At 42.8% G+C, this 44,008-nt stretch carries 38 protein-coding genes (1 of these 38 running past the window's edge); 18 read left to right on the top strand and 20 right to left on the bottom strand.

The window, feature by feature from the left end:
• Positions 1-374: 374 nt before the first annotated feature.
• Complete coding sequence (gene rlmF, locus NH462_RS17735; RefSeq protein WP_253106945.1) at positions 375-1,232, bottom strand: 23S rRNA (adenine(1618)-N(6))-methyltransferase RlmF; 858 nt, start codon at positions 1,230-1,232, stop codon at positions 375-377.
• Positions 1,233-1,408: 176 nt separating this feature from the next.
• On the opposite strand from rlmF, the gene NH462_RS17730 reads away from it, so the two are divergent.
• On the top strand, positions 1,409-2,329 hold the full coding sequence (locus tag NH462_RS17730; RefSeq protein WP_253106943.1) for an alpha/beta fold hydrolase: 921 nt from the start codon (positions 1,409-1,411) through the stop codon (positions 2,327-2,329).
• Here NH462_RS17730 and NH462_RS17725 read toward each other — a convergent pair.
• Together NH462_RS17725 and NH462_RS17720 are read right to left on the bottom strand one after the other, a co-directional pair.
• The gene (locus NH462_RS17725) at positions 2,271-3,737 is read right to left on the bottom strand and encodes a tetratricopeptide repeat-containing sulfotransferase family protein (protein ID WP_253106941.1); all 1,467 of its coding nucleotides are present in this window, start codon (positions 3,735-3,737) and stop codon (positions 2,271-2,273) included. The two genes, NH462_RS17730 and NH462_RS17725, sit on opposite strands and share 59 nt — an antisense overlap.
• Before the next feature lie 98 nt (positions 3,738-3,835).
• On the bottom strand, positions 3,836-6,433 hold the full coding sequence (locus tag NH462_RS17720; protein ID WP_017216591.1) for a TonB-dependent receptor: 2,598 nt from the start codon (positions 6,431-6,433) through the stop codon (positions 3,836-3,838).
• A gap of 532 nt (positions 6,434-6,965) precedes the next feature.
• Between NH462_RS17720 and NH462_RS17715 the strand changes: the two genes are divergently transcribed.
• Both NH462_RS17715 and NH462_RS17710 read left to right on the top strand, forming a co-directional pair.
• Positions 6,966-7,340, top strand: coding sequence for a hypothetical protein (locus NH462_RS17715; protein WP_010379229.1), 375 nt, complete (start codon positions 6,966-6,968; stop codon positions 7,338-7,340).
• A gap of 55 nt (positions 7,341-7,395) precedes the next feature.
• Positions 7,396-8,757, top strand: coding sequence for a leucyl aminopeptidase family protein (locus tag NH462_RS17710; RefSeq protein WP_253106939.1), 1,362 nt, complete (start codon positions 7,396-7,398; stop codon positions 8,755-8,757).
• A gap of 260 nt (positions 8,758-9,017) precedes the next feature.
• Here the strand turns inward: NH462_RS17710 and NH462_RS17705 are convergent, their stop codons facing one another.
• Positions 9,018-10,490, bottom strand: coding sequence for an aminoacyl-histidine dipeptidase (locus NH462_RS17705; RefSeq protein WP_010379233.1), 1,473 nt, complete (start codon positions 10,488-10,490; stop codon positions 9,018-9,020).
• A 107-nt stretch (positions 10,491-10,597) separates the two neighbouring features.
• Positions 10,598-11,668, bottom strand: a complete 1,071-nt coding sequence (locus NH462_RS17700; protein ID WP_017216594.1) for a ketoacyl-ACP synthase III — start codon at positions 11,666-11,668, stop codon at positions 10,598-10,600.
• A 237-nt stretch (positions 11,669-11,905) separates the two neighbouring features.
• On the opposite strand from NH462_RS17700, the gene NH462_RS17695 reads away from it, so the two are divergent.
• From NH462_RS17695 to NH462_RS17670, 6 genes are all read left to right on the top strand, one after another.
• On the top strand, positions 11,906-13,090 hold the full coding sequence (locus tag NH462_RS17695; RefSeq protein ID WP_253106937.1) for an ATP-binding protein: 1,185 nt from the start codon (positions 11,906-11,908) through the stop codon (positions 13,088-13,090).
• The gene (locus tag NH462_RS17690) at positions 13,071-13,586 is read left to right on the top strand and encodes a response regulator (protein ID WP_010379240.1); all 516 of its coding nucleotides are present in this window, start codon (positions 13,071-13,073) and stop codon (positions 13,584-13,586) included. Before NH462_RS17695 ends, NH462_RS17690 begins: the two co-directional genes overlap by 20 nt.
• A gap of 51 nt (positions 13,587-13,637) precedes the next feature.
• Positions 13,638-14,048, top strand: coding sequence for a DUF1761 domain-containing protein (locus NH462_RS17685; RefSeq protein WP_253106935.1), 411 nt, complete (start codon positions 13,638-13,640; stop codon positions 14,046-14,048).
• 6 nt (positions 14,049-14,054) lie between these two features.
• On the top strand, positions 14,055-14,306 hold the full coding sequence (locus tag NH462_RS17680) for a hypothetical protein (RefSeq protein WP_010379245.1): 252 nt from the start codon (positions 14,055-14,057) through the stop codon (positions 14,304-14,306).
• A gap of 171 nt (positions 14,307-14,477) precedes the next feature.
• A complete protein-coding gene (locus tag NH462_RS17675) occupies positions 14,478-14,738 on the top strand; it encodes a hypothetical protein (protein ID WP_010379248.1) in 261 nt (86 codons plus the stop codon).
• 136 nt (positions 14,739-14,874) lie between these two features.
• Positions 14,875-16,884 (top strand): TonB-dependent receptor, encoded by a 2,010-nt coding sequence (locus NH462_RS17670; RefSeq protein ID WP_253106933.1) that lies wholly within the window; start codon positions 14,875-14,877, stop codon positions 16,882-16,884.
• Positions 16,885-16,946: 62 nt separating this feature from the next.
• Here NH462_RS17670 and NH462_RS17665 read toward each other — a convergent pair whose 3' ends face one another.
• Positions 16,947-19,328, bottom strand: coding sequence for a TonB-dependent receptor (locus NH462_RS17665; RefSeq protein ID WP_010379253.1), 2,382 nt, complete (start codon positions 19,326-19,328; stop codon positions 16,947-16,949).
• A gap of 205 nt (positions 19,329-19,533) precedes the next feature.
• Here NH462_RS17665 and NH462_RS17660 point away from each other — a divergent pair, with 205 nt between their 5' ends.
• On the top strand, positions 19,534-20,328 hold the full coding sequence (locus NH462_RS17660) for a kinase (RefSeq protein WP_253106932.1): 795 nt from the start codon (positions 19,534-19,536) through the stop codon (positions 20,326-20,328).
• A gap of 34 nt (positions 20,329-20,362) precedes the next feature.
• Here NH462_RS17660 and NH462_RS17655 read toward each other — a convergent pair whose 3' ends face one another.
• The 9 genes from NH462_RS17655 to NH462_RS17615 all read right to left on the bottom strand — a co-directional run bounded on the left by NH462_RS17655 (position 20,363) and on the right by NH462_RS17615 (position 29,639).
• Positions 20,363-21,211 carry a Tim44-like domain-containing protein gene (locus NH462_RS17655; protein ID WP_253106930.1) on the bottom strand — a complete coding sequence of 283 codons (849 nt, stop codon included), beginning with the start codon at positions 21,209-21,211 and terminating at the stop codon, positions 20,363-20,365.
• A gap of 144 nt (positions 21,212-21,355) precedes the next feature.
• The gene (locus tag NH462_RS17650) at positions 21,356-22,075 is read right to left on the bottom strand and encodes a DUF3379 family protein (protein ID WP_253106927.1); all 720 of its coding nucleotides are present in this window, start codon (positions 22,073-22,075) and stop codon (positions 21,356-21,358) included.
• Positions 22,075-22,590 (bottom strand): sigma-70 family RNA polymerase sigma factor, encoded by a 516-nt coding sequence (locus NH462_RS17645; protein WP_010605216.1) that lies wholly within the window; start codon positions 22,588-22,590, stop codon positions 22,075-22,077. The genes NH462_RS17650 and NH462_RS17645 overlap by 1 nt, the downstream gene beginning before the upstream one ends.
• Positions 22,591-22,746: 156 nt before the next feature.
• Positions 22,747-24,378: a BatD family protein gene (locus NH462_RS17640; protein WP_253106925.1), complete on the bottom strand. Its 1,632-nt coding sequence runs from the start codon at positions 24,376-24,378 to the stop codon at positions 22,747-22,749.
• A complete protein-coding gene (locus NH462_RS17635) occupies positions 24,372-26,309 on the bottom strand; it encodes a VWA domain-containing protein (protein ID WP_253106949.1) in 1,938 nt (645 codons plus the stop codon). Before NH462_RS17635 ends, NH462_RS17640 begins: the two co-directional genes overlap by 7 nt.
• Before the next feature lie 7 nt (positions 26,310-26,316).
• Positions 26,317-27,300 carry a VWA domain-containing protein gene (locus tag NH462_RS17630; RefSeq protein WP_253106923.1) on the bottom strand — a complete coding sequence of 328 codons (984 nt, stop codon included), beginning with the start codon at positions 27,298-27,300 and terminating at the stop codon, positions 26,317-26,319.
• Positions 27,293-27,724, bottom strand: a complete 432-nt coding sequence (locus NH462_RS17625) for a DUF4381 domain-containing protein (RefSeq protein ID WP_253106922.1) — start codon at positions 27,722-27,724, stop codon at positions 27,293-27,295. The genes NH462_RS17630 and NH462_RS17625 overlap by 8 nt, the downstream gene beginning before the upstream one ends.
• Positions 27,725-28,678, bottom strand: coding sequence for a DUF58 domain-containing protein (locus NH462_RS17620; protein ID WP_253106921.1), 954 nt, complete (start codon positions 28,676-28,678; stop codon positions 27,725-27,727). It lies immediately after the preceding gene.
• Between the two features lie 4 nt (positions 28,679-28,682).
• Complete coding sequence (locus NH462_RS17615) at positions 28,683-29,639, bottom strand: MoxR family ATPase (RefSeq protein ID WP_010377722.1); 957 nt, start codon at positions 29,637-29,639, stop codon at positions 28,683-28,685.
• Between the two features lie 268 nt (positions 29,640-29,907).
• Here NH462_RS17615 and fadI point away from each other — a divergent pair, with 268 nt between their 5' ends.
• From fadI to NH462_RS17585, 6 genes are all read left to right on the top strand, one after another.
• Positions 29,908-31,218, top strand: coding sequence for an acetyl-CoA C-acyltransferase FadI (gene fadI / locus NH462_RS17610; protein ID WP_010377724.1), 1,311 nt, complete (start codon positions 29,908-29,910; stop codon positions 31,216-31,218).
• Positions 31,218-33,320, top strand: coding sequence for a fatty acid oxidation complex subunit alpha FadJ (fadJ, locus tag NH462_RS17605; RefSeq protein ID WP_253106920.1), 2,103 nt, complete (start codon positions 31,218-31,220; stop codon positions 33,318-33,320). Before fadI ends, fadJ begins: the two co-directional genes overlap by 1 nt.
• A gap of 201 nt (positions 33,321-33,521) precedes the next feature.
• Positions 33,522-35,054 (top strand): sensor domain-containing diguanylate cyclase, encoded by a 1,533-nt coding sequence (locus tag NH462_RS17600; RefSeq protein ID WP_010377729.1) that lies wholly within the window; start codon positions 33,522-33,524, stop codon positions 35,052-35,054.
• 76 nt (positions 35,055-35,130) lie between these two features.
• Positions 35,131-35,697: an elongation factor P hydroxylase gene (locus NH462_RS17595; protein WP_253106919.1), complete on the top strand. Its 567-nt coding sequence runs from the start codon at positions 35,131-35,133 to the stop codon at positions 35,695-35,697.
• Positions 35,687-36,808, top strand: coding sequence for an ATP-NAD kinase family protein (locus tag NH462_RS17590; RefSeq protein WP_253106918.1), 1,122 nt, complete (start codon positions 35,687-35,689; stop codon positions 36,806-36,808). The genes NH462_RS17595 and NH462_RS17590 overlap by 11 nt, the downstream gene beginning before the upstream one ends.
• Before the next feature lie 13 nt (positions 36,809-36,821).
• Complete coding sequence (locus tag NH462_RS17585; protein ID WP_010377735.1) at positions 36,822-37,097, top strand: YfcL family protein; 276 nt, start codon at positions 36,822-36,824, stop codon at positions 37,095-37,097.
• Here the strand turns inward: NH462_RS17585 and NH462_RS23060 are convergent.
• From NH462_RS23060 to NH462_RS17575, 3 genes are all read right to left on the bottom strand, one after another.
• Positions 37,066-37,278 carry a hypothetical protein gene (locus NH462_RS23060; protein WP_366034027.1) on the bottom strand — a complete coding sequence of 71 codons (213 nt, stop codon included), beginning with the start codon at positions 37,276-37,278 and terminating at the stop codon, positions 37,066-37,068. The two genes, NH462_RS17585 and NH462_RS23060, sit on opposite strands and share 32 nt — an antisense overlap.
• A gap of 153 nt (positions 37,279-37,431) precedes the next feature.
• Positions 37,432-38,664: a divalent metal cation transporter gene (locus tag NH462_RS17580; RefSeq protein WP_253106917.1), complete on the bottom strand. Its 1,233-nt coding sequence runs from the start codon at positions 38,662-38,664 to the stop codon at positions 37,432-37,434.
• A gap of 116 nt (positions 38,665-38,780) precedes the next feature.
• Complete coding sequence (locus tag NH462_RS17575; protein WP_253106916.1) at positions 38,781-39,644, bottom strand: HDOD domain-containing protein; 864 nt, start codon at positions 39,642-39,644, stop codon at positions 38,781-38,783.
• 186 nt (positions 39,645-39,830) lie between these two features.
• On the opposite strand from NH462_RS17575, the gene NH462_RS17570 reads away from it, so the two are divergent.
• The gene (locus tag NH462_RS17570) at positions 39,831-41,387 is read left to right on the top strand and encodes an AbgT family transporter (RefSeq protein ID WP_253106914.1); all 1,557 of its coding nucleotides are present in this window, start codon (positions 39,831-39,833) and stop codon (positions 41,385-41,387) included.
• A gap of 73 nt (positions 41,388-41,460) precedes the next feature.
• Here the strand turns inward: NH462_RS17570 and NH462_RS17565 are convergent, their stop codons facing one another.
• Both NH462_RS17565 and NH462_RS17560 read right to left on the bottom strand, forming a co-directional pair.
• Positions 41,461-42,171, bottom strand: a complete 711-nt coding sequence (locus NH462_RS17565; protein WP_253106913.1) for a DUF4336 domain-containing protein — start codon at positions 42,169-42,171, stop codon at positions 41,461-41,463.
• A gap of 120 nt (positions 42,172-42,291) precedes the next feature.
• Positions 42,292-42,903, bottom strand: coding sequence for a TetR/AcrR family transcriptional regulator (locus NH462_RS17560; RefSeq protein ID WP_253106910.1), 612 nt, complete (start codon positions 42,901-42,903; stop codon positions 42,292-42,294).
• Positions 42,904-43,112: 209 nt separating this feature from the next.
• Here NH462_RS17560 and NH462_RS17555 point away from each other — a divergent pair, with 209 nt between their 5' ends.
• Positions 43,113-44,008: the 5' portion of an MBL fold metallo-hydrolase gene (locus NH462_RS17555; RefSeq protein ID WP_253106908.1), read on the top strand. Its footprint extends 139 nt past the window's final position; the window shows 896 of its 1,035 coding nt (coding positions 1-896); the start codon lies at positions 43,113-43,115; the stop codon falls past the right edge of the window.

Here is a 44,008-nt window from a genome sequence, read left to right as displayed (position 1 = left end):
CTGACCCCATGCCGAACTCAGAAGTGAAACAAAACAGCGTCGATGATAGTGTGGATTACCCATGTGAAAGTAGAACATCGCCAGGGCCAAATAAGAGAAACCCGTTGCAGCAATGCGACGGGTTTTTGCTATGTGTGATTTAAAAACCTCGTAAGCCAATCAACACATCGCGAGGTAAACTCGCTCCTACTACCATATACACTGCATCGTAGGAGGTGGTTCACCCGCCGATGGTTTGCAATGAAGTTTCAGTAAAAAACATGTATTCCAAAACCCGTTTCAACAATACAACGGTTTTTTCTGTTTGGGATTTAAAACCTTGCAAGCCAATTAACACATCGCGAGGTGAACTCGCGTCCACCATATACACATCGCTAAGGTTTGAAAAAACTCCAGGCGATAAAACGGCTTGTCTTATTACCTTGTTCCATCTCGATCACTTTCACTTGCTCGGCAGCGACCTGTTTAAGTTGTTGTTTAAGTGGTTTTACGTTGTCTTTATTCGAGATAAGGGAAGTAAACCAATAAACTTGCTCTTTGAAAGTGACGCTCTCAGAGATCATATCCAATATAAAGCGCTTTTCTCCACCTTCACACCATAACTCTTGAGCTTGGCCGCCAAAGTTTAGCGAGGCTTGTGGTGCTCGGTTAAGATTTTTCCACTTTCTTTGCGTGCCCTTGTTTGCATCTGCTTCACTGGCATGGAAGGGTGGGTTACACATTGAAAAATGATAAAACTGGTTTGCTTTTATTATCGTTTTAAAAAAGTGATTAGGCTGCTTTTGTTGCATCACTTTTACCGGCAACCTATTTAGTTCTGCGATGGTTTTGGCACACTTCACAGCAAGAGGATTGATATCAGAGGCAACAAAGCGCCAGTTATACTCTCTTGATCCTAAGATGGGATAGATCAAATTGGCACCAGTGCCAATATCTACGCCTTGCACCTTATCGGGCAAGTTACTTTCATCTAAGAGATCTTTCAGCGCATGGATATAGTCTGCTCTGCCCGGAACCGGAGGGCATAAAAACTGTGCGGGGATATCCCAAACTTGTATATCGTAGTCTGACTTAAGCAGTGCTTTATTCAACAGTTTTACGGCATCTGGATTAGTGAAGTCGATACTTTTTATGCCATCAGCTCGGTTGTAAGTAAAATTCTTTAAAGCGGGTTCAATCGCCATGAGCTTGTCTAGATCATAGCCTGAATTATGCTTGTTTCTTGGGTGCACAGGATTCTTCGAATAAATAAAAAGGATTATAACACTTTTAATCGAACGCTTAAGTCTTGAATACAGGCTTTATATTAAAGGCATATCAACCTCTTTATTTGCTTCGTTTAAGAGTTTACTTATCAATCAGTCAACTGGTACGATGAGGCTAGTGTTCAAAGAATAAAAACAAAGAAATGATAGAGCAAAAATCACTATTAGTAGATATAGCAGATGGACATAAACTCCACCTCAGATATATAGCGAAACCGGGTAGTAGCGGCCCTGTTGTGTTTTTCATGCATGGTGCGGTTGAAAATGGCAAAATTTTTTATACTGAAAGCAATAAAGGGCTAGCGCCTTTTTTAGCTGAACACGGCTATCGCTGTTTTGTTGGTGATCTTCGTGGGCGAGGAGAGAGCATACCTAAAATCGACGCTGAAGCGGATTATGGTCAAACTGAATCAATCTTGCACGAAATCCCTGAAATGCTGAATTTTATCGAACGATATACCGGATCTAGAGCACAATATTGGATTGCGCATTCTTGGGGAGGTGTATTGATGAATTGTGTTTTTGCACGCTTTCCTGAAGAAATCCAACATGTTAATGCATGTGTTTATTTTGGTTCTAAGCGTAGTTTACATAACAATCACCCGAGCAAATTACTGAAAGCAAATCTAATATGGTTTAACGTTGCGCATTATTATTCGAAAAAGCATGGATACTTACCTGCGAAAAGACTTGGTTGGGGAAGTGATGATGAGTCTTTAAAATCACATGCTCAAAGCGCTGATTGGGCACGGAAGCACCCATGGGTGGACTCCGATGACGGTTTTAATTATGCCGTAGTATTACAAGACATGACGTTACCTCCAATCTTGCATATTGCGGGCGTTAAAGATAAAGCACTGGCACAACCTGTCGATATTCAAGCATTTATTCGTGAATCGGGAAAGGGGATGCAAGAACTCAGAATTTATGGGAAAAAGCACGGCCATCGGCACAATTATGGGCACATAGACATGTTAACCCATAAACATGCACGTGATGATCAGTTTAAAGATTTGCTGGCGTGGTTTGGTCGCTTTGCGGTTGAGCAATCATCTTCTCGATAAACGCTTCATAGCGCTGCCACTTTTCTAGTGGCTGCGTGCTGATTGGCTTTCTGACCTGCGCCTTACTTAAGGTATGGACCGGCTTTTTAGATTTGTGAAACTCCAAGCATTCTGGCTCGTATTTTTGATATAAAAAGCTTAAGCATTGTTTAATAGTCTTTTCAGGCTCTGCAATAAGTTGTTCGTAACTGAGCGTAAAAATATCTCTTTTCATAAATTGGTTAAAATGTGACATCAAGTCGCTTTGCGCTTGCGCATACAAGGCAAATTCGCTTAAGGAGCAAAAGTAGGGCTCGCTTTCGGCGAAATGATTACTATAGACAGACCAGGCTGTAGCATTGAGGTTACGAGTTAAATGAATAATTCGTGCCTCAGGGAAAAGTTTGTGGATTAACCCAAGATTTTGAAAGTTAGCTGGAAGTTTATTGATCACCACTTCTTCCGGCACTCGATGCCGCTTTATCTCGTCGACATAGAGTATACGGCAATGGTCTAACATAGAGTTACTTAGTTGGTCTAAACAAGCTGGGAACTCTGCATTATTGCGTTTACTGAGGTAAGGGACAATTTTATCGCTGATCACGGTATTCTCGCCTAGTGTACCAACATGTGAATGTTGCACTAGCATTTGTTCTAGGAGAGTCGAACCAGTTCTTGGCAAACCAACAATAAAAACAGGCGTAAATGTTGTCTTAACCCTATCACTAGGTTTATCAAAAAACGCTTTGCCACAATGCAGCTTGATTGATTCAAAAAATGGCAGCATGTCTACAGTACGAAACTCGCTCATCAGCAGCTGTGTATCATTCGCTAAAGCATAGTTATCTTGAGCTGCATTAAAGTTACCTAATTGTTCATGACACTTAGCAAGCGCATAGTGAACCACAGTTTTTAGTCTCGGTGCTTCAAACTCATTTTCCAATTTTTCTAGAATTGCTAAGTATGCAGGTAATTCTTTGGCTGAGGACATCTGTACCAGTTCGTATAGCATAAAGGCAGTCACTGTACTATGAGGGCAATCTAACCCCGCTTTAAAGACATTTTTAGCTTGTTCAATAAAGCCGTAGTCCAGATAAAATTGACCGAGCTGGTAATGGGCTTGGGCATTATGTTTTGCCACGCTTAAGGTGTATTCAAGTACGGTTTTTGCGTCAACCGGTGAACCTACGGCTAAAAACGCATCGGCCAATGCGAAGAGTGGCTCAAGCATTTTTGGTAAATGTTCGCATGCTCTTTTTAAATAGTAGATTGCGTTATCGTACTGCTCTAAACGCATGCAAATGCGGCCTAAACCAAATAGAGCAGGACCGTTGTTAGGTGACTGTTTAAGTACCGACTTGTACATAAACTCTGCTTCTCTAAGCTTGTTTTCGGCTAATAATTCGTTGGCTCGCTTTAATAACAACATGTTTGTATTCAAAATTAACTGCTTTGCTATATAGGATAAAAATAAAAAGGCGAAATAGCTAATGCTAGTTCGCCTTTGTTTCTGGGTTACAGTAAAAGTTAGAACGTATAGGTTGCTTTCACATAGTAGAAACCACCATTAATACCATATGGTGAAGTTTCATAGTATTTGCCACCCCAGTTGTTATTTGGGATACCTGTAGCGTCAAAGAAGTCTAGTTCTTCTGCATCTTGGTCAAAGATATTATTTGCACCAACAGACAGACTGATTGAATCTGTTGCAAAGTAGGTAAGCTCTGCATCAAATGTGATTGTCGCATCCGCTGTTTTTGCTGTTGCATCATAATCGACGTGAACGCCTTGGTATTCGCCAAAGTAGTTCATACGAACAAAGCCTGAGAAGTTATCCCATTGCTGAGCCCAAGTTAATGTGCCTCTGTGCTTCGGTAAGTCGTTTTCTAAACGAGATACCTTGAAGTCACCTGTGATAGCAGAGAAGCGGTCTACTTCAGTTTCATTCCAGTTGTATGCTGCACTGAATGTGGCATAGCCACCCAGCATATCCATAGAATAGTTACCAACTAAGTCGATACCTTGAGTCGTGGTATCGAAGTCGTTAGTGAAGAAGCTCACCTGCGCCAAGTTATCAACGTTAGGAACACCCGCCGCTTTAAGGGCTGCTTTGTCAGCATCACTTAAAACGATTTTTTCAGACTGGCTTAGACGGTCAGTTACTTCAATGTTGTAGTAATCTAGCGTAATAAATAAGTCGCCAGAGCGATATACCGCACCTAGTGTATAACTTTCTGACTCTTCAGGAGTCAATTCAGTACCACCAAGCTGCTCTGAAACAGGGTTTGTTGGTGGTAATAGTGCTGAATCTACCAATACACCACTGCTTAAGTTTGTCTGTACGTTAGACACGTTAGCTTGACCTACCGTTGGTGCGCGGAAACCGGTACTGATTGAACCACGAACCGAGAAGTCTTCGGTAACATGATATTGACCTGTGATCTTAAAGTTTGTAGTCGAACCAAATGAATCGTAATCTTCGTAACGAAGTGCCCACCCCATCATAAAGTCTTCAGTAAATGGTGTTTCAATATCTACATAAGCGGCATAGTTACGACGAGTGTATTCTCCTGCTGCAGAAGGTTTAAATCCAGGGAAACCATTTGAACCTATCCCAAAGCCTTGCTCAGTCAGCGGTCCTGCAATAAATGATGCTTCGTCACCTGAAAGTACTTCGAATGTTTCTTCATGCCACTCAAGACCTGCTGCAACGTTTACATCGTAAGCTAGGTCAAAATCATAGCCTTTCGACACATCGAAATTAAAATTCTTTTCCAGTTGGATGTATTTACCAGGGCTGAAGTCCATTGGTGTATCAGCGCCAAGAGAGGCATTCACAGTATTAGTGATGAAATAACGTGATTCGTTACGGCCCACCGAGCCACTCAAATCCCAAAAACCGCCTTCAAGGAAACCATCTTTAAATTCCCCTTCAACACCAATAGTTAGAGAGGTATCAGTGATGTTACCACCAAAGTTTGGAGTAAAGCCGCCTGGTAAAATTTCATTAAAGGCAAAACAGTTTCTACCTAACTCTGTATCAGCCGCAATTAATTGATATGCCGGGATATTCGCTACATTTTTATCCGTTAGATTAACGACTGGACACTCAATGCCAACACCTACGCCATCTAGATCGCCTACGAGTAAGGTTTCGCCACCATCGTTAGAATAAACACCTGGACGGGTTTGAGGGTTTCGATAATAGAATCCGCCTTTAACGTCTCGCTCAGAGTAGTTACCAAACATATAGAATCGAGCATTGTCAGTGACGTCTACACCAATGTTACCAAAGATACTGATATCGTCTTTGATTTCTGGTGCACCCCAAATTTGTGCTGGGTCACCAACGCCTTCAACTCCGGCGCCAATGTATGCTGCTGCATCAGGACGTTGAACACTGCGGCTAGTCGCGTCCGCTTCTTTGTACTGAAAGCTTAAGTTAGCAAATCCATCATCCGTAAATGGCAGACCTACGTTACCTTCAATCACCGTCGTATCGCCGTCACCTTCGTAGTATTCGCCTTGACGAATAGAGAAAGAACCCCCTTCGCTCGCGTCTTTAAGTACAAAGTTCATTACACCTGCGATTGCATCTGAACCGTACTGTGCTGCTGCACCATCACGAAGTACTTCAACTTGTTTTAGTGCAATACTCGGGATCACTGAAATATCAGGGCCCTGTGCACCGTCGTTAATACCACCACCTAAAAAGGCAATCACCGATGAACGGTGGCGACGCTTACCGTTTAACAAAATCAGCGTACTATCTGCAGGCAATCCGCGTAAGTTAGCTGGCCTTACTAACGTTGCTGCATCACTGATTGGATTCGCGTGTACGTTCAAAGACGGTACCGATCCTTTCAGTAACTCGAGCATGTCAGAACCTGCCGCCTTTGACATATCTTCTGCACCGATGATGTCGATAGGTACCGGTGACTCGCCCACAGAGCGAGGCGCCGCTCGAGAACCTACAACGGCGATTTTTTCGACTTTTTCATCTGCTTTAGCTTTTGTTTGATTGGCTTCTTCAGCCATTACGGTAGTGGTAAGAAGTGAAGTAGTTGCTGCTGAAGCTAGCGCGAAGCGAATTGCACGGCGCAGCGTGTTACTTTTTAGTTTCATCCTGTTTCCCCAGTTGATTGTTGTTGTCATACCAATAAAAAAGGTCATTTATAATATTTTTACCTTTAATACACATATAATTTAATTTGCTATGTGTTGGCAAGCGCTTTTTTAAAATTAGCAGTGATTTCTGAAACTGCAACTTTCTTAATAACTTTTTGTTTAGGCTAAGAAGAATTACAAAATTTGCATGATAAGTTATTGTTGAAAATGAAATTTTGAGCACTTTAACTGCTTTTCTAGATAAACACCCAGCAGCTTAAAATTTGTTGTTACAAAATTTGGCTAGTTTACTGAAATTTCATTATTCAGTTTTTGTAGATTAATTAAACAGTGTTGGATGCTAGTCTTTGTGTGGGTGATTATTGTACAGTTTTGTGTGGTAATTGGGGTTGATTTTGTACTAGTCCATTGTTTTGCACACTTTACGTATAACTTTGCTCGCTAGAATAGGTAATTTGTACCAATGGCTAATAGCTAAAGTGCTAAAAATTTTGATAGACTCTGGACAACACTATCTTTGAGTTTATTAATGAAACTGATCAAAGTTGTCCATAAAGCACCGATGCGCGTTGCTCGGATCAGTAAACGCAGACAGCAAATAAGATTGCGCAGAGCAATGATTGCGCTCAAATGCGCACTAGAACAAGAGAAACAAGAAACTAAAGAAATGCTTGAGATATACAAGCGATATACTTTGGGGCGAGCGCATAAGGCTGAGCTAAAAACAGCAAACGCTCAACTAGTGGATATTCTCAAAGGGTTAGGACTGGGTGTGTTTGCAGTTTTACCTTTTGCCCCCATTACCATTCCGATAATCGTAAAGGTTGGTCAATTAGTGGGCGTGGATGTTTTGCCTAGCTCATTCAATTTGAAAAAAAAGCCAACAAAAACCAAGGAACAGTGAATTTTCTTTTTAGCCTTGGTAATCTAAGTACGAATATAATAAATTTGAGGCCTACATGAACAACCTACTCGCTCACTCTGCTATGGGTACACCCATTTCTATCTTCTCCGCTGCAGAATTAGCGTCATGGCAAGCGCAGCAGTCAAGTACGACGCAGCTTTTCGTAAAAACCGCACAACTTCAATCGCAAAAAAATATTCTTATTCCGAATGCTGATTCTGGAGAAGTTGAGCGAGTTATTGTTATTGCTGAAGACGATGATTTTTGGCTATTGGGCGATCTTGCAAAGCAATTACCAAAAGGCACTTATTTTATTGATATCGCTTCAGAGCAAGTTGAAAGCCACGCTATTGCGTTTTTACTGGGGGCGTATCAATTTTCTGCTTATAAAGAATTGCCAGCGATTGTCGCAAAGCTTGCTATCGAAGATGCGAAGGTATATGCCAAAGTAAAAGCGGCTGTCGAGTCTATTAATCTTGCAAGAGATCTGGTAAACACACCGGCTGCCGATATGATGCCTCAGCACATGGCTGAAGTAATGGAAGAGCTTGCCGAGCAATACGGAGCATCATTTGAACAAATCATAGGTGATGAGTTGTTAGAGCAAAACTACCCAACGATTCACATGGTGGGCCGTGCGAGTGATAATGCTCCGCGTTTGCTTGATTTACGTTGGGGTGACGAAAACCACGCAAAACTTACTTTAGTTGGTAAAGGCGTATGTTTTGACTCTGGTGGTCTGGACTTAAAGCCAGCGTCTGGAATGCGTAATATGAAAAAAGACATGGGCGGAGCGGCTCATGTTATCGCGTTGGCTAATATGATTATGGCGGCTAAGCTGCCTGTTAGATTACGCGTACTTATCCCTGCGGTAGAAAATGCGGTGTCTCGCAATGCCTTTAGGCCAGGTGATGTGATCAAAACACGTAAAGGTATTACGGTTGAAATTGATAATACCGATGCCGAAGGACGCTTGGTTTTATGTGACGCATTGGCTGAAGCGCAAACAGAAGCGCCAGAGCTATTGATCGATTTTGCAACCTTGACAGGTGCGTGTCGCATCGCCCTTGGCACTGAACTGCCTGGTTTTTATTCTACAGATCAAGCGATTGCTTCTGAGCTAATGGAAATTGGTCTGGGTAATGCGGATCCTATTTGGCAACTGCCTTTGTTTGATCAGTATAAGGCGCTATTCAAGAGCGATATCGCAGACATTGCTAACTGTGGTTCGACGCCGTTTGGTGGCTCAATAACAGCAGCATTGTATCTAAAAGAATTTGTTGAGCCAGCCACGACACCTTGGCTACATTTTGACGTGATGGCATGGAACGTAAGAGCATTACCGGGTAGACCTGTTGGTGGTGAAGCATTGGGTCTTAGAACTATGTTTAGTTATCTTGAGAAAAAGTTTAGCTAATCGCAGAGTCTTAACTCTATTAAAAGCCCAAGCTATGTTAGCTGGGCTTTTTGTTTATCTAACAACATGATTTCATGGTAATTATACCAATTTACTTAGTTAAGTGGTCTATTTTTAGGCAAGAAAACTTGTCGATAGCCCGGCAAAAATTTTGCTATTTAGTTGTTCTAAATGATAAATTTTTAACACAGCTAGCGTCAGATATAATCCCTCAAATTGAGCAAGTATTAAGTCAAATTGGTATTAGTTTTGGATTAATTTTACTGCTTTTCAGGAATGTTTTCTAAGATCCCTTTCATTTGCTGCCAATATAGACCAACGCTTGAAATTTCTACCTTTTCCTCGGGAGAGTGTGGAAATTTGATGGTTGGACCGAAAGAAATCATATCCATGTTCGGGTAAGGTTCTTTGAACAAACCACATTCAAGGCCAGCATGAATAACCATTATATGCGGTTTTTCACCGTAGATTGATTCATACATATCACGGAAAATAGCTAATACTTCTGAGCTTGGATCAGGCTTCCAGCCTGGGTAAGCACCACTAAATTCAATATCAGCTTGCGTCAGCTCAGCCAGTGAACGCAACATACCCTCGACATCACTGCGACCAGAATCAATTAATGAACGGATCAAACATAGGACTTCTAGACTGTTATCTGTAGTAGAAATTACGCCCATATTAAGTGAGGTTTCAACAACACCAGGTATATCGTCGCTCATGCGTACAACACCATTAGGGCAAGCATTGAGAAGCGCTAATACTTTACTTTTAGAAGCTTGGCTCATTGGCAATGTGGTGCTTGTTGAAGTGCTGAGTGCAAATGTGATCCCGGTTTCTATGGCACATAACTCTTGCTTAATGATGGTTTCATAAGTTTCAATCAGCGTTTGGAACTCGCTTATTTTCGCTTCATTAAAACTAATGACTGCGTATGCTTCGCGCGGAATTGCATTACGCAGGGAGCCGCCTCTGATCTCGATAAGTCTTAGGTCAAAGTCTGCGATATGATGCTTTAAGAATCTTGCGAGCAATTTATTGGCGTTGGCGCGACCTGTGTGAATGTCGACACCAGAATGTCCGCCGCGTAAGCCTTTTAGAGACAGCTCAAAGATTTTATGGTGTTTAGGTAACGCTTCTCGCGAGAGTTGTAGAGTTAAGGATGCATCTACACCACCTGCGCAACCCATGTAGATCTCGCCTTCTTGCTCTGAATCGGTGTTAAGTAGGATTTCACCGTCTAACCAGCCAGATTGCAAACCAAACGCGCCGCTCATACCTGCTTCTTCATCAACGGTTAGTAATACTTCAAGTGGACCGTGCTTGATATCGTCAGCGTCTAAAACGGCTAAACATGAGGCCATGCCGATACCATTGTCTGCACCTAGCGTCGTGCCAGTTGCAGTTACCCAGCCATTATCAACATATGGCTTGATTGGATCAGTAACGAAGTCGTGTGCTGTATCATCATTTTTTTGTGGCACCATATCAATGTGCGCTTGCAATACAACGGGCTTACGATTTTCCATGCCACTTGTCGCAGGTTTTTTGATGAACACATTACCAGTTTCATCACGACGTACGTCTAAATTTTTGCTTTTAGCCCAGTCAACAATAAAGCTTGCTAGTGCTTCTTCGTGTTTTGAAGGATGGGGAATGGCACAAATTTGGTCAAAAAACTTCCAAATTGCTTGTGGTTCTAATTGACTGATCTCGGTATGCGCTTTGAGCACAGTAAACTCCTTGGATGAGCGATAATAATATTGCAATATTACCACCCACCCAAGGGCAAAATCGAGCAATTAACCCTAAGTTTCAGTAACTAGAGAGAATAGGTTACTTATTGAGCTTGACTTGCGGCCACTGCTGGTGCAATCAATTCAAGGCCTGTTTTATCGCAATCAGGTAAACGTGCATCCGACACTGCAATTGGGGTCGTTCTTTCTCCCCATTTCAAATAGCTGGCAGCCCAGGTTAATCCTGCGCCAAATGCCGCCGACATAATATTAGCGTGTGGCTTAATAAGACCATTTTCGACAGCTTCACACAGTGCAATTGCAATTGTTGCAGCTGAGGTATTACCATACTTGTCGATATTAACCATGACTTTATCATCTGCAATTTCCAAGCGATTTTGGATAGCTTGAATGATACGAAGATTAGCTTGATGCGGGATAAGTACATCGATGTCTTCTAGTGATAGCTGTGCTTGGTTGAGTACATCATCACATGCTTCACTCATACCTTTTACAGCACGCTTAAAGATTTCACGTCCCTCAAAAGAGAGGTCAGAAGGTCCGGTGCTTGCACAGCGGTCCATATCAGTACCATAGTTTGGAATGTGTAATATACTTCTATCTGTGCTATCACAGCCAGTTTTGGTGCCTAATAACCCGGTTGGTTCGTCACTTGCTTCAAGCACGACAGCACCAGCACCGTCGCCAAATAATACTGCGCTGTCACGCTTTGCCCAGTTTACATACCAAGTCATACGCTCAGCTGCAACAACTACGGCTCTTTTAATCATACCGGCTTGGATCTGTGCGGTAGCATTTTGTAATGCATACAAAAAGCCTGAACAGGCTGCATTGGTATCACATGCTGCAGCACCAACAGCGCCAATATTTTTTTGTACTAAAGAAGCTGTATTTGCCACCATAGTTGACGGTGTACAGGTGGCAAGTAGCACAAGATCGATATCTTTACCTTCAAGCCCTGCACATGCCAAAGCGTGTTGACTGGCCACTGTTGCAAGCTCTGCAGTGCTAACATGGCTAACGCGTCTGGATTTGATACCTGTTCTCGTACTTATCCATTCATCATTTGTGTCAACGATAGTACTAATTTCATCATTACTGATGCTAGCTGGTGGAATACACTTTCCCCAGCCCGTAATTTTTGCATAAACCATAGTGTCTCTTAATCTAATCCGACCAGTTGGCCAATTTTTTATTTATACCAAATCCTTCACAGTATTGCCATAAAAGCGAAGCAGAGGTTCGTATTAACGCGATATAACTGACCTCGATCACACCTATTTTTGTTAGATTAGGTATAATTCTTTTATCTTAGCTTAGCTTCTTACATTTTCATGAAAATTGCGTTTTCTCCGAACTCTGCATTGGGCCAACTTTTGCTGTTGCGGTCAGTGGCAATCGCTATCCAAATTGTGATGCTAGCGATAGCGGCTGTCGTTTTTGGTAAACAATTTGATTTTGTTTCGGTAGTTGCAGTGGTAGCTGCGGAGTCGGTATTTCAGCTGTTAAGTATATACGCCTACCGTAACACAAAAGAAGCAGCGCCTATTGGTATGACAATGCAATTGTTGGCGGATATTTTGTTTCTTACTATTTTGTTGGACCTGACCGGCGGAGCAACCAATGCTTTCGTGTCCTTGTTGGTACTGCCAACGGTTATTGCAGCAGTAACGATTCCAACTATCAATATGTTGATGGTGTCGGCTGGGGCGATTGGCGCTTATCTTTATCTTTATATAAAAATGTCTCATGAACATGTCCACCACATGGACATGAGCACTCACTTGCTCGGGATGTTAGTAAACTTTACTTTCACTATCATAGTCGTTGTTACCGTCGTAAGCATATTGGTAAAGCAAAATCGAAAAAAAGAAAGGGCAATTGCAATGTTACGAGAGCAGCAACTTCAGCAAGAGCAATTAATCGCACTAGGTAGTGCAGCGGCACAAGCGACCCATCAACTCGCCACGCCAATCGCACATCTGGCGCTATTACACGAAGAGCTAGAGGAGTCGTATCCAAAAGAGGCATGTGTTCAAGAAATGTCAGAACCTCTTGGAAAATGTAAGGAGCAGCTTAATGTCTTTAGAGAATTTACTGAGTATTTAAAGTCAGCGTCAAAACAGATGATAACCGCAGTGCATCTTGCTGAGCAGTTAAAAGAATTAACGAATTTACAATATCCACAGCAGCATTTTCGGTTCGATATCACTAATGTTCAGGGGGCACTGTGCGATGATCCTATGTTGATCCCTTCGATTCTAAATCTTATTAGCAACGGTGTGCGAGCAAATGAGCAAGCAAAACAGACTGACATCGACGTGGTATTTATCTCCGCGCCGACTGAACATGTGATCACCATACTCGATAGAGGTGAGGGAATTGCAGAAGAAAGGCTAGCGCAGTTAGGGCACAATGTAGTGAATAGTGAATCAGGGCTTGGCATGGCGGTACTGCTGAGTCATGCGACAATTGAACGGCTTGGTGGACATCTGCTGATTGAAAGCGACCTTACTTATGGCACTAAATGTACAGTTAAACTACCAAAGGTGAGTGATGAAGTTACTGCTTGTTGAAGATGATCTGCCTTATGCGCAGACATTAATAAGGCGCTTGGAAAAACAAGGTTTTAGTGTTGAACATGTTACTTCCATTGAAGATATGCAGGTGGCGTGTAAACAAGAGATTTTCGGCTACATATTATTGGATATGAAACTTGGCGAGGCCAACTCAATAAACTTCATAACACAAATCAAGCAGCTCAATGCAAATGCTCGCATTGTATTATTAACGGGTTATGCCAGCATTGCGACTGCGGTTGAGGCGATAAAATTGGGCGCTGACGACTACTTAACTAAACCTGCAAGTACCAGCTTGATAGTACAAACGCTATTGGGAGAGAAAGGCCAAGAAATTGTGGAAGAAGTCATGTCTCCAGAACGACTAGAGTGGGAACATATTCAGCAAGTTTTAAAGGCAAATGAAGGTAATATCTCTGAAACCGCGCGGCAACTTAACATGCACAGAAGAACGCTGCAGAGGAAATTACAAAAGAAACCTGTTTATAAGTAGGTTTTCACTTATACTCATTATTAAATAAAATGAAATATGCTGAGTTAGTCGATGATAATCTCATTTGAAGCATTAAACCTTTGGGCAATTATTCTCGCCGCTTTGTCTTCCTTTATGTTAGGTGGTATTTGGTATTCGCCTATGCTGTTTCAAAAAGCCTGGATGGAGGGATGTGGACTGACAGAGCTTGACCTACAAACGAGCGATCCCAAGATGACTTTTGGCGTCGCATTTTTGTTGTCTTTGTTATCCGCTGTGTTTATGGCGGTGATGCTTGATCTATCGCTCTCTTTGCTAGCGGCTACCGGAGTTGGGTTTGGTGTGGGGATCTTTTTCGTCGCCTGTTCATTAGGAATAAGCTATATATTTGAGCAGCGCCCGATGAAACTGTTTTTAGTCAACGGTGGCTATCATGTGTTACAGTTTACGCTCATTGCATTTGTACTCAGGATTATGAGTTAATTCGGTATGGCAAAACCCAATAAAAAAGGCCCTGTTAGAACTGTCGATATTTATTGTGCAGGATGCCGCCAGCAGCTATTTAAGTATCGTAAGGGAGGCAAGGGCAGCCTAGTTAAATGTTTTAAAGAACGGATCACCCAAGATTTTACCACCAACCAAATAAACTGCCCTCATTGTGAGCAAGAGTTTGCCCGCGATACATTAGTGAGAGGTGCGCCAGCACTGAAAATAATTGGTGGCAAGGTCACCTTCAAGTAGTAATTACTTCAATTTTCATTGCTCACTTTTTGTTGTTATCAGACAAATGTCCTGTCTTGAACTTTCCAATTTGTTACTATCTCGCCGTTTGGCTTTGCTGTTTCAACGAATGAAAATGACCCTTCCCATGGAACTGGGCCAGCCTATTGGGTCTTGCTAAATGGAAAAAACATGATCGATTTAATGTTCGATATCATCGGTATGACAGGCACTTTCTTGGTTGTTGGTGCATTCTTTATGCTACAGCTGGAAAAGGCATCTCCCGATAGTTTAACGTATAACTTAATGAATTTAAGTGGTGCGATCCTACTACTGATTAGTCTTTGTTATAACTTTAACCTTGCAAGCTTTGTGATTGAGCTATTTTGGATCGCAGCGTCTTTAATTGGTTTATTTAAATATTTCAAAGCGAGAAAGTTGGCATCGGCTTAGAGTCTAAAAGAAAAGGCTAATCAAAAACTTGCGTAGTGGCTAGGAGCAAGTATTATTAAGTTAATCATATGCTGCTACGTAGGTTAGAGTAATCTAACACTACGAGTGAAGTGTGGGAACATAGAGCTCGTATAATATGAAAAACTTAAGCGCTTTAATTAAAGTCACGCCATTATTAATTCCTTTTGCGGTAGTCGCTGAACCAGAAGCTACGGACTCCGACCTTTATCAGCTTTCATTTGAAGAGCTGTTGAATGTAAATGTCTCTATCGCAACCAAAACCGACGAAACGAGAGCATCGGTTCCCTCTAGTATTACTGTTTTTAATTCAGAGCAAATAAATAGCCTAGGTGTCGACAATGTTTATGATTTAATGAACTTCGTACCTGGCTTTCAATCTACTCGAGGCGATTGGGTAGGAGCTGTGCCAAAAGAGCATACTCGCGGTGTGTACTTGGATACTGGACATGTGTTAGTGATGATTGACGGCCAAAGGCTCAATGAGTCCTCATTTGGTAAAGCATCAGTCTACACACCTTACATTCCGATTGAGATTATCAATAAAGTTGAATTTATCCGGGGTCCTGGTTCTGCCCTCTATGGGAGTAACGCCTTTCTTGGTGTGATGAATATTATTACCAAAAAACGTAATAATCAGCTTTCTGTTGGCTATGGTGAGCATGGTAGTGCGCAAGCAGCAATTAATCTTTCAAGGCAAGTGTCGGATAAAACGCGGCTCTATGCCAATGTAGCATTTAATAAACGCTCAGGGGATAGCTATTTTGGAGGTGCTGTAAAAGACCCATTAGAATCACTTTTTGCTGTATTTGGAGGTAGCCACCAAGCGTTAACATGGCAAGTAAGGTTTAACCGTACTCAACTCGATGAGTTTTTAAATCTTTCCCGTTATTCCCCTGAAAACGAGCATAAAAGTGAGAACTATGCAGCAAGATTTGAGTATCATTGGCAAGCTACTGAGCAACTAGAGTTAACGCATAAGCTAAGCTTTATTGAGCATAATATAGAAAGTGCAGGACTCATCGTTACAGCAGCAGAAATTGGTATCACGCAAGGAGGGGACTTCTTAGTTGGTCCAGCTTGGCAATCCAGAGATTTAACTTATAACTTAGATGGTGGTTATAAACAAAACGACCGGTTACAGTGGAATTTTGGCGTTGAGCTATCAAAAGAAGAACAAAGTAAAGCAGGCGTTAGAACCTCATATTACGATCAAAGTGCCGGTGATATCATCATCTATAACCACACTTATTTAGGTGATATTCAAACCATATCTGATTACACCCCTTTTTATCCGTTGCGACAAGACTTTGATTCCTATGCTGGATACGTTCAAGCAAAGTATCGGTTTAGCGAGCAACTGAGTATGTTCGCGGGTGCACGATACGACGAAGTGAAAGACATAGATGATAAATTATCGCCTAGGCTCGCGTTCGTTTATGGTTACGATGAGGCAAACACTTTTAAGTTGCAATATGGTGAGTCTTTTCGTACCCCTGTGAGCAACGAACTTAACTCAAACGATGATGTTACATCAGGTAATTCGGAGTTAACTTCAGAGTATGTAAAAACCACAGAACTTGTTTGGCACTATCAAGATGAGTCTAAACAGTTTGATGTAGTGTTATTTGATAATGAGCTTGAAGACTTCATTAATCTAGTACCAATAGATGATGAACAAGCGGAGTTTACATTTGATAACGTCTTTGAGACGAGCATGCAGGGTATTGAAGTTAATGCTAATTTTAATCTGAGTGGTACAACTTGGATACAAGGCGCATACACTCAGTTATTTGATGAGCCATTAAATGGCAGTTTTAAAAAGTTTGCTGCACTTGCCTTTACTCATAAAAGAGAGGTGGTAGAAGTAACTTTAAATGCAATTTGGCGAGATACAACATTTATACCTGCTCCCCCGGAGTCAATTGTCGATGATTTCGAGCAGTCAAGTTACTACCTCATCGGCGGCACCGTTTCTTTCAATTTGGATAATAATGCTAAAATTCAACTGAAAGCTGAAAATCTTTTTGATAAAAAGTACACCGTATTTGATCCAAGATTGATTGACGGTCATGTGCCACAACAGGGCAGAAATTTAGTGATTCAGTATATTAAGAATTTTAATTAGCTGATGGGGTAGGTGTTTCTAGAATGGATGTGCCACCTACACGGTGGCACATTTTTTATCACTTAAAAGAACGTATAATCAACACGTAGGCTGATTGTGCGGCCATTTAGATAGTTAATATACTCTTGAGCTGCTGAATTATTGGCGTTTCTAGAGCGAGCACGCATATAGGTAGCAGTTTCTTTATCAAATAGGTTATTAACGAATACACTTAGTTTTAGACTATCACTTAGCTGAATACGTCCTGATAAATTAAAGACACTATATGCTGGTGTTTTGTCTTCATCACGAACATTAAAGTGTGTTTTATATTCATCATAGAAAGAGTATTCGCCTCGGATGTAAGCATCTTTACCGAACAATTGAATATTTTGATCAAGCGCTAGGTATGCATTCCATTCTGGTACCATAGTCATCTTATCACCAGCACTTGCGGAGATAGAATCATTGTCTTCTGTGATCTCTGAGCTTGTATACGACGTGTTGAATGACATCGTTAAGTCGTCAGTTAAACGAGCCGTTGACTCAAACTCAAAACCTTCAGACTTAGCTTCACCGCCGTTAGCTGTATATGAGAAACCACACGTGTCCATGTATACTGAAGTTTTAATATCAGTCCAATCGATGCGATAGATAGCGGCTGAGAAATCAACCTTTCTGTCAAGTACGCTTGCTTTCAAGCCTAACTCGTAGTTTTCGATAGCATCAGACGTGTAACGGTCTTTACGGTTTTTAGCAAGTGGATCGGCCTCACATGAAGCTGCTAATGGACCATTGTTACCACCTGGTCGATATCCTTCTGAATATAAACCATATACAGACATTTCTTCACTTGGACGGTAAGAAACACTGAACTTATAGCGGTTACCTGATTCTTCACCACTTAGATTATCTTCAGAGGTTGCCCAAATACCTTCTTGCGTGTAGTGAGAACCATCTTTAAGTTCAAAGCGGCGTACACCACCATTCACTTCAAGGCTACCGGAATCACCTAAATCAAATTCGTATGCAACATCCGCGAAGAAAGCGAGTTCTTCTGAGTAATCACGAATGTTGGTAAGGTTCCAGTTGTTTTGCGGGTTGCCAAATGTATCTTTACCAATTTGTGTCGCATCCGCACCCCACCAATTAAGTGCTAACGCAGATACTTTGTCACCTTTTTCATGATATTGGTTTTGGTAATCTGGATCGTAGCCGTACTCAACTTCGTCATAGTAAGCGCCGATAGTCCAAGATAGAGGCGAGTTTACATCAATATTTTGGAAACGCAGTTGGTGAGTCACGCGCTCATATTTACGATGGTCAATGATCCAAGTACGGAACATATCTGAAGCATCTAAGCGACTCCATGCAGTTTGAATGCTGTCTTCTTCATAAGTACGGTGAGAGCCTGCGTAAGTTAAAGACGCAATATCTAGGAAGTTATCATCCTGAATATTTAAAGTGAAAAGGTCATTAGTGGCATCAGACCATGGGTCCATTAAGTCCCACACTTGGTATTTTTGTGGTACGCCCTTGTTAGCGATTGGCGCGTTACCCGCGTTACATTGAGGTCGCTCTGCAGTTTCAGGGCAAGAAACTTTAAAGAAGTCGACATCATACCCGTAAGCCGCTTCCTCATTGGCAGTTAAGCTGTAGTCCCAATAATACCCTGGTGTAGAACGGTCACCTGTTGTTGTACCCGTGTCGCTGAATGTCGTATGTGCGTAGCCGAGAGTAACTGAAGTTTCTGGGTCCACTTGCCATAATAGTTGGCTGCGGATAAAGCCTCGATCTGCGTTACCCTGAACACCTGTGTTCATGTTAACCATTTGGTAACGTTCATGTTCTGTATTACCACTTACACGTAGTGCTAATGTATCATCAACAAGTGGAATGTTAACACCCATTGAAATATTACGATGTAGACCATCTACATCTTTTTCACTTCCAATCTGTGTAGATGCGAAAAATTCAAACTCATCAAGTACAGGCTTCTTAGTGATGATCCTCACCGTACCACCGATAGCATTGGAACCATAAAGTGTACCTTGTGGTCCTCGTAAAACTTCAACTCGCTCTACGTCGTTTAAGTTTTCAAAAGTGAAAGGAACATCATCGACAAAAACACTGGTTGTATCTGGAAATGCTGTGTTACCTCCGCTCAGCCCACGCAAAATAAGTTGACCTCTGGGAGAAGCAGCCCCTGCAAGTGTTCTATAAAAGTCTTCTGCTGATACTAAGTTACGATCAGCGATATCCATAGCTGAGATAGTAGAAACCTGCATTGGGATTTCTATGATGGTTTCTTCTTTACGACGAGAGGTAACGGTAATTTTTTCAATTTGTTCTTTAGCACCGTCTTCTGGTTGCTCTTCCGCGGTTGCGTAAAAGCTTGCTGATGCAGCCAGCATGCTAAGGCAGAGAGTACTCTTAGCAAATGGTATCTTCCCCAGTGGTTTCATTGTGATTTCCTTTATTGTTTTTGTGTGAAAAATGCAATAGTACCCATATCGGTACTGTTGCTTATGTATCAATGAAGGGTAAAAATAATTTATTAATGTAAATTATTCAAGTTTAATGTAACTTTATTTTTGTTGTGGTGTTTTTGTTTTATTTAAGTCTATACTAATCAAAAGGTTACTAATCTGAAAAATAATGCGTAGGAATATGGAATTAGCCAAAAGTCTAATAAGGTTTGGAATATTTAATTCTAAAAAAACACTAATTATCGGGGTTTCTGGCGTTCAGGGCTCTGGTAAATCAACATTAAGCTATTCTCTTTGTAAACAGCTTAGGGAAGTTGGCATTACCTGTAAGTGTGTGTCTCTTGATGATTTTTATTTAGACCCAGAAGAGCGGGCAGTGCTTGCTTCAAAGTTTCATCCGCTGCTTCAACAAAGAGGCTTGCCTGGTACTCATGATCTGCAACTATTACAAGATGTTATAGACAGGTTTAAACGCGGCACAGTATTAATTTTACCTGTATTTGATAAATCAATTGATAGGAAGTTGCCAAAATCAAAATGGCGAAAAGTTGAGGCGGGTTTACAGGTACTGATTATCGAGGGATGGTGTATGGGAGTGGAGCCGCAGCCTAGCGATGCGTTAGCATCTCCCGTTAATCAATTTGAGCAAGAGTTTGATAAAGACGGTTCGTTTCGCTTACAAGTGAATCAAATTTTATGTGAAGAGTATCAAGCTATTTTTTCACAATTAGATAGTCTCATTTATTTAAATGGAATTAGCTTCGACAGAGTATATCAGTGGCGCCTGCAACAAGAGCATATGCTCAAAGCATCGACTGGAAAGGGGATGAGTGATGAGCAAGTTAGACAATTCATTCAGCCATTTCAACGCCTTTCGGTATGGGGGATGCAAAGCTTACCAAACATCGCAGATATTGAAGTGTGTTTGGGTGAGGATAGAGCTGTGCTGCAAATAAACACTCAACTTGGTGAATAAACAAGTTGAGTGTAATTTTGCTAAAATTGACGAGTTAGGCTGCTAGCTCTTCAACACCTACAATTAGCCAAGGTGCTTCACCCGCTGTTTTACGCTCTAAGTGCCATATTTCGTGGATAGGTTCTTCTTGCATGTCCCCTAGGTCACGATATTTGCCAGTAAACTTAATGCTAATTTCCCAAACGTCAGGGCGTGTATCTGCACGGACTAACTCAGCATCAACAAACATCACTTCAGTGTTAACATCGCCTTGTTGCTCTCGTTCATGTTTGAACTCTTCAACCAACTCTGGGCTTAAGTATTCAGAAACTGTCGAAAAGTCGTTGTTATTCCAAGCGGTTTGGATGGTTTGATAATGCTGTCTTGCGCCTTGTAAAAAGCCATTGATATCAAAATCTCTAGGCAGATTCATAGGCACGCTACTCGCGCCAAAACCACCGCCAATTGGCCCTTTGCTTTGAAGCTGCTGTGGTGGTGGCGTATTGTTATAGCCACCCATAGCCGACGCACCGGCATAGCTTGGCTGCTGTTTCTTTGCAAGCATGCCTTTAACCAATTTGAAGATTAAAAAGGCAGCAGCGGCAAGCAAAATCATTTCAAGGAATTGAAATCCTTCAAAATCATCGCCAAGCATTGCGGCAATCAGACCACCGGCTAGTAATCCGCCAAGTACACCGGCCATAATGCCTTTTTTACTCGACTTAGGTGTCGTAGTCGATTTTGCATTTAATGTTTGTGTATCAGTTTGCTGCTTTTGTTGGGTTGTTTGTGTTTGCTGGGTTTTTCCTGAGCTCTTACTACCAAACTTCTTTCTCGCTTCAGCATTAAAACTAGCTGTAAATAAAAAAGAAACAAGGGAAAGTAACACAATGAAATGTTTCATAAAGTTCCTATATACCAAAATAACTGCCGCCATTGTAAAGAACTAACATGGCTATTTAAATAGGTATGTACCTCAATTAAATTTGTATTTTGAGAGGTTTAGTAAGGATATTGAGACACCGCCCCAAAGAGTGGGGCGGTGGCGTTATAACCAGCGTAGTGAGTTTGTCACTTCTGATTGGAAGGTTTCAATCGGCGTACCTCGGTTTGCCACCAGTATGGTGTTGGCTTTACCATTATGGGCAATCAAGCCCTCAAAGCGGCTATCACCAAAACTATCTTTGCCATCAATCGTACTTTGTTGACCTGTTGGTACGACAAAAACCGTGAGAGGACCAAACTCGGATTGCATAACCAAGTGAAGGCTTTTTTGGCCTTTAAAATTACAAAATGTTGCGTAAACCACTTTACCCGGTAAGTTGTCGAACTTACCCCCAAACATCGCGAGCTTCTCGTTCACGGTTTGCAGTGACACTGTTTCTTGCTTTTGCAGTGCATTTTCTTCGTAGTACACATGAGCAAGTGCGTGTTCACCGGTATCGACAGGGTGTCCAAAACCACCAAAGTAAAAGACCACGGCGGCAAAAAATACACTGGCGGCAATCGCAAATGGTGCTGTAGCGCGTCTAAACCAAGACACTCTCACCACTTTTTGTTCTCCCGTTTCAAGCTCCTTTTGCTTTGCAATTATCTTATCAGCCAGCTCCTCAGGCACATCAATATCGAGTGATTTTCCCAAGAAATCGTCGAAAGCTTGCATTTCTTCGACCAGTGCTTGCAACTCAGGTTGCTGTTCGGCCTGTTTCTTGACCTCTTCATCATGAGGATCAGCAACGAGGCGGCGTCGAAATTCGAGTTCATCCATCAGTTTGATGCCCCCTTTATTGGTTCATATTCAGTCGTTAAAGCGTCTTTTAGCTGGTTGCGAGCACGGTATAACCTTGTCATCACCGTGTTTTTATTCAGCTCAAGTATATCGGCGATTTCATCCCCAGAACATCCCATCACCACTTGCAGTAGCAGTGGTTCACGATATTCTGGTGCTAAGTTGGCTATTTGTCGTTGCACAACGGTTTGCTCCATTGCATCATCCAAAGCCGAACTGGTATCGTCGACCAGCGTATCTTGTTCAACCTCCGCATAGTCAAATTGCTTGCGCTCAAAACGACGTGCATTCTCTCGTCTTAAAATAGTTAATAACCAAGGCTTTGCTGCATTTTCATCTTGTAATGAATCAAGTGCGCGCCAAGCCCGCAAAAAAGTTTCTTGTACTAAGTCTTCTGCTATTGTCGGATCGCCAGACAACCAATAAGCGAACTTATATAGCTCTTTGTGGTACATCCGAACCAGTGACTCGTAGTGATGTTGTTTACTGGCCATATCTATGAGACCTATCTTTTTGCAGGTTTATTTCAACAAAAACTCATTTTATTTTAGTTGATTTTGGGAGTGTATCTCACACCAAGCATAATTGATCTGTTAATTATTTACTAACAAATCTAATTCGTCTTGCAATAAAAAAGCGCCCTGAGGCGCTTATTGGTATAGATTGCCTAAATTTTGGCTTTTATTTGTGTGAACCGTGCTTTTTACACTGGTTTTAATTTCACCATATAGTTGAGACAAGTCTACTTTTGCGTTATTGCTTCCATACAGCGAGCTCTGTAGCGTTTGTACTTGTGCTCGCAATGAGCTGGGCTGAAGTGCTAGCCATTGTATCATGGTGATATTTTGTTGTTTGGTGTAGCGCAGTAGCGCTTGATAAAAACCCGCTGGGTTATCTTGCTTAACCGCTTCTTCAAACGAAATAAAAGGTGCTGGATTTTCATCAGTGACCGTATTTACTAGTGGGTTTGAGGCAGGTTTTGCCCTTAGGCGCCATATTAGTAATGTTATTAGCCATAATACGTATCCGAAAGCGGCGAGTCCCCACATCCACAGCGGGATAACTTGCTCTGTGATCACGTTGGTTTGCGTAGCCGTTGATGGATTTACGCTTGGACTTGAAAGCGGCTGCGTGATTGGAGCGGCCTGTGGTAAGGCAGGCTGATTTGGGTCATGAATCACACTGACAGACTTACTTGGTAATGTCGCAAATTCTTCACGTTTAGTGATGCTGTTAAACCAAGGTAGTTTTACTTCGGGCAGAGTAAAACTACCTGCAAGTTGCGGTAGGTAAGCAAATGAAATGGTTAACTGTGAGATGACTTTACCATCTCGGGTAATTTGCTTGCGTTCAGACGCGTCTGGGTAAATTCTAAAGCCATTAACGTCTTCAAGCTGAATGTCAGGAAGCTGCTCTTTAGTAACACCTACTGCTGTGAGTGTTAGTGTTCGCGTGATGGGCGTCCCAACCATAAACTCGGTATCTTTGGGCTGCCATTCTTCAGAAAAATTCAAATATTCACTGGGTAGCCAGTTATCAGCAGCGTTAGCTGGGATAGGGGACACTGAAAAGTCAATGGTATTGCCAACAGCGGAAGTCGCCATTCTACGATAGCCATCTCTGATCTGGCCGTTGAAGATCGGCGGCTCAATGCTGAAGTCACCACTTTTTTGTGGTTGGATCATATATTCGCGAGTGAGCACCATGTAGCGTCGGCCGTCAATAACTTCGTATTCTTCATTGGCTTTGCCCAATTGTGTGAAATTAGCGCCATCTGATATTGGGGCACTCAGTTGACCATCTAGTAGTTCTTTTCCTACATAGAGCTTAACGGTATAAAGCGCAGCCTGTTGAACATAGAGATTTTTTGTCTTGAGTTCGGTTTTTACGAATATATCTTCACTTTGCTGCTCATCATCACGAGCGACAACTTTTATTTCGACCGGCTGGGTCGTTTCACCATCTACCTCTAACGCAGGAATGGTGTAAGTACCCGGAGTGCGAGCAACGAGCTGCATTTGCCAGGTAGTGGAGCTTGAAACACTACCATTAATGATACTGGTTCTAGAACTGGTATTCACCGGGCTGGTGATAAAGTCGTTACTAAGCACTGAAACATCAGGAATGGTGCCTTTGACTTTGCCCTCAGCGATAATCGACAACGTGAAATATTCACCTGCGAGCACTGGGTTTTTGTCTACGCTGGCTGTGAGATTTTCCAAAGCCAACGAGGCGTGGCTTAATATCAACAAAGACAGAAAAAATAGAATGCGTTTTACCATGATTTTTCAGCTCCTCTTGGTAGACGTCTTTGTTTGCGTTGTTGTGCTTCTAGTTGCATTTTATTTCTCAATAATATGGCCGGATCATCAGGTACTTTTCTAAGCAGTTGATTAAGCTGTTGCGCTTTCTCAATTTCTTCAGGGGTAAGTGGCCGACTATCTTGCATCATTGAAGCCTGTGCCTTTTCTTCATCCTGCGGTGATTGCTCGGGATCGGGCATAGGTGCGGCTTGTGCTTGCTGCTGTTTTTGCTCTTGAGTTTGTTCCTCGGCTGCTTGCTGGTCTTGGCGGGCAGCATCTAGCTCTGGCTCGTTGTTGTTTTGTTCTGACTCACTTCCTGCTTGTGGATTCTGTTGGTCTTGCTGACTTTGTTGGTCCGGCTGATCTTGTTGGTCCTGCTGACCTTGTTGGTCTTGCTGACCTTGTTGGTCTTGCTGACCTTGTTGGTCCTGCTGACCTTTTTGGTCTTGCTGACCTTGTTGGTCCTGCTGACCTTGTTGGTCTTGCTGACCTTGTTGGTCTTGCTGACTTTGTTGGTCTTGCTGACCTTGTTGGTCCTGCTGATTTTGCTGCTCTTGCTGATCCTTTAACGCTTCGACTAACGCTTTATTATCCTTCGCTTGCGTAAAATCAGGATCTAGGGATAAGGCTTTTTCGTAGGCAGAAATTGCGCCGTCTAATTTACCAAGCCGTGCTAGCGCATTGCCCAAATTGTATTGGCCTTCTACTGAGCTTGTTTGTTCGAGTGTTTTTACCGCTCCTTCGTAATCTCCGGTTTTATAAAGGGCTGCACCTCTTAGTACCGGATTATCGGCAAGCACTGCTTCATCGAACGCTTCATTTTGGTAGGCCTGCAGCGCGTTTTGGTCGCTATTTTTAAACCACTGTGTCCATTCATTCGCCAGCGCTTTTTGCTGCGGCAACATCGCAAAAACAACCAAAGCACTGAGCATAACTGCGTGATTTCGAACCAATAGCAGTGCGAGTGGAACAAGTACAATCAACAGATATATTCCCGCATCTACTCGCCACTTAGCACTTTCTTGGTCCCGTTTAAGCACCGATGTATTTGCACCCAAATTAGGCTTAAATGTCTCTATGTCACTGTTGTCAGCAGTATAGCTGGCAAATTTTCCACCTTTTACTCTTGCCAGTTTTTCAAGTCGAGTCGGGAATAACTTTGGCACGACTATCTGACCATACTGGTCTTTTAAAAAGCCGCCTTCAGGTAATTTGATTGGTGCGCCTTGCGCTGTACCTAAGGCATAGATACTTAACTTAAATGGGCTGTCAGAAAGAAGCTTTTGTACATCTTCTGCGTCTTCCTGTTCAAGTCCATCGGTTACCAAAATAATGTCACCATAGGTTGCACTTGCACCTGTTAACAGGCCAATGGCTTCTTCGATGCCTGCATACACGTTAGAGCCTTTTGAGGGCATGATCTCTGGACGAAGGCTCGGGATCAAATTCTCAAGAGTGGTGACATCAGTTGTGAGGGGCGACACGGTAAAAGCATCGCCTGCATAGGCGACTAAACCCGTTTCGCCTTCTTTAAATAGCTTTAGCATGTCTAAAGTTTTAAATCTCGCTTGGGTTAAGCGGTTTGGCGCGAGATCGGTTGAGTACATAGAATAAGACATATCCAGCACTAACACTCTAGGTGCTTGAGTTTTAAAAACCGGTACTTCTTGTTTCTCAATACTTGGTCCTACAACCGCAATAATGGCCAACAAAAAGAACACAATACCAAGCCAAGAGTTACTTTGTTTTTGGTGTTTTTGACCATCGGCTCCCATCACCACCTTCATCAGGTGCGGTGCGATAAGTTGCGCTGATTTTTGATTGGACTTTTTAGACCATTGCAATGCACTGTATATCACCCAAGGAATAAGCAACCAAAGCAGGTGTGGGCGAATAAATTCAAATTCCATCATATATTTACCCTCTTAATTTTGTTCTTAGTACGAGACTTAGCTGAACCACAAAAAGCAAGCCGAGTATCGCGAGGAGAGGAATATAAAACAGTGAAATCTTAGGACGGAAAGTCTGTGTTTCATCACTTATCGGCTCTAGCTCATCTAGCATAGCGTAGATCTGTTGTAGGCCTTCCACGTCTTTTGCGCGAAAATATTGCCCACCAGTTTCTTTGGCGATATGTTGCAACGTTTTCTCGTCGATACTACTACCGGCCATAGAATTAAAACCAAATAAACCAAAACCGCGTCTACCATCTGAGCCAACACCAATAGTATAAATTTTTATGCCTTCTTCTCGGGCTAAGATCAGTGCTTCTTCTGGTTGAAGGTTGCCCGCGGTGTTTTGACCATCGGTCAGCAAAATCAAGATTTTGTTACTTTGTTCACGTTCACCAAAACGCTTAACCGACAAACCAATAGCATCGCCAATCGCTGTGGCGCGTCCAACTAAACCAATTTGTGCCTCACTTAGCATTTGGCTAACCGTCGCTAAATCCCGGGTGAGTGGTGTTTGCAAAAATGCGGTGTCACCAAAAAGAATAAGTCCCAGACGATCTCCTTGGCGCGCTTCGATAAAGTCGCTAACAACGGCCTTGACGACAGACAATCTGTCCACTAAGCGACCTTGGTATTCCATATCTTGCTCTGTCATTGAAGCCGACAAGTCAACGGCAAGCATAATATCGCGTCCCTCGTTTGGTACAACGATTGGGTCGTCAAGCCAAGTCGGGTTTGCCGCTGCGGTTACCAGTAGTAGCCAGATGAGTGTTTCTACTAGGCTTACTTTTGCGCGCTTATTGAGTTGATTTGTGCTCGCGAGTTGTAACTTTGCGGCACTTGGCATACGAATATTGATGTTGGTCTGCGCGATACTCGGTTTAAACTTCGCAATTAGCCAAGGCAGAGGTAACAATAAAAAGGCAAGGGGCCAACTAAACTCAAACATCGAGACGCTCCTTCACTTTGAAGGTATTAATCGCACGACATAGTTTATCGCTGAGTGCGGGGTCTTGAGTCGGTGCATATAACGAGTTGAGCTCTTGCTGAGTGAGTTCAACGCGTGTGAGTCTTGCTTGCAGCGTTAACCATTCTTGGCCCGATCTACTCGCAGCGGTATTACCGTAATAATGTTTTACTAAACGTTTGAGTATGGTGTGTAATGCTTGGGCATTATCCTGCGAATGACTCAGTTTTACGGCTTCCTTTTTTGCCTTTAAAAATTGCTGGCGACGATATAATAGCCAACACGTAGCCGCAAATATTGTGAGTAGAACACAAATGGCTCCCCACATTGGATAAGAAAGTGGCCACCAGCTCACGCTTTGAGGGATGACCACATCATTAAGCTGGTCGAGTGGATTGACTTGCATTTAACCCCTCATGATTTGTAATTCGATTGGTAATGACGCATCGTACTTTTGTAACGACATACCAGAGCGCTTAAGTAGCGCTAATCTTCGATTGAAAAAGTCAGACGCATTTTGCGAGAATTTGTCTCTAAATTGCTTGTCCATCAAGGGCAATGTCCAGTTTTGTTCACCAGCAGAGACCTCAATTGCTTGACTGTATTCAGGCAGATGATGCTCAAAAGGATCGCTTACCATACAACCAATGACTTCGTTATGGCGAGTGGCACGCTCTAGTAATTTAAAGCTTTCATTATTCAACTCCGTAAAGTCCGAAATGAGATAAATCAGGCTGCCGGGCTTAGCCAGATGCACAAGTCGTTTTAAATTCTCATTGAAACGATCCCCCGAGGGGTGAGTCTCTTTTTGAATTAATGCTTGTTCGTGTAGGGCACAAAACTGATGAGCTAGCGCAAGCACTCCACGGTCGCGAGCAATCGGTTTTAGCTCGTGGTGATTGCTGTCATTAAATACCACACCACCAACACGGTCGCCGCGTTGGCATGCAGCCCAAGACACCAAAATGCCTAAGTGCGCCGCAAGCACCGACTTAAGTAACAGCTTTGAACCAAATAGCATGCTTGAGGAAAAGTCACAAAATACAAAAACGGGACGTTCTTTCTCTTCTTGAAAGAGTTTCGTGTGTGCTTCACCGGTACGCGCGGTAACGCGCCAGTCAATCGCACGAATATCATCACCATATTGGTATTGTCTGACTTCAGCGAACTCCATACCCCGACCTTTATGCGGTGCAAGGTATTGTCCTGATTGAGCACTTTTCACTTTTCCTCTCGGTTTGAGCGAAAGTAAATGCGCTTTGGACTTATAAAAAAGTAGCTCTTTCAGGCCGAGTTCGACACCATTACTGTGGCTTTCATTAAACCAGCTGGCTGAATTAAACTGCTTGATGTCGTTCATAGTATTATGGAACAGCAACCAATTCTAAAATCTTACTGATCACCTGATCTTTGGTGATCCCATCCGCCTGTGCTTCATAACTCAGCACGATACGGTGGCGTAGCACGTTATGCACCACAGCTTGAATATCTTCTGGTGTGACAAAGTCTCTGCCTTGTAGCCACGCATGAGCACGAGAACATTTATCAAGCGCAATTGTAGCTCGAGGACTCGCGCCATAATCAATCCAGCTTGCAAGCGTTGCATCAAAGCGTTGTGGCTGTCTGGTCGCAATAATCAATTGCACAAGATATTGCTCTAGTGGCTCAGCAAGATGCATGCTTAGTACGGTTTTACGGGCCTCAAATAGGGTTGCTTGACTAATCGGTGTGAAGGTTGCTTGGTACTCCTCTAACGCCTCGCCACGAGTGAGGCGCAAAATATCAACCTCGGTTTCTGCATCCGGATAATCGATATTCAGATGGAGTAAAAAGCGGTCGAGCTGCGCTTCAGGTAACGGATATGTACCTTCTTGCTCAAGCGGGTTTTGTGTCGCCATTACCATAAATAGCTCAGGCAATGGATACGTTGTTTTGCCAACGGTTATTTGGCGCTCAGCCATTGCTTCTAGTAGCGCTGATTGCACTTTGGCTGGCGCTCGGTTGATTTCGTCGGCCAAAATCAAATGATGAAAAAGCGGCCCTTTCTCAAACACAAATTCGTTGGTTTGTTGGCGATAGATATCTGTTCCAGTCACATCAGAAGGTAATAAGTCAGGGGTAAACTGGACGCGTTGGAAACTGCCTTCAATACCTTTAGCTAGTGCATTTACCGCACGGGTCTTAGCAAGACCTGGAGGGCCTTCAACCAATAAGTGTCCATCTGCTAAAAGTGCGATAAGCAAGGATTCGGTCAGTGCACTTTGTCCTAAAATTTGGGTATCTAAATATTCTTTTAGTTGAGAAAACTCGTTTACTGCCATGAGACTGCCTTTTAAGCCGACAAAAATAAAAATAGTTATATGGACGCTGAATGAATAATCAAGTTGATTAGACTCATAATTTTAGAAAAGTTCATAAATTTTAAATAACAATTTCAAATACTTTGAGATTGCTTGAAAAAGCATCTAAAGTTGGTTTTCACGGTTTAAAAAGCAGCCATTTCGTGCTTTGCTATTGGCAACTTCGATTTGGTTGTTTAGAATCGGAGGAAATTAACAGGTCAGACCTGTCAGCGGGAGAGCAAAATTCATGTCTGAACAAAACATACTAAAAACATCAAAAGGCGACCGAATCGCTATCGTGAGCGGCCTGCGTACGCCATTCGCAAAGCAAGCTACCGCTTTTCACCACGTTCCAGCCCTAGATTTAGGCAAAATCGTCGTCAACGAAATGCTTGAGCGTTTGAACTTCGATCGTAAAGAAATCGACCAACTGGTATTCGGCCAAGTTGTACAAATGCCAGAAGCACCAAACATTGCGCGTGAAATCGTACTTGGCACTGGCATGCCAGTTTCTGTTGACGCTTATTCTGTATCACGTGCATGCGCAACCAGTTTCCAAGCGATTGCTAACGTTGCAGAGAGCATTATTTCGGGCCAAGTGAGTGTCGGTGTTGCTGGTGGCGCGGACTCTTCATCAGTGTTACCGATTGGCGTGAGCAAAAAGCTTGCAGGTAGCCTTGTTGACTTGAACAAAGCACGTACGCTTAAGCAGCGTTTACAGATTTTCTCAAAGCTAAGACTCAAAGACTTACTGCCAGTGCCACCTGCAGTTGCGGAATATTCGACTGGCTTATCAATGGGGCAAACCGCTGAGCAAATGGCTAAGACTCACGGGATCAGCCGTGCAGATCAAGATGCGATGGCGCACCGCTCACATACCTTAGCTGCAAAAGCATGGTCGGAAGGCTTATTAAACAATGAAGTGATGGCTGCCCATGTTGAGCCATACAAAAGCTTTATTGATAAAGATAATAACATCCGTGAAAACTCCTCATTGGAAAGCTACGCCAAGTTAAAGCCTGTATTTGACAGACAGCACGGCTCAGTAACAGCAGCAAATGCAACGCCACTGACCGATGGTGCAGCGGCAGTATTAATGATGAGCGAAAGCAAAGCCAAAGCGCTTGGCTACGATATCTTAGGTTATGTGCGTAGTTTTGCCTTCTCTGCAATCGGCGTACACGAAGATATGTTGATGGGTCCTGCACATTCAACACCTATAGCACTTGACCGAGCGGGTATTACACTTGCTGATCTTGACCTGATAGAAATGCATGAAGCTTTCGCAGCGCAAGCGCTGTCCAATATGAAAATGTTTGGCTCAGACAAATTCGCGCAAGAAAAACTTGGTCGCAGTAAAGCAATTGGCGAAATCGACATGGATAAGTTTAACGTGCTTGGTGGCTCACTTGCATATGGTCACCCATTCGCAGCAACCGGCGCACGCTTGATCACGCAAAGCCTACATGAGCTTAAGCGCCGCGGCGGTGGTCTTGCATTGACAACAGCCTGTGCTGCAGGTGGTCTTGGAGCAGCATTCGTATTGGAGAGCGCATAATGTCAGTATTTTCTTATGAATTAAACGACCATAAAGTCGCCATCGTCACCATCGACGTACCGGGCGAAAAGATGAACACCCTACGTGATACATTTGCTGACGAATTATTAGAGATCATCGCAAAGAGTAAGCAAGACGACGTAACAGGTATGGTTTTTATCAGTGGTAAAGACGATAACTTTATCGCTGGTGCAGACATTAAAATGCTGGATAGCGCTAAAACCCGCGAAGATGCGTTAGCGATTTCGGAAATGTGTCATAAAACCTTCTTTAAATTGGCTGATTTACCATTCCCGACCGTTGCCGCGATCCACGGTGTAGCACTGGGTGGCGGCTTGGAGTTTGCGCTGGCTTGTGATTACCGTGTGTGTACTGAAGACAGCAAGACGAAACTGGGTCTTCCAGAAGTACAGCTTGGTCTATTGCCAGGTGGTGGCGGTACACAGCGTCTACCGAAATTAGTTGGTATTCAAAAAGCACTTGAATGGATGCTAACTGGTAAACAAGTTCGACCTAAGCAAGCGAAAAAAGCGGGCCTAGTTGACGATTCCGTACCGCACAGTATTTTACTCGACGTAGCGGTGAAGCTTGCTAGAAAAGGTAAGCCTAAGCCTCGCAAACCGAATTTAGACAAAATTAGCCAATTGCTAGAGTCTAACCCGTTCGGACGCAATATCATTTTCAAAAAAGCGCAAGAAAATGTTGAGAAGAAAACAGGTGGTCACTATCCCGCGCCGCTCGCTATCATCAAAGCGGTACGTGCATCTGTAGAGCTGGACAAGCTAAAAGGTTATAAAACCGAAGCTGAGGGTTTTGCTGATTTAGTGATGTCTGAAGTATCACGCTCGCTACGTGGGATTTTCTTTGCGACAACGGAAATGAAAAAGGATTTCCAAGGTCAAGATCTTGCTCCTGTGAAGCGTGTGGCAGTGCTAGGTGGTGGCTTAATGGGCGCAGGTATTACCCATGTTAGTGCGGTTAAAGCAGGCACTCCGGTACGTATTAAAGATGTTGCGCATCAGGGCATTAGCAACGCATTAAATTACAGCTATAAGATCCTAACTCAACGCCAAAAGCGTCGTATTATTTCAAAGGCAGAGATGCAGTCAACTTTGAATATGATCACGGGGACAACAGATTACACTGGTTTTAAACACACAGACATGGTGATTGAAGCCGTATTTGAAGACTTAGACCTTAAACAGTCGATGGTGGCGGATATTGAACGCGAATGTAGTGAGAGTACGATATTTGCAAGTAATACGTCATCATTACCAATCGGCCAAATCGCGGCAAAAGCGACGCGTCCTGAAAACGTAATTGGTTTGCATTATTTCTCACCTGTAGAAAAAATGCCGCTGGTGGAGATCATTCCGCACGAGACCACCAGTGATGAGGTTATTGCGCGCACTGTGGCTTTTGCTCGTAAGCAAGGGAAAACACCAATCGTCGTAAAAGACAAAGCTGGTTTTTACGTAAACCGTATTCTGGCACCTTATGTTAACGAAGCGGCAAATCTTTTGCTTGCTGGTGAGCCGATAGAGAAAATCGATCAAGCCTTGGTTGAGTTTGGTTTCCCAGTTGGTCCTCTTGCGCTTCTTGATGAAGTAGGTGTAGACATTGGTTCTAAGATAGCGCCAATCCTAGAAAAAGAATTAGGTGCTCGCTTTAAGGCGCCGGATGCTTTTGCACGTATGATAGATAGCAAACGTCTAGGTCGCAAATCTGGTCGTGGTTTCTATACCTATGAAGGTAAAAAAGGCAAGCAAGTGGACGAGTCAGTTTATGAGTTACTCGGTGTCACGCCTTCTCCTAAGTTGAATAAACAAGAAATTGCGAACCGCTGCGTTGCACAGATGCTCAATGAGGCTGCGCGCTGTCTTGACGAAGGTATTATTCGTAATGCAAGAGATGGTGATATTGGTGCTATTTTTGGCATTGGTTTCCCTCCATTCTTGGGCGGTCCATTTAGCTATATGGACAAAAAAGGCGCCAATAAGGTGTGTTCAGAGCTATCAACATACGCTGCTGACAACCCTGTATTTACACCTGCGGAGCCGCTACTTGCAATGGCCGAAGAAGGCAAAGCTTATTACGAGTAACGATGCTTAATACTCGTTAGTGAAAATATCCTATCTGTAAGCCGCTGTAATGCGGCTTTTTTCGTTCTCTGGTCTAGACTTAATAGCTGTAATGGTATGTAACTTTTGTATCATCGACATGGATTCTACAGCACCTAGACGGCCTCTAATTTCTTCTTTTTACTGCACACTAGGATTTGCTGAATTTAGACAGCAGAGTATATGAATAAACGTATTTTTTTGCAGATCAGTGGCTTAGTTATTTTTACTATTTTGGTGAGTGGTGGCCTATTTTATTGGTCCACCTTGTTAAACCACTCCATTTCTTCATTTCATCAGTCATGGCAATCAGAAACTGAAGTTGCAATTAAACGTGCTGAACTGCTAGCTGAACTGGAGCGTAGCTTTGGTTATAACGGCTTTATTCATCACTTCAAAAATTATGTACTACGCCAAGACGAGATTTATTACGAACAGGCTTTAGCTGATGTTGAAGCGACCAAAGCGACAATCCTAAAATTGCAAAGTACGGCGCTTAGCAGCCAAGAGACAAAGGCATTAGCCGCTATTCAACACACCTTTGATGAATATACACAAATGCTTGCGCTTGCTAAATCAAAATTCACATCGAGAAGATTGAGTTCTGAGGTTGTGGATCGCTTAGTGAAAGTAGATGACACGGACGCAGAAGCTGCATTTAATTATTTGCGTAAGTCGATTGGTGAGAAGTTTGAGCTTGCAAAGCAAAACCAATCGGTAAAGCTTGCTCAAACCCAAGAGTTGAGTAACACCGGTATATTGTTGCTGCTACCAATAGTCTTGTTGTTTGCTTGCTTAAACATCTTTACGCTCATTTTTGTGGTTAAACTTATCAACGAAAAGCGAAAGCTATTCAACTCTACTCCTGATGCCATTTTATATTGTGATAAAGACGGTAGGCTTACAGAGGTCAATAAGGCCTGTACAGATTTATTTGGGTATCAGCCTCAAGAGCTATTAGGTATGCAAGTTGAAGACCTCATTCCAGAGCGGTATATAAGTAAACATGTTGTGGACAGAGAGAAGTTCCAAGGCACTTCTACCATGCGTAGGGTGACGCATGATGGTCTAAAAATTGTAGGGAGGCACCAATCAGGTGTGGAGATCCCAGTGGATATCGCGTTATCTACGGTGTCCGTCTCTAAAAATGATGTTTTTATTGCGGTGATCCGAGATTTACGTCAAGAACAAGAATTGAAGAACCGGGCTGAACTGGATTTCTTAACCCAGGTTATGAATCGCAGAAAGATTGAAGCGCTGTTGAAAGAAGAAGTACAGCGGGCCATACGCTATCATCGAGCGCTTTCGCTACTGGTAATCGATGTTGATCATTTTAAACAATTAAATGACACTGCAGGACATCAAGATGGTGATAATGCATTGAAAGAAGTTGGGCAATTCTTAAGAGAGCAGGCACGACCAAGCGACCATATTGGACGATGGGGCGGTGATGAATTTGTAATTATCTGCCCCGAGACTAGACCGGATGCCGCGCTTAATTTTGCACAACGACTGGTGCATGAATTTACTCGTTTCACCAGTTTTGGACTGACATTTAGCATTGGCGTCGCGGGGTATGAGCTTATTGGTGAAAGCTTTAATCACAAACGATGTTTTGAAGAAGCTGATTTAGCCCTCTATGAGTCGAAAAAGTCAGGTCGAGATCGTGCTTCGCTTTATATCGCGCCACGCAGTTCTCTTGACAAAAAGGCATAGTCTAAAACGAGATCTTTTACTTTGGCCGTTAAAAACCTTACAATTTGCGCCCAGTTTAGACTTGTGGCGGATGTTGATGCATAAAATAGAAGACCTCATTGCTGTTTTTAATGGGTTATTCCTGCACACGCTTAACACGGAGCTGGTAGTGGGCGACGATGAGCCTATCTATCTACCTGCAAATGAATCATACCCTCATCACCGCATTATTTTTGCTCATGGCTTTTATGCCAGTGCTTTGCATGAAGTTGCACATTGGCTCGTTGCGGGTGAAGCACGTCGGCAACTCGAAGATTACGGCTACTGGTATTGTCCCGATGGGCGAGATAAGGCGCAGCAGCTCGAATTTGAAAAAGTGGAAGTGAAACCACAAGCGATTGAGTGGGCGTTAAGTGTCGCGGCTGGTTTTTCATTTAATGTTTCCGTTGATAACCTCAACGGTGAACAAACTTGCCGTTTCAGTTTTCAACAACGGGTGCATCAGCAAGTGCTAGTTTTATTAGAAAGCGGATTTAATACCAGAACGACTCAACTAATCAACGCATTAAGCAATTTTTATAATACACCTTGGCCTTTACGCCAGCAGCAATTTAACTGGGATATCCCGACAGAGCTAAGCATGGAGTTTGACGATGCAATTTAAGCTTGGACTTATCATCAATCCTTTAGCTGGGCTTGGTGGGAGCGTTGCACTAAAAGGTAGCGATGGTGCAGAAACAGCTCAACAAGCATTGGCGTTAGGTGCAGAGCCTCGCGCTAATCAGCGAGCAAAAACGGCTTTAACACAATTACTTTCACATCAACAAAATATCGAAATATACACTGTTAATGGTGAGATGGGGGAGCGTACGGCAAAAGAGCTGGGTTTTAACACCCAAGTGATTTATCAAACTCAAAGTACGGCAACTCGTCCTGAAGATACCGAGACCGCAGCGCAGATGATGCAGCAGCTCGGTGTCGATTTGATTTTGTTTGCTGGTGGCGATGGCACTGCCCGTAACATTTGCCACGCGGTGGGTGATTCATGCCCTGTACTTGGGATCCCTGCTGGGTGCAAAATTCATAGCGGCGTATACGCGATAACGCCAAAAGCAGCAGGTAGAGTCGTTGAACTTTTGGTTACCGGAGAGCTCGTCTCTATTGGCGAAGCCGATGTGATGGACATTGATGAAGCTGCATTTCGTGAAGGGACTGTGCGCGCTAAGCGATTTGGTGAAATGCAAGTGCCGACCGAGCTGAGATATGTGCAAGCGGTGAAAAATGGTGGCAAAGAAAGCGATGAGCTGGTGTTGGCTGATATCGCCGCCTATGTGGTTGCCGAAATGGAAGAAGACGAAACCTACATTATGGGGTCTGGTTCTACCGTTGCAGCAGTGATGGAAGAGATGGGACTTAACAATACACTTCTTGGTGTTGATGTTGTAAGGGACCAAGCGCTGATCGCGCAAGACCAAACCGCGCAGCAATTGTTGTCGCTTGCTGATGACAAAACAAAGTTAGTGATCACATTAATTGGTGGGCAAGGACACATTTTTGGCCGCGGTAATCAGCAGCTAAGCCCTAACCTCATCAAAAAAATCGGTAAAGATAATATTATCCTTATCGCCACAAAATCGAAATTAAAGGCCTTAAATGGTCGTCCTTTAATTGCTGATACCGGTGACGAACAACTTGATGAGTCCTTAGCTGGATTTATTAAAGTGATCACTGGATTCAATGACCATGTGATGTACGCCATAGGCCATCAAGAATAATTTAGGAATAAATATGTCTTTAGTAGAATATGTAGAGAAAGCGCAGCAGTTTTTTGATGAGCTTGTCGATAGAGCGAGCGATGATGAACTATTTGCTGGCGGCTATTTACGCGGCCACTTTGACTTAGCGGTAGGCTATGCGCAAGTAGAGGAAGCAGATCTTTCGATTGATGAGTTAAATGCCAAAGTTGAGAGCAGCTTGGTAAAAGCATACCGAAATGGAGAGCTAAATGACGATGATAAAGCGCACGTAGTTTCTATTTGGGAGCAGGTGCAAAATCTAAAATAAATGCACCTCGCTCGAGTGTAGCAGATGCTAGGGCCTGTTGACCTTTGCTGTTTGATTTTTGTTCTCCTGAGTGTGTTTTGGTCGCGACGCTCGACTTGCCGCCTAGTAATCTAGGCAAAAGTTGAGCAACAATGAACAAAGCGCACTCAGGTGAACCCAAAGGGCAGCGCTTGATTAGCATTTCTACTGTGTTATCGCCTGACTCACATAGAATAACTATGCTACGCAGGCTCTGCCTTGTATAAATACCAATCAAACTGCTGCAAAAACAAACTTGAAAGATAAACAGGCCCTAGAAGTCTAATTTGCATCTGCTACTCAGCCTCTTTTGGCCTTACATCAAAAATCGCCAATAGATGAATAACAGTGCAAAGCCCACTAAATAAACCAGCCCCAGTCCCGTTAAAATCTTGGTGTACATGGGTTGACGGCGATAGATCTCACCTTTCACTAATCCTAAATTCATCCAAGCAAAGATGGGAGTAGTGACAAACGCTGAGCTCATGGCAAACATCAGCATGCTCTTTAAGTCGGCTTTAAAAAACAGCACTACGGCCATACCAAGCGCTGCTTGTAGCAATAGAATGAGCGTGTAACTCTTTTTCGTTGTGTTAGGGCGTAACAGCTGAAGCGATTCACTAAGCACTCGGGAGTAGCCGTCTAACACCGTGATCGTTGTGCCAAACATACATAAAAATGCGACGCCTGCAATTAGCCATCTGGCCCATTCGCCAATCGTATTGGCATACATATCAATGAGCTGCTGTGAGAACGCAACACCTGCGAGTTCAACAGGCTTATCTTGACCATATTGCATGAGCATACCGAGCAAACAAAAAACGACCGCAAGACCCAGCGTAACAAAATATCCCACCTTGAAATCCAGTAGGATCTGGCTACTTGTTAGCGGTTGTTTAGCCATCTTCGTTTTTAGCCAAGAGGAATTAATGGCAGAAATCTCGATTGGTGCAGGCATCCAACCCATTAAAGCAACTAAAAACCCCAGTAGTGCGATGTCGTAGGGGGAAACCGGATCAATGGGGGCTGGATGGGCCGGTCCATTATTAACTGCAATAGCAAGTGCCATAACCGTGGAAATGGTCAAAATTATCATTACCCATTTGCTAGTCACATCGAGTATTTTGTAATGCCCAACCAATAAGATTGCCAAGCAGCTAGCCAAAAGTATAAAGCTTAACAATTCAATATTTATTGGAAATGGCAGCGAGTAGCTCAAGAGACTTGCTGTAAGTAATAGCACACCCGCGGTATTTACAATGGCTGCGAAAATATTGAGTAGCACAAAAACCTTAAATCCGAAGCGGTAATGTGCATGATAGCCTTCGACGACAGTGTGCTTAGAGTGACTTGTGTACTCTACTGCATATTTGAAAAAGGGATATTTGAGCAAATTAACGGCAACAATTAGCCAGATCAATTGACTACCAAATAGTGCCCCAGCCTGAGTTGACGAAACGAGATGTGAACCACCGATAGCAGCAGTTGCCATTAATATTCCAGGCCCAAAGATGGCAAACTTGCCTTTAAGAGATAGCAGCGCTGGCAATGTAAATTCCTTAAGTCATTGTTATTTTAATTTTGCTGCCAGTCTACGAAGTTTTAAGAATTGCCGCAATACTGTCGTTGAGTCGCATTTCAAAGATGGTGTTGAGTGTGAGGTAACTAGTCGCTTACTCCATCTTGCTCTAAAAAGTATTCATCTAGGTCTTCTTTGATGTCTTGGTAATCATCTTCATCTAAATTTAAAACCTTCAATACATCTGCTTTCATTAAGTGCCAATCAGGCGCGGCAACAAAACGTTTATTGATATGTACAAAATTTTCAGCCATTTTTAGAGCGGCGAAAGCTAATTTCTGCTCTTCGTCTTTACAGTTCCCCAAAAACTCAGGGTCATGATGGCATAAAATCATCTGACAAATACTTTGTGGCAAATTCCAAGAAGCTGATAGGAAGTAGCCGATAATGGCGTGATTGGTCTCGTACTTTTCTTCTTCGTGCTCGACTAACAGCTTGTCATAATCTTTGTTAGCGGCAATGAGTGTTTCCATATAATCTGGGTAATTAACCGCCATGGCAGCAATTCCTGCGTCGTGAAATAATCCTAGCAAGTGCAAGTTTTCGATAGGAACACGCGATTTAAGTTTATTACCAATTACCATAATGCTATCTGCGATGTCTGAAGCGTTATCCCAAAACCGCTCCAAACTGATACAACATTTACGTTGGTCAAAGGTTTGTTTGAGCAAAAAGCCGGTTACAAGCTTACTGATAGAGTCTAGACCTAGAAAGACGACAGCCTGTTTTACATCAGTTACTGTTCTCGCTAAACCATATAATGGGGAGTTGATGACTTTTAACACAGCAGCAGAGGTACTGACATCATGAGCGATGATCGTAGCAACATCGTTCAGATCTGGATCTGCTGCAGCAAGTGCAGCTTGCAATTCGCTTATCAGCGCGGGCTTTGGTGGTAAATTAAAACCATGTTTGACGTCAGCTAACACTTTGTCGTCTAGATCTATCATCTAAAAATCCTTAATTTCAGACATATAAAAAGCATAGCGTAAATTCTTTATTGGACACCGACTTGAGACAAAAAAATGCCAAGTCGACTACTAATTCGGCAAAGTGTCTCGTCAATAGGCACGTTTTCTTGCTTAACATGTAAATATTAAGTTATGGTTAAGCAATTTTTTTCTTAGGGCAATGGTATGCACGAAACACAACAAGCGAACTCGCAAAACTCTGCGATCACCCGTTTTTTAAACGGGATAGAGCGGGTAGGGAATAAACTCCCTGACCCTGCAATCATTTTCTTATCAGCAATGTTGCTGATTTGGCTGCTATCTTGGTTATTTTCAGGCGTAGAATTTAGCGCTATTGATCCAAGAACCAATCAGGCGATTGTCGTTCACAATTTATTAGACCCAAATGCGCTCGCCGGATTTATGGCAACGATGGTAAAAACCTTCACGGGATTTGCGCCATTAGGCGTGGTGTTAGTTGCTATGCTAGGTGTGGGGGTTGCTGAACATTCTGGCTATATTAATACTGGCCTTAAAATCATGCTTAAACGCACGCCTCAGGCACTACTAACTCCTTCTATTATTCTTATCGCAATTGTAAGTCACACGGCGACAGATGCTGGATACGTGTTAGTTATTCCGCTTGCTGGTGTCATTTTCTATGCGATGGGAAGACACCCTCTTGCGGGTATTGCTGCGGCATTTGCTGGCGTAAGCGGCGGATTTAGCGCGAACTTTATTCCTTCAGGTATCGATCCGTTGCTACAAAGCTTTACCCAAAGTGCAGCGCAGATCATCGATCCAGAAATTGCGATTAACCCACTAAACAATTGGTTTTTCACCTCAGCATCGAGCTTATTCATTATTTTATTAGGTTGGTATATCACTGATAAAATCATAGAGCCAAGGCTAAAAGCGACAGAAATTGACGGCGATACAGAGAGCTTGCCTTCGTTTGATGAGATCACAAGCAAAGAAAAAAAGGGCTTTGTGGTGGCGTCTATGGTGATGTTAGCAGGTATCGCGTTATTAGTTTATGCATCAAGCGGTGAAGATTCAGCACTACGCAGCCCGTCGGGCGCTTTAACTGATTATAGTGCGCCGTTAATGCAATCAATTGTACCACTTATCTTCCTACTGTTTTGGATCCCAGGTGCGGTATACGGTTTCGTTGTCGGTACGTTTAAAACCTCAAAAGACATGATTGATGCCATGACTAAAGCCATGAATAGCATGTCTTACTATATTGTTATGGCGTTTTTCTGTGCACTTTTCATCAGTGCCTTCAGCCATTCAAATTTGGGTGCACTGCTTGCCATCGAGGGGGCTCAAGTATTAAAAGCATTAGCGCTTCCAAGCTATGTTACTGTGGTTGGTATTATCTTCCTGACCGCATTTGTAAACCTATTTGTGGGGTCAAGCTCTGCAAAGTGGGCGTTACTGGGGCCGATTTTTGTTCCAATGTTGATGCAATTGGGTATTTCACCTGATTTAACACAAGCGGCTTATCGTGTTGGTGATTCTGGCTCAAATATAATTACTCCGCTTATGCCTTACTTCCCGCTGGTTGTGGTTTACTGCCAGAAATACGTTAAGTCGACAGGAATAGGTACATTGATAGCGATGATGTTGCCTTACTCAATTGCCTTTTTGATTGGTTGGAGCATCTTCTTATTGATCTACTGGATGCTTGGTATTCCGCTAGGTCTACAAGCGAGTTATGCATATCCAGCTGGTATGTAATTTGAGGTTTAGTAATAAAAAGCGTTGTTTGAAATAACAGCGCTTTTTATATTCTGTTATTTTGCACTGCGCCTTACGCGGCTTTATTGATACCCAGCCAAGAAAATGAGCGATGTAAAAACGCCTCAGCGCCTGTTTCAATGCATTCACCATGGGCAATAACGATATATTGAGGTTGCCAAGCAGCCATCTTTGAAAAACAGGCTCGGGCTTGCTGCTTCCCAAACGCAAACGAAGTTCGCCAGTCTATGGGCGTTTTGCCGTTAGGGCTAATAATCCCGGTGATTTTCGCTAATACTTTTTTAAAACCGGAGAAGTGATTAGGGTGAAAGTTCTCGATAAGATCTGTCAAAATTAATGTACTGCTCTCTTTGTGGAAGAATACGACTTCTTCCATCACCGCGCTGCCTTTAAAAATGAGTTGCTCAATATCTCCTTGCCACTCGGGTTCTGCCATGTCGCCCAGTTGGCGCTGAAAAGTAAGATCTGGCCGTTTTTTGTCGACACCTGGAGAAGCAAACATAATCGCATGTGGGAACTTTTCCTGCCAATCTCCCATAAATAGGTGATGAAGTTTATTTGGAGAAATTAGATAGTTGACTTGCCCAAGTTGAGTCAATTCACTGAGTAGTTCATCGGTTAATTTTCCTGGAGAGTGCACCCATAATGCGCCAGAGGAAAGCTTTACTATGGTGCTTCGGGTAGTGTATGGCATGCCAAAGAATGGGACAGCTGGGCCGTTATGGATCCAAATGTTTTTATCAATTGCAATTAATTCGCTCATCTGATTTCCTTACTCTTGTTAGCGTGAATGACTATATCAGGGAATTTTTTTGTTTAAAATATAGCCTTATGCAAGCTTGTGTGAAATTTATTTAAATCCTTGTACTAGCTTACCTTATTATTAATCTTGGGCGCGTTGTTCAGTCCCATATCTCGCCATAAAAAGCGCAACGCTTTGCTCTACAATAAAGTCCGTTTCCTCTATATTTGTGAGATCAAATCCATAAAGCCGTGGGTAAAAGATAAAAGACTTGAGTTGATATAAAAACTGTTGTGCTGCGAATGCCTGATGTTCGATATACAGTGCATTGTTAGCGACAGCATCGGCTAAAAACGTTTCTAAATAACGCATACAACCTACTTTACTGTTATTGAAATGCGCAGCCAATGTAGAGTCTTGCAACAACTCGATAAATGCCACGCGAGCCACTTTGATAAATGATTCAGAAGTGAGCAGATTGACTTCTAGTAAAGCGATTTCTTGAAGTTGTTTTGCAATCGAGATATCGGGTCGATATTGATAAATATCACCTTGGTCAACCTGAAGCATCATGTGTTCAAGTACGTTATACAGTAGCAGCTCTTTAGTCTCAAAGTGATTATAGATCGTTCGTTTAGACACTTCAGCGTGCTTTGCGATGAGATCCATACTGGTATTTTGAGCACCGTGCTGAGCAAATAACTGTTGGGCAGCCTCTAGAATTTGCAGTCGCTTTCTTTCTGATTGTTTCATTTTCTCTATTACAGGCAAGGGAATATCTACAAATGGATACTCCGCATTTTAGCAAAACTAAAATAAATTACACTGCTTAGTTTACTTTCTGTTCTTGATGTGTAAACTACACTGTGTAGTTTACTTTTGGTGGTTATATGAAAAAGCGAACATGGTTTGGATTGATTGTGGTCTTGCTGATAGGAGTAGGAGTAGGAGTAGGAGGAGTTATGGCTTCTAATTTAAATGCTGCAGTAAATCAAAGTGGGTATTCATCAACTCAATATAGCGATGGTAAATTTCATAATACTCATGAAACGAATAAAACGAGCCTAGGTAAGACGCTGGAAATTTTTTGGCGCTTTTTTACCGAGCAAAAAGTCAATGCGGTGCCGAAGGTTGATATGCCAGTAAAAGTGCTCACTGAGGAGAATTTAAAGGCACTTTCTGATACGCACACTCACGTTATCAAACTGGGACATTCATCAGTACTTATTAAAGCGCAAGGGAAATATCTTCTGATTGACCCCGTTTTTGCTGAACGAGCATCACCATTTTCATTTATTGGTCCAAAGCGTTTTCATCAACCACCTATTACTATTGAATCATTGCCTCAAATTGATAAGGTGCTGATTTCACATAACCATTACGACCACCTAGACAAAGAAAGCGTAAAGCGATTAGCAAACAGAGTGGGGGCATTTTATGTACCTTTGGGTGTAGAAGGCGATTTGTTAAAGTGGGGAGTTCCCGCCGAAAAAATAAAGCAGTTTGACTGGTGGCAGTTTGAAGAAACCGCTGAGTTAACACTCACCTTTACACCTACTCAGCATTTTTCTGGACGTGGGCTTGGAGATGCAAATAAAACCCTTTGGGGAGCGTGGGCTATTCGCACTGCAGACAAAAATATCTTTTTTAGTGGAGACTCTGGTTATTTTGCTGGGTTTAAGGAAATAGGTGAAAGGCTTGGCCCGTTTGACCTAACCTTAGTAGAGACTGGCGCCTATGATAAAGATTGGTCTGATATTCACATGACGCCAGAGCAAAGCGTACAAGCTCATTTAGATCTGCGAGGAACGCATATGATCCCCATTCATAATGCTACTTTTGACTTGGCTTTTCACTC

The organism is Pseudoalteromonas sp. OANN1, assembly GCF_024124685.1.
In the GTDB taxonomy this organism is placed as follows: Bacteria; Pseudomonadota; Gammaproteobacteria; order Enterobacterales; family Alteromonadaceae; genus Pseudoalteromonas; species Pseudoalteromonas piscicida.
The sequence above is the reverse complement of the archived record's forward strand: the minus strand, read 5'-3'. Positions and strand labels throughout refer to the sequence as shown.

Bases quoted from the DNA above. Each gene is read 5' to 3' on its own strand.
- NH462_RS17730 (WP_253106943.1), top strand. From the start codon at position 1,409: ATGATAGAGCAAAAATCACTATTAGTAGATATAGCAGATGGACATAAA.
- NH462_RS17725 (WP_253106941.1), bottom strand. From the start codon at position 3,737: ATGTTGTTATTAAAGCGAGCCAACGAATTATTAGCCGAAAACAAGCTT.
- NH462_RS17720 (WP_017216591.1), bottom strand. From the start codon at position 6,433: ATGAAACTAAAAAGTAACACGCTGCGCCGTGCAATTCGCTTCGCGCTA.
- NH462_RS17715 (WP_010379229.1), top strand. From the start codon at position 6,966: ATGAAACTGATCAAAGTTGTCCATAAAGCACCGATGCGCGTTGCTCGG.
- NH462_RS17710 (WP_253106939.1), top strand. From the start codon at position 7,396: ATGAACAACCTACTCGCTCACTCTGCTATGGGTACACCCATTTCTATC.
- NH462_RS17700 (WP_017216594.1), bottom strand. From the start codon at position 11,668: ATGGTTTATGCAAAAATTACGGGCTGGGGAAAGTGTATTCCACCAGCT.
- NH462_RS17690 (WP_010379240.1), top strand. From the start codon at position 13,071: ATGAAGTTACTGCTTGTTGAAGATGATCTGCCTTATGCGCAGACATTA.
- NH462_RS17685 (WP_253106935.1), top strand. From the start codon at position 13,638: ATGATAATCTCATTTGAAGCATTAAACCTTTGGGCAATTATTCTCGCC.
- NH462_RS17680 (WP_010379245.1), top strand. From the start codon at position 14,055: ATGGCAAAACCCAATAAAAAAGGCCCTGTTAGAACTGTCGATATTTAT.
- NH462_RS17675 (WP_010379248.1), top strand. From the start codon at position 14,478: ATGATCGATTTAATGTTCGATATCATCGGTATGACAGGCACTTTCTTG.
- NH462_RS17670 (WP_253106933.1), top strand. From the start codon at position 14,875: ATGAAAAACTTAAGCGCTTTAATTAAAGTCACGCCATTATTAATTCCT.
- NH462_RS17665 (WP_010379253.1), bottom strand. From the start codon at position 19,328: ATGAAACCACTGGGGAAGATACCATTTGCTAAGAGTACTCTCTGCCTT.
- NH462_RS17660 (WP_253106932.1), top strand. From the start codon at position 19,534: ATGGAATTAGCCAAAAGTCTAATAAGGTTTGGAATATTTAATTCTAAA.
- NH462_RS17655 (WP_253106930.1), bottom strand. From the start codon at position 21,211: ATGAAACATTTCATTGTGTTACTTTCCCTTGTTTCTTTTTTATTTACA.
- NH462_RS17650 (WP_253106927.1), bottom strand. From the start codon at position 22,075: ATGGATGAACTCGAATTTCGACGCCGCCTCGTTGCTGATCCTCATGAT.
- NH462_RS17645 (WP_010605216.1), bottom strand. From the start codon at position 22,590: ATGGCCAGTAAACAACATCACTACGAGTCACTGGTTCGGATGTACCAC.
- NH462_RS17640 (WP_253106925.1), bottom strand. From the start codon at position 24,378: ATGGTAAAACGCATTCTATTTTTTCTGTCTTTGTTGATATTAAGCCAC.
- NH462_RS17635 (WP_253106949.1), bottom strand. From the start codon at position 26,309: ATGGAATTTGAATTTATTCGCCCACACCTGCTTTGGTTGCTTATTCCT.
- NH462_RS17630 (WP_253106923.1), bottom strand. From the start codon at position 27,300: ATGTTTGAGTTTAGTTGGCCCCTTGCCTTTTTATTGTTACCTCTGCCT.
- NH462_RS17625 (WP_253106922.1), bottom strand. From the start codon at position 27,724: ATGCAAGTCAATCCACTCGACCAGCTTAATGATGTGGTCATCCCTCAA.
- NH462_RS17620 (WP_253106921.1), bottom strand. From the start codon at position 28,678: ATGAACGACATCAAGCAGTTTAATTCAGCCAGCTGGTTTAATGAAAGC.
- NH462_RS17615 (WP_010377722.1), bottom strand. From the start codon at position 29,639: ATGGCAGTAAACGAGTTTTCTCAACTAAAAGAATATTTAGATACCCAA.
- fadI (WP_010377724.1), top strand. From the start codon at position 29,908: ATGTCTGAACAAAACATACTAAAAACATCAAAAGGCGACCGAATCGCT.
- fadJ (WP_253106920.1), top strand. From the start codon at position 31,218: ATGTCAGTATTTTCTTATGAATTAAACGACCATAAAGTCGCCATCGTC.
- NH462_RS17600 (WP_010377729.1), top strand. From the start codon at position 33,522: ATGAATAAACGTATTTTTTTGCAGATCAGTGGCTTAGTTATTTTTACT.
- NH462_RS17595 (WP_253106919.1), top strand. From the start codon at position 35,131: ATGCATAAAATAGAAGACCTCATTGCTGTTTTTAATGGGTTATTCCTG.
- NH462_RS17590 (WP_253106918.1), top strand. From the start codon at position 35,687: ATGCAATTTAAGCTTGGACTTATCATCAATCCTTTAGCTGGGCTTGGT.
- NH462_RS17585 (WP_010377735.1), top strand. From the start codon at position 36,822: ATGTCTTTAGTAGAATATGTAGAGAAAGCGCAGCAGTTTTTTGATGAG.
- NH462_RS23060 (WP_366034027.1), bottom strand. From the start codon at position 37,278: ATGCTAATCAAGCGCTGCCCTTTGGGTTCACCTGAGTGCGCTTTGTTC.
- NH462_RS17575 (WP_253106916.1), bottom strand. From the start codon at position 39,644: ATGATAGATCTAGACGACAAAGTGTTAGCTGACGTCAAACATGGTTTT.
- NH462_RS17570 (WP_253106914.1), top strand. From the start codon at position 39,831: ATGCACGAAACACAACAAGCGAACTCGCAAAACTCTGCGATCACCCGT.
- NH462_RS17565 (WP_253106913.1), bottom strand. From the start codon at position 42,171: ATGAGCGAATTAATTGCAATTGATAAAAACATTTGGATCCATAACGGC.
- NH462_RS17560 (WP_253106910.1), bottom strand. From the start codon at position 42,903: ATGAAACAATCAGAAAGAAAGCGACTGCAAATTCTAGAGGCTGCCCAA.